Below are 57038 nucleotides of genomic sequence, written 5' to 3'. Positions count from 1 at the left end.
GCCGCTAGTGCTGCGCGGGCATCCGGTTCTTCCGGCGCCGGCGGGGCCGGTGGTGTTGCTGATACTCGACGGGGTGGGCGTCGGCGCGGGGGATGAGTTCGACGCCCTGTCGCTGGCGCGCACGCCGACGCTGGACTCCCTGCGCGGCGACGGCCTCCTGATCACCCTCCGGGCCCACGGCACCGCCGTCGGGCTGCCGTCCGACGCCGACATCGGCAACTCCGAGGTGGGCCACAACATCATGGGCGCGGGGCGGGTCTTCGACCAGGGCGCCAAGTGCGTGGACCGGGCCATCGAGACCGGCGAGTTGTACGACGGCTACTGGAAGACCCTCGTGGAGCGCGTCCGCGCCGGCGGCGGCGCGCTCCACTTCATGGGTCTTCTGTCCGACGGCAACGTGCACTCTCACGAGGCGCACCTGCACGCGCTGATCCGCCGCGCCGACCAGGACGGGCTCGATCGTGTGTACGTGCACGCGCTGCTGGATGGGCGCGACGTCCCGGACCGCACGTCGCTGGTCTACCTGGAACGGCTCGAAGCGGTGCTCGCCGCCATCCGCGACCGGGGCGGGCGCGACTACCGCATCGCCTCCGGCGGCGGCCGCATGGTGGTGACCATGGACCGCTACGAGGCGGACTGGAGCATCGTCGAGCGGGGTTGGCGCGCCCACGTTCTGGGCGCGGCCGAGGGGTTTCCCAGCGCCGCGGCCGCGGTGGAGCACTTCCGCGCCGCCGAGCCCGGCATCAGCGACCAGGTGCTGCCCGAGTTCACCGTGTGCAACGCCGACGGCAGCCCGGTGGCCCCCATCGAGGACGGCGACGGCGTCATCTTCTTCAACTTCCGCGGCGACCGCGCCATGGAGATGTCCCGGGCCTTCAACGAGGGCGCCGGGTTCGACCGCTTCGAGCGCGGGCGGGTGCCGGACGCGGCCTTCGCCGGCATGATGCTCTACGACGGCGACCTGGGCATCCCCGAACACTACCTGGTGTCGCCGCCCCGGATCCGCCACACCCTGGGCGAGTACCTGGCCGCCGCCGGCGTGACCCAGTTCGCCTGCGCCGAGACCCAGAAGTTCGGCCACGTCACCTACTTCTGGAACGGCAACCGCTCCGGGAAGTTCGACGAAGCGTTGGAGGAGTACGTGGAAATCGCCTCCGACCGGGTGCCCTTCGAACAGCGTCCGTGGATGCGTTCGGCCGAGACCGCCGACGCCGTGCGCCGCGCCGTCGGCGACGGTCGCCACCGCTTCATCCGCGCCAACTTCGCGGGCGGCGACATGGTGGGCCACACCGGCGACATCCACGCCACCATCATCGCCCTGGAGGCCATCGACCTCGCAATGGGCCGCATCCTGCCCGCCGTGGCCGCCGCCCGGGGCTGCCTGGTGGTCACCGCCGACCACGGCAACTCCGAGGACATGGTGGAACGCGACAAGACCGGCGCGCCCCTGCGCCAGGACGGCAAGCCCGTCTTCCGCACCGCCCACTCCATCAACCCCGTGCCCTTCCTCATCCGCGACTTCTCGGGCCGCGCCCACAGCCTCGCCCCGCCGCCGGACGCCGGCCTCGCCAACCTCGCCGCCACGCTGCTGGAGCTGCTGGGCTACCAGCCTCCCGAGGAGTTCGCCCCGAGCCTGCTGCGGGTGAAAACCGGCGGATAGGCCCCGGGGAACCCGTCATTACGGCGAAACAGGCTGTGTCAAAACTGATGAGGCAGAGCCTCCTCGATTCGTCATTCCCGCGGAAGCGGGAATCCAGGGGTGGTGGTGGGGCACTACAGCGGCGTTTCCCCGCCTCGCCGCCCCTGGATTCCCGCTTCCGCGGGAATGACGAATCGGGGGGGTTGGCGCCGATTCTTGTCCGGACGACGTTTTGACACAGCCTGGAAAGCGGGAATCCAGGGGCGGGGCGGGGCTGAGTAGGACAGGGTTCGGGCCTACGGGAAGAAGGCCAACTTCACCAGCAAGCCTACGATGGTCGAGCCGAATCCGAACACCGCCAACCGCAGGACCGCGACCTGTTTGTCGAGTCTTGCAAAGTCCTCCTTGGTGACCATGTTGGCCTCGACGCGGTCGAGCCTGGCCTCGAGTTTTGCCAGCTCCTCCTTGGTGACCATGTTGGCCTCGACGCGGTCGAGCCTGGCCTCGAGTTTTGCCAGCTCTTCCTTGGTGGCCATGTTGGCCTCGACCCTGTCGAATCTGGCCTCGATCCTGGCGATGTCTTCCTTGGTGCTCACGTTGTCCGTCGAGGGTACGGCGCCCGCCGCGGCCTTCGCCCTGTCCGGCGAAGCCCCGGCGTCGACCAGCGCATCGTAGAGTTCGGAAACGATCAAGCCCATCATGGCATCTCCGGATGCGCCGCGCGCACGTTTACGGTTCGTTCCAAAACACGGAACCAAGAAACCCGGCCAAAGTCAAGGCTGCCCACAAAAGGAACATCGGCGCCGCGCACGGGTTCTCAAGGGTTTTCGTAAACGTCCTTGACCCTCCTTTACCCCCCGGAGTAGACTTCTTGCATGGCCGCGAAAGGAGATGATTCCAGTCGACCGGGGAGCGCAGCCGAGGCAAGCACGGCCAAGCACCGCGTCCTTCTCCTGGACAGCTATTCGCTCGCCTTCCGCGCCTTCTTCGCGCTGCCGGAGACGTTGGTGACCAGCTCCGGGCAGGTGACCAACGCGGTGTTCGGGTTCACCTCGATGCTCTTCAAGCTGGAGAGCGAGGAGCGGCCGGACGCGGTGATCGCGTGCATGGACAAGGGCGAGCCGCAGTTCCGGCTGGACCAGTATCCGGCGTACAAGGCGGGGCGGAGCGAGACGCCCCAGACCCTGCGCGGGCAGTTCCCGCTCATCCGCGAGGTGCTGGAGGCGCTGTGCCTCCCGGTGGTGGAGCTGGAGGGGTACGAGGCCGACGACCTGCTGGCGACCCTGGCCCGGCGCGGGCGCGAGGCGGGCCACCACGTGATCATCGTGAGCGGCGACCGCGACTGCCTGCAGCTCGTGAACGACGACGTCACCGTGCTGATGACGCGCCGGGGCGTCACCGACATGATCCGCTACGATCCGGCCATGGTGGTGGAGCGCTACGGCGTCGGCCCCGAGCGCTGGACCGACTTCGCCGCCCTCAAGGGCGAGCAGGCCGACAACCTGCCGGGCGTGCCCGGCGTGGGCGACAAGACCGCGGCCCGGCTCCTCGAGAAGTACGGCGACATCGAGGGCATCATCGAGCACGCCGCCGAGCTGACCCCCAAGATCCGCAAGGGCATCGAGGAGTGCGCCGACCAGGTGAAGCTCAACCGCAAGCTCGGGCGGCTCCTGGACGACGTGCCCCTGGAGACCGACGCGAGCGTGTTCGAGCGCCGGCCGTGGGACCCGGAGACGGTGCGCCGGCTGTTCACCTCGCTGGAGTTCCGCACCCTGTACGAGCGCTTCCTGGCGTTGGCGGCCCCCGGCGCCGCGCCGCCCGCGGCGGAGTCGGTGATCCGGCCCGAGTCCATCTCCCAGTGGGCCTCCGGCGCGGACGTGCCCGCGGCCGGGTCGGTGGCGGTGGCGTGGGACGACGGCATGGCGGCGCTGTGCGCCCGGCCGGGCGAGGTGGGGATGCTGCCCTTGGACGGCGCGGCGGGCGCGGCCGCGGTGCTGGCGGACGCCGGCGTGGCCAAGGCGGTGTACGAGGCCAAGCCGCTGTACGGCGCGATGCTGCGCAACGGCGGCCGGCTGCGCGGCGTGCGCTGCGACCTCAAGATCGCCGCCTACCTGCTGGACCCCGGCGCCAGCGGCGGCTACGCGCTCAAGGACATCGTTGCCCGCCATCTCGACGCGGCCCTGGACGAGGAGGCGGAGGACGGCAAGGCTTCCGAAGGCGGCGGGCACGGGGCCCGTGGCGGAAGCGCCGGCGCCGAGGAAGCGCCGGCCGGCGGCGTGCAGGGAGACCTCCTCAACTCCGGCGACGAGGACCGCGAGCAGGCGCAGCGGCGGCGCCGGCTGGCTTCCGAGGCGGCGGCGGTGCAGGCGGCGGCCGCCGTGCTCGAGGCGCGTCTCGAGGAGGCCGGAAGCTGGGAGCTGGCGCAGACCCTGGAGTTCCCGCTGACCGAGGTGCTGGCGCGCATGGAGCACGCCGGCATCCTGGTGGACGACGGTTATCTCGGCGGCCTCAACCGGGACCTCGGCGAACGCATGGACACGCTTCAGGCCAAGGTCCAGGAGCACGCCGGCGAGACCTTCAACGTCAACTCGCACCCGCAGTTGTCGCGCATCCTGTTCGACAAGCTCGGCCTGCCCAAGACCAAGAAGATCAAGACCGGCTACTCCACCGACGCCGCCGAGCTGGGCAAGCTGGCGGGGCGCCACCCCATCATCGACACGCTGCTGGAGTACCGCGAGGTGGCCAAGCTCCGCACCGGCTTCACCGACTCCCTGCTGAGCCTGGTCAACCAGGAGACCGGGCGCATCCACACCACCTACGAGCAGGCCGCGGCCGCCACCGGGCGGCTGTCGTCGTCGGCGCCGAACCTGCAGAACATTCCCATCCGGGCGGACCTGGGGCGGCAGATCCGGCGCGCCTTCGTGGCCCCGCCGGACAACGTGCTGCTGTCCGCGGACTACTCGCAGATCGAGCTGCGGGTGCTGGCGCACCTGTCCGAGGACCCGAGCTTCCTGGACGCCTTCGCCCACGGCCACGACTTCCACGCGGCCACCGCGGCCAAGGTGTTCGGCGTGCCGGTGGACGGGGTCACCACCGAGATGCGCGGGCGCGTGAAGCAGTTCTCCTACGGCATCGCCTACGGCATGTCCGCCTTCGGCGTGTCCCAGCGGCTGGGCATCGAGGTGGGCGAGGCGCGCGAGTTCATCGATGCCTACTACGCCCAGTTCCCGGGCGTGAAGGCGTTCCTGGACGCGCAGGTGGAACGCGCTAGGGTGGACGGCTTCACCACGACCATGTTCGGGCGCCGGCGCTATCTGCCGGAGCTCCAGTCGTCCAACTTCCGCATGCGCGCGGTGGGCGAGCGCATGGCGCTCAACGCGCCCATCCAGGGCACCGCCGCCGATATCATGAAGCGCGCCATGATCGCGGTGGACGAGGCGCTGCTGGAGCAGCCGGTGGCGCGCATGCTGCTCACGGTGCACGACGAGCTGGTGTTCGAGGTGCCGCGCACCTCGCTGGAGGAGGCCACCGGGCTCGTGAAGGAGTGCATGGAGGGGGCGGCGGAGTTGCGCTGCGGCCTGGTGGTGGACGTCCACACGGGCGAGAACTGGGCGGAGGCGCACGCGTAGGAAAGACGGCGTCCCGAGCGTAGCGGCGCGCCAGCGGCGCGCAGTCGAAGGGCGCAAACCCGGAAGGTGCCATGACTGGCTGGCTGCAAGAATTTCCCACCCTAGACGCGGCGTCGCTGCGCGAGCTCAAGAGGGTGTTCGACACCGGGTACCGGTCGTTTTCCCGGACCTACGGCGACAGCATCGAGAGCTTCTTCGATCCCCTGCTCTACTTCCTCATCTGGTTCGAGCGGCTGCTGCTGGCCGCCCCCTGGTGGCTGGTGATCCTGGCGGTGGCCGCGCTGTGCTACGTGGCCGGGCGCAGCAAGCGGCTGGCCGTCGGTGTGGCCGTGGCGCTCTTCCTCATCGGCTACCTGGGCATGTGGGAAGACACCATGCGCACCCTGGCGATCATCTTCGTCGCCACGCTGATCGCCATCTCCATCGGCATTCCGGTGGGCATCTGGATGTCGCGCTCAGACCGGGTGCAGGCGTTGATCACGCCGATCCTGGACATCATGCAGACCATGCCCATCTTCGTCTACCTGATCCCGGTGGTGATGCTCTTCGGCCTCGGCAAGATCCCCGGCCTCATCGCCGTGGTGATCTACGCGGTGGCGCCCGTGATCCGGCTCACCAACCTCGGCATCCGGCTGGTGGACAAGGAGGTGCTGGAAGCCGCCGACGCCTTCGGCACGGACACCTGGCGGCGGCTGTTCGACATCCAGATACCGCTGGCGCTGCCCAACATCATGGCGGGGGTCAACCAGACCATCATGATGGCCCTGTCCATGGTGGTGATCGCGTCCATGATCGGCGTGAGAGGGCTGGGCCAGCCGGTTCTCCAGGCCGTGACCAACCAGTATTTCGCGCTGGGCCTGTTCAACGGCGCGGCGGTGGTGGCGCTCGCCATCGTCTTCGACCGCATCACCCAGAGCTACGGACGGCGCATCCAGAGCGGCAGGAAAAGCTGATGACGACCGATTCCTCGCATATCCAGATCCGCTCGCTGTACAAGGTGTTCGGCGCCGACCCCGGGTCGGTGATGCCCTACGTGCGCGAGGGCATGGACAAGCAGGAGCTGCTGGAAACCCACGGGCACGTGCTGGCGCTGCGCGACATCGACCTGACCGTGGAGACGGGCAGCATCCAGGTGGTCATGGGGCTCAGCGGCTGCGGCAAGTCCACCCTGGTGCGTCACGTCAACCGCCTCATCGAGCCCACCGAGGGCACCGTCGAGGTGGACGGCCAGGACGTGTGCACCCTCGACCGCGCCGCGCTGCAGGGCCTGCGCCGCCACAGGGTGAGCATGGTGTTCCAGCACTTCGCCCTGTTCCCGCACCGCACGGTGCTGGAGAACGTGCGCTACGGCGTGCAGATGCAGGGCGTGGCGCGCCCGGAATGCGACGAGCGCGCCCAGCGCTGGATCGACCGGGTGGCGCTCACCGGGTACGAGGCCTCGTATCCGCATGAGCTGTCCGGCGGCATGCAGCAGCGCGTGGGGCTGGCCCGGGCGCTGGCCACCGAGGCCGAGATCCTGCTCATGGACGAGGCTTTCAGCGCCCTGGACCCGCTCATTCGCGCGGACATGCAGACGCTGCTGCTGGAGCTGCAGCGCGAGCTGCACCGCACCATCCTGTTCGTCACCCACGACCTCGACGAGGCCATCACCATCGGCGACCGCATCGCCATCCTGCGCGACGGCGTGGTGGTGCAGAACGGCGACTCCCAGGAGATCGTGCTCCAGCCCAGCGACGACTACATCTCCAACTTCACACGCAACATCAACCGCGGGCGCGTGATCCAGGTGGGCTCCATCATGGAACCGGCCGAGGAAGGCGCGCCGTCCGCCGAACCGGACGCGGACGAGGGGATTCCTTCCGACATGGTGCTGGAGGAGGCCCTGTCGCGGGTGGTGGATGCTTCCGGCGAGGAAGCGCCGGTGGTGGACGTGGAGGGCCGCACCGTGGGCGCCATCTCGGTGGAGCGCATGGTGCACGCGCTCGCCGGAGATACGGCGAACGGGGAGGAGGAGCGCGGCGAAGCGGAAGCGGAGGACGCGGAAGGCGCGGGCACCGGTTCTGGTGCGGCCGCGGCAGCCGGGGACGAGGCGGAGGCCGCGCAAGAGAAACCGGCCAAGGGAGAACCGTCGAAAGACTAGGGAAGGATGCGCTGAAGGCGCTGAGTTTGGAGCGGGCGACCGGGATCGAACCGGCGACGTCCAGCTTGGGAAGCTGGCATTCTACCGCTGAATTACGCCCGCTCTAGGCTAACCCCATATGGGATCGCGGACGCGATGTCAATGTTCTGACCGACCCGCGTTCTGAATCCCGCCGGCCGGGAACAGGTAGATGGTCTCCCCCTCGCGCGCCAGCCCGAACTCCTCTCGCGCGAGCTTCTCCAGGTAGCGGTCGTCCTTTTGGATAAGGTAGATCTTCTCGCGCAGCATCTCGTTCTCACGTTGCAGCGCCTGGGACCGTTCTTCCAGCAGCCGGCGTTCCTCCACCAAGCGCCGGTAGTGCACGAGCCCCCACTCGCCGAACACCAAGAAGAACAGCGTCAGCGACAACACGGCCCCAAGGCCGTAGTTGACGACGCGCCGCGACCATTTTTGCGCCGGGACCATAGGACGATTCTATCATGGTTTATCGGCGTCCGGAGTGCAACTGGCCCCTGATTCGTCATTCCCGCGGAAGCGGGAATCCAGGCGGTCATGTCCACGCCGTGCCTGATCTGTTACGAATAGGTGGAAACCGGCTACGGATCGGAGGGAACCGATGAAGATCAAGGGCGTTGCGGCGTGGGAAGTGCTGGACTCGCGGGGGAATCCCACCGTCGAGGTGGAGGTGGTGCTGACCAACGGATCCAGCGGACGGGCCACCGTGCCCTCCGGGGCTTCCACCGGCGAGCACGAGGCGGTGGAGCTGCGCGACGGCGGCGAGCGTTTTCTGGGCAAGGGCGTGCAGCGGGCCGTGGGCCACGTGCGGCGCAACCTGGCGCGGCGGGTGGCGGGCATGGACGCCCGCGCCCAGCGCAAGCTCGACCAGTGCATGATCGACCTCGACCGCACCCCGGACAAGGGACGCCTGGGCGCCAACGCCATCCTCGGCGTGTCCCTGGCCGCCGCCCACGCCCAGGCCGTCGCCGACAAGGTGCCGCTGTACCGCTACCTCGGCGGCGAGGAGGCGCGCACCCTGCCCGTGCCCATGCTCAACGTGGTCAACGGCGGCGCCCACGCCGACAACAACGTCGACGTGCAGGAGTTCATGCTGATCCCCTGGGGCCTGCGCTCCTTCGCCGAGGCCCTGCGCGCGGGCGCCGAGATCTACGCTACCTTGAAGAGCGTGCTGTCGAAGAAGGGCTATGGCACCAGCGTGGGCGACGAGGGCGGGTTCGCGCCGCGGCTCAAGAGCAACGAGGAGGCCATCGAGCTGCTGCTGGAGGCCGTGACCAAGGCGGGCTACCAGGTAGGCGGCCAAGTGGTGCTTGGGCTCGACGTGGCCGCCAGCGAGTTCCACGAGAAAGGGGGCTACGTCTTCAGGAAGTCGGGCGGCGCCAGGCTGCGCAGCGACGACATGGTGGAACTCTATGCCAAGTGGGTGGGCGACTACCCCATCGTCTCCATCGAGGACGCGCTGGACGAGAACGACTGGGAGGGCTGGGAGGCGCTCACCGCCGCCCTCGGCGGCAAGGTCCAGCTCGTGGGCGACGACCTGTTCGTCACCAACCCCGCGCGTCTGGCCGAGGGCATCCGCCGCGGCGTGGCCAATTCCATCCTGGTGAAGCTCAACCAGATCGGCACCCTGAGCGAGACCCTGGAAACCATCGCCCTGGCGCGCGGCTCCGGCTACACCACCGTCATCTCGCACCGCTCCGGCGAGACCGAAGACACCACCATCGCCGACCTCGCCGTCGCCACCGGCGCCGGCCAAATCAAGACCGGCGCCCCCTGCCGCGGCGAGCGCACCGCCAAGTACAACCAGCTCCTGCGCATCGAACAAGACCTCGGCCGCCGCGCCCGCTACGCCGGAAGGAAAGCCTTCGCCGCGGCGGGGTGAGCCGGAGGACGACGAGGGAGGGGCGTCGCGCCGCCGCCGTGCGTCGTAAGGGGCGGCCCAAAATTGGCTCGGCTGCGCCTCGCAACGGTTGCTCCTGCGTCCGGACAAGAATTGGCACCAACCCACCGAGTCGTCATTCCCGCGGAAGCGGCTGTGTCAAACTCCACCCAAACCGGCGATGGCACCGCCACCCCGAACCGTCATTCCCGCGGAAGCGGGAATCCAGGGGTGGTGGTGGGGCACTGCAGCGGCGTTTCACCGCCTCCCCGCCCCTGGATTCCCGCTTGCGCGGGAATGACGGTTCGGACGTGGCGGTCGTCCTCCCATCCAAGCGGAGTTTTGACACAGCCGCCTTCGCGGGACTGACGGCAGGGGTGCACCGTTGCGAGGCGCAGCCGAGCCAATTTTGGCAGGGGTGGCGCGGCGGGGAATACGCCCGTTGCGGCCCCTCCCCACCCCTGGATTCCCGCTTGCGCGGGAATGACGGTTTGTGACGTGGCTGGCGTTTTCCTATCCAAGCAGAGTTTTGACACAGCCGCTTTCGCGGGACTGACGGCAGGGGTGCGCGGGGCCTGCCCGCCTCGACCCCCTCCCCACCGCCCCTAGATTCCCGCTTGCGCGGGAATGACGACGCGGGGGGGTAGTGGCGAAGTCAGACCTTGGCGATGTCGTCGTAGAGGTCGGCCCATGTGGGGTTGGTCTTCTCGATCAAATCGATCTTCCAGGCGCGGGTCCACTTCTTGAGGGCCTTTTCTCTGGTGATGGCGCTTTCCATGGAGCTGTGGACCTCGTACCAGACCAGGTGGTGTACTTGGTAGCGCTTGGTGAAACCGGCGACGACGTTGTTCTTGTGTTGCCAGACGCGTTGAACGAGCTTGGACGTAACGCCGGTATACAGTGTCCCGCGGGGTTTGTTGGCGAGGATGTAGACGCAGGGAGTCTTCATCTTCACTCACGTTGGAAGCGATGGATGCCCTACAGCCGCGTCACCAGCCAGGCGGGGGTGAGGCGGAGGGCGTAGGCGTTGACGGCGGTCATGTTGTCGGTGACCAGGAGAAGGCCGACGGCGACGAGGAGGAGGCCGGCGGCGACGTGGATGGCGGTGAGCCAGGAGCCGAGGGCGCGGGAGATGCGGAAGAACTGGTTCATGGCCAGGGCGCTGAGGAGCAGCGGCAGGCCCAGGCCGGCGGCGTAGGCGGAGAGCAGCAGCGCGCCCCGGTACACTTCGCCGGTGGTGCCGGCCAGGGTAAGGATGGCGCCCAGGATCGGCCCCACGCAGGGGATCCACGCCACCGCGAAGGTGAGGCCCACGAGCACCGAGCCGAGATACCCGGCGGGCTTGCTGCGCAGGTTGACCTGGGCGTAGCGCTCCAGGGTGGCGACCCGGAAGATCCCCGTCAGGTAGACCCCCACCACTATAATGAGCACGCCGCCGACCACGCGCACCACGTCCTGGTATCCGAGAAGCAACCGCCCCAGCAGGCTGGCCGACGCCCCCAGCGCCACGAAGGCGATGGAGAAGCCCAGGACGAACGCCAGCGCGTTTCCCATCACCCGGCCGCCGGGCGCGCCGCCCTCGCTCATCTCGCGCGGCGAGATGCCGGAGACGAACGACAGGTACGACGGGATCAGCGGCAGCACGCAGGGGCTCAGAAACGAGAGTGCGCCGGCGGCGAAGGCCACGATGAGGTTGACGTCGTTCATGGGACGACGAGGGGCGCGGGGCGCTTAACGGAAGCCATGATTAAATGATATGGCACAGGGGGACTGGGCACAAGATTCCATCATGTTTGAATTCCTTGCCAAGGGCGGCTTTTTCATGGCGCCGATCCTGCTGTGCTCCGTCGCGGCGCTGGCGATCTTCATGGAACGGCTGTGGAGCCTGTGGCGGCGGCGGGTGGTGCCGGCGGACCTGGTGCGGCGCGCCGAGGCGCTGGTGGTGGACCGGGACCTGGCCGGGGCCGCGGAGCTGCTGGGCCGGAGCCCTGCGGCGGTGGCGCGGGTGCTGGCGGTGGGGGTGCGCGTCGCCGGGCAGCGGCGTGACGTCATGAAGGAGCACCTGGAGGAGGCGGGGCGACAGGAAGCCGCCGGGCTGGAGCGTTTCGTGGACACCCTCGGCACCATCGCCGGGGTCAGCACCCTGCTGGGGCTCATGGGCACCATCTCGGGCATGATCGAGATCTTCTCGGTCATCTCGACCCAGAGCGTGGTGGACCCGGCCACCCTGGCCGGGGGCATCTCCGAGGCCCTCGTCACCACCCTCGCGGGCCTGAGCGTGGCCATCCCCACCGTGGTCATGCACCGCTACCTGCTCAACAAGGCCAACGCCCTCACCCTGGAGATGGAGCGCCTGTGCACCCGCTTCATGGACCTGCTGAGCGAGGGGGCGGGCGACCGGGGCGGCCGGCCGGCATGAACTTCCGCACCCACAGGAGAGCCGCCGGCGGCTTCATCGACATGACCCCGGTCGTGGACACCATCTTCAACCTGCTGATCTTCTTTGCCCTGTCCATGAACTTCCTGACCAACCCGGGCATCACCGTGGACCTGCCCGACGCCGCGGCCCCGGAGGTGGCGCGCCAGGACCGCGACATCACCATCGCCATCACGCCGGAGGGCGCCATCCGCCTCGACGGCGCGCCGGTGACGCTGGAGGCGCTGGGCGCACGCCTGCGCGCCACGGCCGCCGAACGGCGCGACGCCCAGGTGTTGATCCGCGCCGACCGGCGCGTGGCCCACGGCTTGGTGGTGACGGTGATGGACGCCGCCCGCGCCGCCGGGGTGACCCGGCTCGCGATCATGACGCGGCGGGAGAGGGCGCGGGAGTAGGCAAACGGCAACCTATGGGAAGAAGGTCAGCTTGACCATGAAGGCCAGGATCGCTGAACCAAAGCTGAACACCGCGAAATTGAGTACGGCGAGTTGCTTTTCGATCTTGGCGAATCTCTCGTTGGTGGTCTCTTTGGTCGCCATTGCGCTTTCGATTTTGGCGAACCTCTCGTTGGAGTTGCTCTCGAGCCTGGCGAGGTCCTCCTTGGTCGCCATGTTCCTCTCGAGTCTGGCTATGTCTTCTTTGGTCGCCATGTTGTCGGCTGGCGGTACGGCGCCGGCGGCTGCTTTGGCGCTTTCCGGACATGCTCCGGCTTCGATCAGTGCGTCATAGAGTTCGGAAACGATCAGGCCCATGCTGGCATCCCCCGGTGCGCTGCTCGCGCGTACGGGACGTTCCAGAATACGAGACCAAGAAACGGCGGCAAAGTCAAGAACGGTCTCGTAAGGAACTGTCGGCGCTCAGGATGGTCAACTTAAACGAAAAGTCGCCCCGCTCCGCCTGGATTCCCGCTTCCCAGGCTGTGTCGAAACTGATGAGGCAGGGCCTCTTCAATTCGTCATTCCCGCGGAAGCGGCTGTGTCAAAACGTCACCAGGACAAGAATTGGCGCCAACCACCCCGATTCGTCATTCCCGCGAAAGCGGGAATCCAGGGGTGGCGAGGCGGGGAAACGCCGCCGTAGTGCCCCACCACCACCCCTGGATTCCCGCTTTCGCGGGAATGACGAATCGGGGGGCGGGCGGCAAACCTTGTGCGGACGGTGTTTGGCCGCAGCCTGTTTCGCGGGAATGACGAATCGGTTCGAGAGGGCGCGGAACAGACGCTCAGTGACGCGTGGGCCTATACCGGCATGACGCCGTGCTTCTTGGCGGGTCTCGTTTCCTTCTTGCGGCGCAGCAGCGCCAGGGAGCGGATTAGGCGGGCGCGGGTTTCGGCGGGCTGGATGGCAGCTTGGGAGAACTGCTTGGAGAGGGCCTCGAAGGGGCCGTTGAAGCGCTCGTTGAACTCGGCCATCTTCTCTGCGCGGGTGCGCTCGGGGTCGTCGGAGGCAGCGATCTCGCGCCGGTAGAGCACGTTCACGGCGCCGCCGCCGCCCATCACCGCCAGCTCCACGCCGGGCCACAGCCAGAGTTGGTCGGCACCCATCTCACGCGTGCACATGGCCTGCTTGGCGCCGCCGTAGCCCTTGCGCAGCACGATGGTGATCTTGGGCACGGTGGCCTCGGCGTAGGCGTAGAGCATCTTGGCGCCGTGGCGGATGATGCCCATCTCCTCCTGCTGCCGCCCCGGAAAGAACCCGGGCACGTCCATCAGCGTGACGATGGGGATGTTGAATGCGTCGCAGAAGCGGATGAAGCGCGCCGCCTTGTCGGACGCGTCCACGTCCAGGCTGCCGGCCAGGAACATGGGCTGGTTGGCCACGAACCCCACCGGGTGGCCGTCGAGGCGCCCGAAGCCGATCACCAGGTTGCGCGCGAACCGGCGCTTGAGCTCCAGGAACTCGCCGCCGTCCACCGCCGCGCGGATGACCTTGACGATGTCGTAGGGCTTGCGCTTGTCGTCGGGGACCAACTCCTCGATGCCGTCGAGCCGCCGCTCGGGGTCGTCGTCGCTCTCCTTGCGCGGCGGCGCCTCGTTGCAGTTGGCCGGCAGGAACCCCAGCAGCTTGCGGATCTCCGCCAGGCAGGCCTCGTCGTCGGCGCTCACCATGTCCGCTACCCCGGACACCTCCGAGTGGATGCGCACCCCGCCCAACTCCTCCATGGTCACCTCTTCCCCCAGCACCTCCTTGATCACCGGCGGCCCGGTGATGAACATCTGGCTGGTGCCGCGCACCATGAGGATGAAGTCCGTGAGCGCGGGCGAGTACGAGGCCACGCCGATGCACGGCCCCATGACCGCCGAGATCTGCGGCACGGCGCCCGACGCGATGCTGTTCTCGAAGAAGATCTGCCCGATGGCCGCGGTGACGGTGAGCCCCTCCTGGATGCGCGCCCCCACCGAGTCGTAGAGCCCGATGCACGGCATCCCCAGGGAGCGGGCCGTGCGGATGCCGTTGGCGATCTTCTCGGCGTGGGCGCTGCCCACCGCCCCGGCCAGCACCGTGCGGTCCTGGGCGAACAGGTACACCGGCCGCCCGTCGACGCGCGCGAAGCCGCACACCACCCCGTCGGTGGGCCGGCGCCGCTCCGCCATGCCGAAATCCGTACTCTGGGTCTCGGCCAGCATGAACTCTTCCGTGAAGCTGCCCGGGTCCACGAGCCGCTCGATGCGCTCCCGGGCCGTGAGCTTGCCCTCGCCGTGCTGCTTGTCGATGGCGCGCGCGTCGCCCGCGACGACGCCGGCTTCGAGGTCGGCGAGACGTTGTTCGGGGGCCGGAACTCCCCGCGCGGTGCCGTTGGGGTCAGGTGCTTTGCGTTCTTCGGCCACGAAGGTCGGGTTTCCAGGCGCCGGAGCAGGTACGGAAGCGCAAGGCGCCGATGCAGACGAACTACGGAAAGAAAGCGAGCTTCAACAGAGTGCCTAGAGCGCCCATAATGACCGCTCCACCGCTGAACACCGCGAACTTGAGGACGGCAATGTCCTTCCCGATCCTTACCAAGTCCTGCTTGGTAGCCATACTGGCGTCAATCCGTGCGATGTCCGCGCGAATCCCTGTCAGGTCATCTTGCGTCGCCATGCTGGCGCGAATCTCCGCGATGTCCGCGCGAATCCCTGCCAAGTCGTCTTGCGTCGCCATGCTGACGCGAATCCCCGCGATGTCCGCGTGAATCCCCGCGATGTCGTCTCTTGTCCCCACGTTCTCGGCCAAGGGCACGGCGGCGGCCGCGGCTGTTGCCTTCTCCGGGGAAGTCCCGGCTTCGATCAGCGCATCGTAGACTTCGGAAACGATCAAACCCATGAGGCCATCCCCTGATGCGCCGGGCGCGCGAATGCGGGCCGTTCCAGAACACGACACCAGGAAACGGCGGTAAAGTCAAGAATCGGTGCCTATGGAATGGATCGCCCTCTCATGCCGATTCTTAAGCCCGCATTCGCGAGGTTGTCAGATGATCCCCATCCCGCGCAGCACCGACAGCATGATGGCGGCGGCGATGACCGAGCCGATCTGACCGCCGGCGTTGGCGCTCATGGCGTGCATCAGCAGGTGGTTCTTCCTGTTGTAGCGCTGGCCCTCGTTCTGCACCACGCGTGCGGCCATGGGGAAGGCGGAGATGCCGGCGGCGCCGATGAGGGGATTGATCTTGCCGCGGGTGAGCAGGCACATGCCCTTGCCGAACAGCACTCCCATGACGGTGTCGAGTCCGATGGCCACCAAGCCCAAGCCGAGCACCATCAGGGTCTCCACCCGCAGGAACCGCTCCGCCGCCATGGTGCCGCCGATGGACAGCCCCAGCAGCAGTGTCACGATATTGGCGATCTCGTTTTCCGAGGCCAGCTTGAGCCGTTCCACCACGCCGCACTCGCGCAGCAGGTTGCCGAGCATCAGCATGCCGATGAGCGGCGTCCCCAGGGGCGCGATGATGGACGCCACCACCGTCACCACGATGGGGAACAGAATCCGCGTGGTCTTGGACACGGGCGCCTGCTGCACCATGCTCATGACCACCTGCTTCTCCCGCGCCGTGGTCAGCAACCGCATGATGGGCGGCTGGATCAGCGGCACCAGCGACATATAAGAGTATGCCGCCACCGACACCGCCCCCAGCAGGTGCGGCGCGAAGCGTGAACTGACGTAAATGGCGGTGGGCCCGTCGCAGGCGCCGATGACGGCGATGGCCACGGCGTCGAGCTTGTCGAACCCGATCCCCAGGGCCAACAGCAGTGTCAAAAAAATGCCGAACTGTCCGGCCGCCCCCAGCATGATGATCTTGGGGTTGGAGAACAGCGGCCCGAAGTCGGTCATGGCGCCGATGCCGATGAAGATCAGCACCGGGAAGATTTCCGTGCGGATGCCGAAGTCGTAGAAGAACCGGAGCGTGCCCCCCTCGGCCATCAGGTCCGCCTGGGGGATGTTCACCAGGATGGCGCCGAAGCCGATGGGCACCAGCAGCAGCGGCTCGAACCCCTTGCCGATCCCCAGGTAGAGCAGCACGCCCGCGATGGCCATCATGACCACCTGGCCGCCCCCCAAGTTCGTTATGCCGTCAAGCAGCCCCAGGATGCCCGAAAAAATCGCAGATTCCATATCTTGTTGTGAAGGGTGAAGCCCGCTATTCCAGTCCCGGTCCCCCGATTCTAGTCATTCCCGCGAAAGCGGGAATCCAGGAGAGGCGGGGCGGGGCCCCTCCGCCACCCATGGATTCCCGCTTTCGCGGGAATGACTAAGTAGAGGGGCGGGAATGACGAGTCGGCGGGCTGGCCGTCATGCAGGAAATATCTTCCTAATGAGCAGAATCAGCAGACTCAGCAGCCACAGCACCACCAGCGTGCCGACGCTGCCCACCAGCGCAACCGTGAGGCCAAATTCCCAGGTGCCCATGTCAAACCTGCCGGACCGAAGCCGTGCGCCACCGCGCGGCTAGTCGATCTCGGCGAGCTCCTCTCCCGCCTCCACCGACTGCCCCACCTCGACCTTGACGTCCTTGACCGTTCCGCCGGCCGGCGCCACCACGGGAATCTCCATCTTCATGGCCTCCATGACGATGACCACGTCGTCCTCTTCAACGGCCTGGCCGGGATTCGCCTCGATCCTCAATATCTTTCCAACCATGGGGGCTGTGACGGTGGTTGCCAATGGATGTTCTCCTTGCGCTGTGGGTTCGGCGGGAAACACCCGCTGCCGGACCGTTCCGGTTCGTCCCTTTATCGGGGTTTTGCCGGGACAAGTCAAACCGGAGACACCCGCTACAAAAACAGCCAAAAGGCCGGCGTTTCTTGCTTGCTTTCCCCATGGGCCTGTGTTAGCCGAGAGCAGTTGGACCGAGGGAGGCTGGCACGCGAATCGACGGTATTCGACCGGCGGGACTTGGGAAGTCGCGTCGCGGGTTTTGTGCGGTGACGGGCATTTTCTCCCTTGCATTCCCCACGGACTTGTGTTATCCACGTGGCATTGCCCTAAAACGGTAAACTTGGGGCGGCTTAAACGGTAAGCTTGGGCTCTTCAAACGGTAAGGAGGAACAGGGAATGTTGAATCGTAAAATTGTGATGGCCTTGGCGGCTGCCATGGTTTTGGCAGGGCTGTATGGCTGTTCGTCTAATTCCGGGATAAAGAACGACCGGGACGAGGCCATAGAAGCAAGGAACGCCGCGCTGGCGGCTCAAGCTCAGGCGGAGATGGAGCGGGACGCTGCCAACACTGCCCGGGCTGCCGCGGAAGCCGCCCAGATGGCGGCGGAGACACAGCGGGACGCTGCCAACACTGCCCAGATGATGGCGGAGGCGGCGCAGGCCACCGCGGAAGCCGCCCAGATGGCGGCGGAGGCGGCGCAGGCCACCGCGGAAGCCGCCCAGATGGCGGCGGAGGAGGCGGAGACCGCCGCGAAAGCCGCCCAAGGTTTGGCTGAAGGGGAGCGGGATGCTGCCAACACGGCAAGGGATATGGCGGTAGCGGCTGCGGCAGCCGCGGAAGCCGCCAAGATGGTGGCGGAGACGGAGCGGGATGCTGCCAACACGGCAAGGGATACGGCGGTAGCGGAGGCGACAGCCGCGGAAACGCGTGCGATGATGGCGGAGGCGGAGCGTGACCAGGCCATTGCGGACAAGGAAGCGGCGGAAGCTGCTTTGGCCCTCGCGTTGGCTACTATGCAATCCAACGCCACCTATACTGCCTATACCGTCGCCAAGGCGGCATTCGACACCCTCTTGATCGCATACGGTACGCAGGACACGGACGTGGACGACGCTGAGGAATTGGTCTCCAAGGCCAACGAGGCGATGACGGCGGCCAATGCGGCCGCGGCCGCGGCCGCGAATGGGACCGCTGTTGAGATGGCGCGGGCGCAGGTAGCGGTAACCGCCGCCCAAACAGCAGTCGCCGCCGCCAACTACGAGCTGATGCAAGCCAACACGGCCAAGGAGGCCATGCCCTACGCGATGCGCCTGGGCGGCGACGACGGTGAGTCTATGGCACCGGGTTATGCGTCGGCGAAGCACGACGGAACCAATGTTAAGGTCACGGCGACGAGAGACGACAACGCGACCCCCACCGAGGCCACAACGGACGACACCACCATCGGGAAGGATGTGACCGCCACCAGCGTCGGCAACGGATGGTTTAAAGCCGATATCGTGAAGGCAGACGACAGCAACCAGACCGCGACGGTCTATACGAACATCCAGGACACGATGGAGAAGTTCACCGACGTCCACACAGCCGCGGACTCTGCCGCCATTTCTACCGTGACCAACGGCGTGCTGACCCTCGTGACGACCGCAGAACAGCTCCCGCTGTTCAGGATGCTTGCGGCTTCACCGTCATTCCCTGATATGGCGGCCCAGACCACCACTTACATCGCGGATGACGCAGTTAATCCTCGTGCGTTTGCGGGCATGTGGGACGGCGTACCGGGCGACTTCACCTGCACCGGCGACACGTGCTCTATTGCAGTTGTTGCAGGGACAGATGGCGCGGATCCAACGATCAGTGCGATAGAGGGAGAGTGGACCTTCACCCCCGACTTCCTCGGGCCCGATAACGTGTCCGACCCCGCCGATAACGAGACGGCGGCGGCTACCAGGACAGACGACCTTGCCGTGCCCAACGTGAGGGTGGCTGACGAAGACTATCTGCGGTTTGGATGGTGGACGACGGTGAACAAGGACACCGGCGCCGTGAGCTTCCGCACCTTTTATGGCGGCGAGGAAGAGTACAACAACAGCGGGTTGAGCGGCTTGGAAGGCTCCGCGACGTACAAAGGTCCGGCAGCCGGCAGGTACGCGAAGAAGACTTACAACGCGAACGCGACCCTTGACTCTCTTGAGCATGGCGAGTTCACGGCGAGCGCCACCTTGACGGCGCGCTTCGGCGGCGGTGATATCGCCGCCAACAGGGCACAGCAGATAGACGGAACGATCGACGGATTCCAGGACGAGGATGGAAATGACATGGCAGGGTTCAGTCTCACGCTCGGGGCCATCGGGATCCAGAATTTGTCCAACATGGATATGTTCACCGGTGACGGACAGACCGACGTAAACCGCGACGGCGGGATGGGCGGTTCGGTGGGCGGCTCTCCGGTGACGACAGGAGACTGGGAGGGTCAGTTCTTCGGTAATCCGGCGGCCGGCGCTGCCGCGCAGGACATGCACCCCGGCTCGGTGGCCGGTAGGTTTGATGCCCATTCTTCCCACGGGCACGTTAGAGGTGCGTTCGGGGCGACTCTCGACAAGCGTGATAAGTAGACAAAAGGCCCTGGCACTCGCCAGCCGCGCGGGCGCGGAGGCCGATGGTAAGGCTCTGAACTCGCAGGTTTAACCACGAAAAAGAGGGTGACGCGATTCGCGCCACCCTCTTTTTTTGCCAATAATTCAAAGGTGAACGATGACCCTGAGATCCGTGTGCGGTGCATTGGTGGCGATCGCTGTATTCATGGTTGCCGTGCCTGAGGGCGGGACCGCCCAGGCGCCGGCTCCTTCGGTCGCGGAAGACGTTGCGGAGGTGCGCACGCTACTCAAGAGCGGGCAGTTTCAAGCGGCGCTGGATGTCCTTCGTCCGCTGTCGCGGGCCAATCCGGGGCGCATGGATCTGCTGTTTCTCATCGGCATGGCGGCGGGCGCGGAATCGCAGCGCCCGGGCATCGCCGAAAAGGCCCGAAATGCGTTGCTCGACGAGGCCATCGTTTCTTTCCGTACCATGCTCATCAACCGTCCGGGTTTGGTCCGCGCGCGGCTGGAGCTGGCGCGGGCGTTTTTTCTCAAGGGCGAGGATGGCCTGGCCCGGCAGCATTTCGAGCGAGTTCTAGCCGGCAACCCGCCGCCACCGGTGGTAGCCAACGTGGGCCGCTTCCTTGCCCAGATCCGGCGCCGCCGGGGCTGGAACCTGCACATGGGCTTTGCGGTGGCGCCCGACACCAATATCGGGGGCACATCCAACGAGAGAGTCATCTACATCTTCGGACTGCCGTTCCGCCGTGATGCCGAGTCGCTGACCACTTCGGGGGTCGGGCTTTCGATCTGGGGCGGCGGCGAGTACCAACATCGGTTGGCGAACCGGCTTGGGCTCCGCCTGGGCGTGGACGGTTCGCGCCGGGAATACTCGGGCGGGAAATTCGACCAGATGCTCGTGTCGTGGCATGCCGGACCGCGCGTCCTGGCCACGGAGAGGACGGAGTTCAGCGTGCTCGGCAATTGGCGTCATCGGTGGAGCGCCAACGAGCCCGACTACTTCGACTTGGGCGCGAGACTCACCGTGAAGCACCGGTTCACCCGCCGGCTTACGCTCAACGGCAGGTCGTCGTGGCACGACCGGCGGTACCGCACGCGCAAAACGCTGGACGGTCCGGTCCGGAACTTCTCGCTCAACGCGGGATGGGTGGTCACCCCTACGGTGCGATTCGATGCCACCGGCGGATACGGGCGCGACCGGCCGCTGAACCCCAAGTTCCGTAACCGGAGCACCTGGCTCCAGGCCGGGGTGTCGGTAGCCCTCCCTTGGGGTTTTACGGTGGGCGCGGGCGGCGGCCATCGGTGGACGGACTACGAAGGCGATTGGTCTCCCAATACGCCTGACGGCGTGCCCCGGGAAGACAAGACGTACAACGTGCGCGCCTCGGTTCTCAATCGTGCTCTCACTCTCTTCGGCTTCAGCCCCGAGGTGTCGGTAGTACACGAAGGCCGCACCACCAACGCCCAACTCTACGACTACAAGAAAACCGGCGGCGAGTTGCGTGTGGTGAGACAGTTTTAGCCGGCCTCGTGCCTCCGCCCCTGACTTCCGGCTGCCGCAATGATGTTTCCATGGACCTTGACTGGATCCGCTGGCTGCTGGACAGCTACGCCTTGTGGCTGAGGCGGGAGCTCATCGACCGTAGCGGCGACATCCAGGCCCAGAGCGACCGGCTCTTCTCCGCGCCCTTCGTGGTGGTGTCCCACCTCGACTCCGACGATCCCATCCTCAACTACGGCAACCGCCGGGCCCTGGATCTATGGGAGATGACCTGGGCTCAGCTCACGGCGACCCCCTCGCGGCTTACCGCCGAGCCGGTGAACCGGGAGGAGCGGGCGCGAATGCTGGGGCGGGTGACCACCCACGGCTTCGTCGACGATTACCGCGGGGTGCGCATCTCGCGGACGGGCCGGCGTTTCCTGGTGGAGCAGGCCACCGTATGGAATGTCCTGGACGAGGGTGGCGCCAGACGGGGCCAGGCCGCGGCTTTCTCGCGGTGGACGGCCCTGGGAGCAGGTATCGGCGAAGAGCCGTGACCGCTCGCACGGCGAGCTTCGCCTGGGCGCGGTTTACAGCCACCGGCCCGGCCACCGCGGGGACGCCGGCCCGGAGTGGACCTTCCTCGGCGGCTGGCGCCGGGCGTTCTGACGAAAACCCACCCGTGTCCGTTTTACACGACGGGAAAACTGGACTTTTAAAACGGCTCGGGTTAGCAACTACCGCATGGCACGAGTCGCGGCATTCACCCTCCCCATCGCCCTGTTCCTGTTGTTCGTCCTCGCCGGCTGCGGCGTCATCGGCGACAATCCCCGTCTGGCTCCGGAGGAATGCCTCCCCGTCCACGACGGCTGCGTCCAGCCGGAGGAATTCCAGGAGGCCGCGGCAGCGGCGGCCGAGGAGTCCCGCGAGCATCCGGGCTATGAGAACCAGTGGGGGCTCGGCTACATCAAGGCGGACGCGGCCTACGGCAACCTGAACGTTGTCGAGGGTCCCGACGCCGAACCCGGCGCCGGGGTGACGATCGGGTTCCTGAACACCGGCATCGACCTCGACCACCCGGCGTTCTCCGGAAACAAAGCCGTCACGGAAACATTCCTGGACGACGCGGCGGACGAGACCGGCGAGGAGGCCTTTTCGTTAGGTACGGCGGTGGCGAGCATCGCCGCGGGCAGCCGCCTCGTTGAAGGAGACCCCTACCAGGGGATCTCCAGCCACGGCGTTGGCTGGGGCGCCGACATCGCCATGTTCGCCGTCCCCACTTCCACGGTCAGCGGCCCCTACGAGCCCAGATCGCTCGAGCGTCTGGCGTCGGCGGACCCGAGGCATGCTGCCCAGTACGAGGAGGCGCTGTCCTGGCGGGACGGCGACCGCAGGGTGGACATCCTGGACCTGAGCCTGGTCATGTCGGGTGTGATTGAAGGTTACACCGAACAGGATCTCCGGGACAACTACGGCCGCACCATCGCCGCCCTGGCGCAGGCGGACTCCGAGGAGAAGGCCATCCTCGTATGGTCGGCGGGCAGCAGCCATGGACGTGAGTGCGCTCCGTCGGTGACGGACAACTGCCGGTACGGTTTCCTGAACGCGGTTTCGCCCAATGTGTTGGGCGGGCTCGCCGCGCTCATCGAGGAGTTGCGAGGCCATTCCGTCGCCGTGGTGGGAGTGAACCAGGCCGACGGAGGGTTGGCACGGTTTTCGAATCGTTGCGGCATTGCCGCCGACTATTGCATCGCGGCGCCGGCGATGAGCATGCGGTTCGCCTATTTCGGACCCTCTCGGGGACAGGCCGTTCGGGCCTACACGGTCAGTTCGGGGAACGGATTTGCCACGGCCATGGTATCCGGCGGGTTGGCCGTGATGAAGCAGGTCTTTCGTGGCCAGTTGTCCAACACGGACCTGGTGACCCGGCTGCTGGAGACCGCCGACGACAGCGGCATCTACGCGGACCGTGCGTTCTACGGGCGGGGCTTGATGGACCTGGGTGCCGCGACCTCGCCGGTGGGCGTGCTGGAAGTGCCGGTGGAACCGAGCGTCGGAGCGAACGGCTTCCGGCTCTCTTCGACGTCCATCAGCCCGGGAACGGCCCTCGGGGATGGTCTGCAGCGGTCTCTCGCGTCGCGGGAAGTGATGGCGGTGGATCGCATGGGAGCGCCGTTCTGGTACCGCCTGGGAGACTTCACCGATGCCGGGGGCGGGCCGTCGGTAACGGCACGGCTGCGGGGCTTCCTGGTGCCCGACCCGGCGTGGGCGAGCCGCACGGGCAACGTTGCGGCGTCAAGGGGAGAGGCCGGCACGGTGGAGCCTCTCCACACGGCGCGGGAAGGAGCCGGCCCGGCGGGGGACACGGCGCCGATCACTCTGTACGCCGCTCGCCTGCGGCCGTCGTCCGAGGTCCGGGGCAGCCACATGTCGCTGGCCGAGGGTGCGGTGCAAGCCACCCTGGCGGCGCGGAGCGGTGTGTCCGCGGCGGCGTTCACCACCAAGGGGCAACCGGGGCAGCGGCCCACGGTGGGAGCGGCGCTGAGCTGGCGGCGGGCAGGGTCGCCGCTGGGGCTGCGGGCGGGCTGGATCGGTGAGCCCAAGACGCTCCTGGGGAGCGTGGGCGAAGGCGCTTTCGGCGGCTTGCGGGCGGACACTTCTTTCCTGGGCGTGGACGCGCACACGGACTTGGGCGGGTGGCGGCTCGGCGCCAGCGCGGAGCTTGGGATCGTGGTGCCGGACGTGGGCGGAGGATGGGTGGACCGGGTGTCGTCGCTGGCCACCAGCGCGTTCGCGCTGCACGCCGGCCGGGCGCTGGCGGGGGCCGGGGCGGTGCGTTTTTCGGTGTCGCAGCCGCTGCGCGTGGAGCGTGGGCGAGCGTCCTTGACGGTGCCGGTGAGCCGGACGACGGCGGGGGCGGTGTCGTATGAGCCGCTGTCGGCGGGCCTTTCGCCCAGCGGCCGGCAGATGGACTTCTCCGGCGAATGGCGCCGGCCGCTGGCGAACGGGGAGCTTCGCCTGGGTGGGGTGTACAGCCACCGTCCGGGCCACCGCAAGGACGCCAGGCCCGAGCTGACCTTCCTCGGCGGCTGGCGCTGGGCATTCTGAACCAGGGGATCATGCTTACACACAACTCGCTCACAGGTTTCACCATGTCACGTCATCCCGCGATTCAGGCTGTGTCAAGACTCATGAAGCAAGGACCCTACGGAACGTCATTCCCGCGAAAGCGGGAATCCAGGGGTGGTGGGGGTGGGGCACTGCAGGGGCGTTTCCCCGCCTCGCCACCCCTGGATTCCCGCCTTCGCGGGAATGACTCTTCGGGGGATCGTTGCCTCGGGAGTTTTGTCACAGCCTGGAAAGTCTTACTGCTCGTCCTTCTTCTGCCGGTTGCTCTCGCCGGCTGCGGCGTGGTCGGCAGTCCCGCGCTACCGTCGGAGCCGTGCGTCGCCGTCCACGACGGCGACTGCGTCGAGTTGGAGCAATTCAACGAGGCCGCGGAAGCTGCCGCCGAGGAGTCCCGGGAGCACACGGGGTTTTGGAACCAGTGGGGACTGACCCACATCAACGCGGACGAGGCCTACGGCAACCTGAGCGTGCTGATGGGGCCGGACGTCGAGCCCGGCGCCGGGGTGACCATTGGCGTCCTGGACACGGGCATCGACCTGGAGCACCCGTCGATCGCGGGCAACGACAACAGGAAGGTCACCGAGGAATTCACGCCCGGCGCGATCGACGAGACCCTGTCCGAGGCCGGCCTCCTGTCTCACGGCACGGCGGTGGCGAGCGTGGCGGCGGGGGCACGGACCGATTCGGAAATCGGTCACCACGGCGTGGCCTGGGGCGCTGACCTTGCCGTGTTCGCCCTCACCCTGGGGTCGGGCGACGGCGTTTACAGGCCGGTGCCGGTGGAGGCTCTGCCCACCGTGGACGCCGAGGACGCCGCGCTGTACGGGCAGGTGTTCTCGTGGCGGGACGGCGACCGGAAGGTGGACATCCTGAACCTGAGCTTCGGCTACCAGGGTCTGATCGACGGCTACACCGAGGAGGATCTGCGCGACAACTATGCGACGACCCTCGCCGCCCTGGCGCAGGCGGATTCCGAGGAAAAGGTCATCCTCGTGTGGGCGGCGGGAAACTCGCACGGAGACGCGTGCGATTCCGCGACGGTGGAGTTCTGCCCGCGCGACGCGCTCAACGCGGTTTCCGTCGACATCAATCCGGGCATTCCGGCGCGCATCGAAGAGTTGCAGGGCCATTCCGTCGCGGTGGTGGCGTTGAGTCCCAACGACGGGCGGATCGCGTCCTTCTCCAATCGCTGCGGTATCGCCGCGGACTTCTGCATCGCCGCTCCTGGCGAGGCAATCCGTAGCGCCTATTTCGGCAACATAAGTCCCCGTTTCTCAAGCCGGGACTACGCGAATCTCCGAGGGACATCCTTCGCCGCCCCCATGGTGTCGGGCGGGCTCGCCATCATGAAGCAGCTCTTCCGGGACCAGTTGTCGAACACGGACCTGGTGGCCCGGCTGTTCGATACCGCCGACCGGAGCGGGTTCTACGCCGACCCGGCCATCTACGGCCGAGGTTCGATGGACCTGGGCGCGGCGACCTCGCCGGTGGGCGTCCTGGAGGTGCCGGTGGGGACGAGCGTGGGCGCCAACGGCTTCCGGCTCCTGTCCACGTCCATCAGCCCGGGGACGGCCTTCGGCGACGGTCTGCGCCGGTCGCTGGGGTCACGGGAGGTGATGGCGGTGGACCGACTGGGAGCGCCATTCTGGTACCGGCTGGGGGACTTCACCGGAACCGCCGGCGGGCCGTCGGTGGCGGCGCGGCTGCGGAGTTTCCTGGCGGAGGACCCGTCGCGGGTGGGCGGAGAGAGCGTCACCACGCAGGTGCGTGGGCGCACGGACAGGGGCGCGGGCGAGGAGTCCGCGGGTGTGTCGGCGTACGCGGAAGCGGATGAGTCCGTTCACGGGGGCGCGCAAGCCGGCCCGGGCGGAGAGATGGCGGCCTTGAGTGTCCACGCCACGCGCCTGGAGGCGTCGTCGGATGTCCTGGGGAGCCACATGTCGCTGGCCGAGGGGGCGGTGCAGGCCACCCTGGCGGCGCGGGGAGGCGTGTCGGCGGCCGCGTTCACCACCAAGGGGCTGCCGGGGCAGCGGCCCACGTTGGGAGCGGCACTGAGCTGGCGGCGCGTGGGGTCGCCGTGGGGCGTGCGTGCGGGGTGGATCGGCGAGCCCAAGACGCTTCTGGGGAGCGTGGGCGAAGGCGGCTTCGGCGGCCTCGCGGCGGACACGTCCTTCCTGGGAGTGGACGCGCGCACGGACCTGGGCGGATGGCGCATCGGCGCCAACGCGGAGGTGGGGATCGTCGTGCCGGATGCGCGCGGGGGCTTCGTGGACGGGGTGTCGTCGCTGGCCACCAGCGCGTTCGCCCTGCACGCGAGCCGGGCGTTGGCGGGAGCCGGCGCGGTGCGCTTCTCCGTGTCGCAACCGCTGCGCGTGGAGCGCGGCCGGGCATCGATGACCGTGCCCGTGAGCCGCACCAAGGCGGGAGCGGTGTCGTACGACGCACTGTCGGCCGGCCTGGCGCCCAGCGGGCGGCAGATGGACTTCTCCGGCGAGTGGCTCCGGCCGCTGCCCAAGGGCGAGCTTCGCCTGGGTGCGGTGTACAGCCACCGCCCGGGCCACCGCAGGGGCGCCGACCCCGAGGTCACATTCCTCGGCGGCTGGCGCTGGGTGTTCTGAGCCACTGACAACGGGTCGCTCCGCGGAGGGCGGCGCCCGTCCTGCTTACTTGGCCACGCCCACCTGGACGATGCGGCGCTTGTCCACGCCCGCCACACCCACGAACTTGAACACCTTCTTGTCCAGCTCACGCGGCTGGAACCCCTGAACCACCACGCTCTTGCTGCCGTCCAGCAGCGCCGCGAAAGGCGCCGCCTGGCTCTTGCCCGCCGGATCCGTCGGGAACTTGAACGCCGTGCCCGGAATGTTGGTGAACTCGATGGCGCCGGTCTCGTCGCTGATCCAGAACTCCGCGATGGCCGACCCGGCCGCCACCTCGGCCAGCGCCGCGTTGATCTCGTCCGCGCTCATCTTCGCCTTGACCGCGGCCGCGACGAAATGAGCCGCCAGCATGGCCTGCGCCACCATGTGCTTCGACACCGCGTCGTCCGCCGCCCGCGCCGGCTGCGCCGTCAGCACGCCGCCGCCCAACACCGTACACAATCCGAGCACCATCACCGCCTTGAAAATTGCCTTCATGGTTTATTCCTTTCTTCCTCTTACGTCATTCCCGTGTCAAAAACACCTTACGTAACCACGTCACAGAACGTCATTCCCGCGAAAGCGGTTGTGTCAAAACTCGTGAGGCACGCACATAACGGAACGTCATTCCCGCAGAAGCGGCTGTGTCAAAACTCGTGAGGCACGCACATAACGGAACGTCATTCCCGCGGAAGCGGCTGTGTCAAAACTCGTGAGGCACGCACATAACGGAACGTCATTCCCGCGGAAGCGGCTGTGTCAAAACTCGTGAGGCACGCCCACAACGGAACGTCATTCCCGCGGAAGCGGCTGTGTCAAAACTCGTGAGGCACGCACATAACGGAACGTCATTCCCGCGGAAAGCGGCTGTGTCAAAACTCGTGAGGCACGCACATAACGGAACGTCATTCCCGCGGAAGCGGGAATCCAGGGGTGGCGCGGCGGAGAAACGCCCCTGTAGTGCCCCTCCACCGCCCCTGGATTCCCGCTTCCGCGGGAATGACGACTCGAGGGGGCTGGCAAGCGGGAATCCAGGCGGCACCCTACGCACCCTCGTCCCACGGATCATAGCTGCCGAAGTTCCACAGGTTTCCCTCCGGGTCGCGGCATGAGTAGAGCCGGCCGCCGTAGTCCTGATCCTCCGGAGCCATGACGATCTCGGCGCCCGCGGCCACCGCCCTGGAGTGGTGCGCGTCCACGTCCGAGACGATGACGTAGTTGCTCTGGGACACCGGCGCGCCGGTGTCCTCCAGGGGCTGCTGCAGTCGGCCGAATTCGTCATCCCGCGCCGACCCCAGCATGAACATGCCGTTGCCGAACACGAGCTGCGCGTGGAGGATAACCCCGCCCTCGCCCGGCACCACCAATTGTCGCTCGAAGCCGAACGCCTCACACAGCCAGTCGATGGCCGCCGACGCGTCCCGGTACCGGATGGCCGGAATCAGCGTCGCCCGGGTGTCTTTCGCAAGGCTGGACATGCGTCAGTGCTCCTGTCGGGTTGATTGCCCCTAGTGTGGTGTCCGGTTAATTCGCATAACAATCCGCGGGTCTTTTTCGCCCTCGGCTGCGTTGCGTCACCCCGGGCCTTGACCCGGGGTCTTCCTCGCGTGGTGCCCGCCACTGCTCGTCATCGCGCCTTGCCGACGACAAAATATCCTCCGCATATTGTTATGCTAATTAACCGGACACCACAATAGTCTTCCATATCGTGTGCAACGCGCCAAGCCATCCGCTCGCTGTCGCGTGGCTAAAGAAAGGTGTTGACCGGCCGATCCATTATTCATAGGATACAAGGAGGTAATGCGGGCCATGGAGAAACTGAAGGAATACGCTGGCGTGATCATCGCCGTCATGACCGTGGCAGCGTCGTTGTCGGGACTGCTCTTGTGGACCATCCAGATCCAGATTGTCCCGGAGATCCGGCGCTTGGACGAGCGCATCGAACTCGTGCACGCAGACGTGACGGGCGGCCTCGATCGGATGGATGGCCGGTTCGACCGGATGGATGGCCGGTTCGACCGGATGGACAACCGCCTCGAGCGGATGGACGACCGGATCAATGCCCGGTTCGACCGGCTGGAGGGTCGGTTCAACGCCCGGTTCGAGCAGATAGACGCTCGGTTCGACCGGCTGGAGGGCCGGTTCAGCGCCCGGTTGACCCGAGTCGAGGGGGACATCAAGACCATCCTGTTGCGCCTTCCGGCGCCTGAAGAGCCGGCGGCGGCGCAATCGCCTACCTCAACAGCGCGTTGACGCCCGTTAGCACCAGGATCGCACCCGTGGCGAAGAGCGCCACGAAGGCGAGGTTGGGGCCCAGGATCACGCGCTCCGGGGGGACCCGGAACATGGTGGAAGCGGTGGCCACCAGGATGGCCGAGAGCCCCACCATGGAGGCGCAGGACCAGCTCACCAGGGCGCTCTCCATGAGCACCACGTCCGCCACCTGCAAGGGCAGGTTCGACAACACGGTCAACAGGAACGTGAGCGACACGATCTGGTGCACCCCCACCAGGGAACTCACGGTCCCCCCGCCGATGACCAGGGCGATGACGGCCATGGCGGGGAGGTCGAGGGCGCCCATCCACTCCATGATGCCGGTCTGTGCGAACACATGCCGCACCACGCCGCCAAGGGCCAGCGACAGGGTGAGGATGGTCACCTCGTTGCCGATGTCGGCTGAACCGCGGTAGGTGAGCGCCAGGGTCCGTCCCAGCGCGCGGCGTCCCTTGGGCAAGAGGGTCAGGAGGCACAGCGCCGGCACGCCCGCGATCAACGCTTCCAGCGTGGACAGCACCGTGGCGCCGGAGAGCAGCGCCACCACCACGACGCAGAGCGCCACCGGCGGGACGATGGGCTGGAGGCTCCGGAGCGCGCGCCACAGGAGCCCGAGGCCCCGCTCCCGCGAGAACAGGAGGTGGGAGCCGGTCAGCGCCAGCGCCGCCATGGACAGCCCCAGCGTCATGATCTGCCACAGCGGCACCCCCGGCACGTACTGCGACGACAGCGCCATGGCGATCCAGAACGGGGACCACAGACCCGCCAAGCTGCCGCCGCGGTGGCACGCGCGCATGGCCGCCAGGTGTTCCGCCTCGACCTTGCTCTCGCCCACGATGGGCGCGGTGATGGCGAACGCACCCGGTCCCAGCACCGACGCCAGCACGTGGCTACCCACCAGGAAGCCCCCCAGGCGCTGGTCCGGCTTGAGACGTTCGAACAGCTCGCGCGCGTTGACGATCTGCTGGAGCTGGTCCGCGGTGACGCGCAAGAGCACGATGGTGCCGAAGAAGGCCGTGAACAGCGGTGTCGTCCGGAGCCCCGCCAGCGCCGCCGAAAGCCCGCCGTAGGCCAGGACGAGCACCGCGGCCAGGACGGTGAGGGCGCCGCACAGGATCACCGTCGCGCGCCGCAGCCGCACGCTGACGCGCAACAGGAACAGCGCCGCGACCACCGCCCCCACGCCCTCCAGCCACGGCCCCGCCCACGCCAGCCGCCCGAACTGGACCACCCACAGCACCAGCACCAAGGACTCGGGCCGGAAGATTTGGATCAGCACGGACATGGCAACCAAGTGGTCATGGGAAAGTGATCATCGGCAACGGGTGATCATTGCAAGGTGTCATCGGCAACCGGGCGGTCATTGCAAGGAGGTCATCAGCAACCGGGTGGTCATTGCAAGGAGGTCATCGGTATCGACGTGGTCACGGCAATGTGTGATGGCATCGAGGCGTGGCGTTAGGGGACGCGACACCCATGAGCGAGTCTGGTACGAATAGTGGCATGAACGGAGTCTAGGCCAAAACGACGGCGCTCACCGGCATTCCCGAGGGACTGTGCCAAGACCCATGAGACAAGGATCTTCGAATCGTCATTCCCGCGGAACAGGCTGTGTCAAGAACTGATGAGGCAAACCAGGTAACAGAACGTCATGCCCCCGAAGCAGGCTGTGTCAAACGTCGCCCGGACAAGAATGGGCGCCCACCCCCCGAATCGTCATTCCCGCGAAAGCGGGAATCCAGGGGTGGAGAGGCGGGGAAACGCCGCTGTAGTGCCCCACCACCGCCCCTGGATTCCCGCTTCCGCGGGAATGACGGTAAGAGGCGTCAGCGCCATTATGCATCCAAGCGGGGTTTTGACACAGCCTGTTTCGCGGGAATGACGTATTCGGGGGTGTGGTTGCCTTTCGTGTACCAGTGAGGTCTTGATAAGAGCCGCTTCCGCGGAAACGACCGCATTCGAAGCGTGGGAAGGGAGCAGCGCATGGCTCAAACTTACGTCGGGGCGCCGATACGGCGCGGTGAGGATGTCCGGTTCCTGACCGGCAGGGCCACGTTCATCGACGACGTGAAGCTACCCGGCATGCTGTACGCGGCCGTGCTGCGGAGCCCGCACGCGCACGCGCGCATCAAGTCGGTGGACGTGTCGGAGGCGCTGAAGCTCCCGGGGGTGGCCGCCGTGCTCACGTTCGCGGACCTGCCCACCGGCGTGAAGCCGGTGCCGCTGCGCATGTACGCGCTGGAGGGGCTGGACCGCTTCCTCCAGTATCCGCTGGCGCGGGACAAGGTCGCCTACGTGGGCGAGCCGGTGGCACTGGTGGCGGCGGTGGACCGTTACGTGGCCGAGGACGGCGCGGACTTGATCGACGTGGAGTACGAGCCGCTCCCGGCGGTGCCCGACGTGGAGGCGGCGCTACGCGGCGACGTCATCATCCACGAGGAGCAGGGCACCAACGTGGCCGGCGGCTACGACATCAAGCTCGGCGACGTGGACGCTGCCTTCCGCGACGCCGAGTACACCCGCAAGGAAATGCTGCGGGTGCACCGCCACACCGGCAATCCCATGGAGACCCGCGGCCTGCTGGCGTCCCACGACGCCGGCCGGAACGAGCTGACCGTGTGGGGCATGACCAAGGTGGCGCACTTCAACCGCGCGGTGCTGTCGTCCCTGCTGGAGATGCCCGAGCACCGCATCCACTTCATCGAGCCCGACGTGGGCGGCGGCTTCGGCATCCGGGGCGAGTTCTATCCCGAGGACTACCTGGTCCCCTACGCCGCCATGAAGCTCGGGCGGCCGGTGAAGTGGATCGAGGACCGGCGCGAGCACCTCATGGCCGCCAACCACTCGCGCGCGGTGCAATGCGAGCTGGAGATCGCCGCGCGCCGGGACGGTACATTCTTGGCCATGCGCGCGCGCATCCGCGGCGACATGGGCGCGCACATCCGCACCCACGGCGGCCTGGTGCCCGCGTCCACCGCCGCGGTGCTGCCCGGACCGTACCGCTTCCCCGCCTACCAGGCCCACGTCGAGTGCGTCATGACCAACAAGATGGGCGTGGGCACCTACCGCGCCCCCGGCCGCTTCGAGTCGTGTTATTTCCGGGAGCGCATGCTCGACATGGTCGCCGCCGACCTGGGCATGGACCCCATCGACCTGCGCCGCAAGAACCTCATCCAGCCCGAGGAACTGCCCTACGAACTCGGACCCACGCGCCCCGGCATCACCTCCACCGTGTTCGACAGCGGCGACTACCCGCGGGCGCTGGCCACCGCCCTGGAGCGGTTTGGCTACGATGCGCTGAAGCCCCTCCAGGGGCAGAAACGGGACGGACGCTACCACGGCATCGGCATCGGCTGGTTCGTCAAGAACACCGGCCTCGGACCGTCCGAGGGCGCCCGCGTCGCCGTCACCGGCCCCGAGAGCGTCGCCGTCTACCTGGGCATCGCCACCCTGGGCCAGGGCCACGAGACCGTCATGGCGCAGATCTGCGCCGACGCCCTGGGCGTGCCCATGGAGTGGATCACCGTGTTCCATGGCCACACCGACCTCATGCCCTGGGGCGGCGGCACCTACTCCAGCCGCGGCACCGTCATGGCCGGCAACGCCGTGCACCTGACGGGCGAAGCGCTCAGGAAACGGTTGCTGGAAGTGGCCGCGAGGCGGCTGGAGACCGACCCCGCGGGGCTGGAGTTTCGTTCCGGCAAGGTCTATGCCGCCGGCACGGAGCGGCCCGCGGCGGGCGGCCCCGGTCGTTCCGGCGACAGCGGCGGTCGAGAGGCGGACGCCGGGGCGGAGCGGCCCGTAGCGGGCAGCCCCGGTCATTCCGGCGAAGAGCCTGCCCGGTACGAGGCACCGCGCGGAAATCCGGGGGGCGATGTCGCTGATGCCGGCCGCGCGCTGCTGAACCTGGGCGACCTGCTGGAAATGACCAAGCCCGGCAAGCTCTCCGGCGGCGACACCCCAGGCCTCGAGGCCACCGAGTACTTCCACACCGACCGCCTCACCTACACCTACGGCGGCCACCTGGTGCACGTCGCCGTCGACCCCGAGACGGGAATGGTGGAGATCCTGCGGTATTTGGTGCTCGAAGACGTCGGCCGCGCCGTCAACCCCCTGCTCGTGCACGGCCAGGCCCTCGGCGCCGCCGCCCAGGGCATCGGCGGCACCCTGCTGGAGGAACTCGCCTACAACGAGGACGGCCAGTTGCTCACCACCACCCTGCTCGACTACCCGCTCCCGTCCAGCATGGAGATTCCCCCGGTGGAAAGCATCATTACCGAGTACTCCCCCTCGCCCCTCAACCCCCTCGGCGTCAAGGGCGCCGGCGAAGGCGGCATCGTCGCCTGCGGCGCCGCCCTCGCCAACGCCGTCTCCCACGCCCTGTCGTCCCTGGGCATCCAGATCAAGGACCTGCCGCTCACGCCCGACCGCATCAGGGCGCTGGTGCGGGAGGCGGAGGGGCACGGCTGAACCGTCGGCTCCGCCTCCGAATAGTTCGGGGTACCCTTGGCCCAGTTCGGGCAAGTACCCGAGCAAGGTTGCCGCGGTGAGCTCTCCCACGCCCTTCACGCTCTGATACAGGGCTACCCGTTCACTCAACCCCGGGTGACGCCGCCACAGCGCCTGCCACCAACTCCCGCTTGCCTACATCTATCCCTGCAAATACCTTCATGACCGCCTCCTCTTCTGCTAGGATGACGCTGTCCTCCACACTTGCTTATGCGGGGCTCTGACCCCCGGTATCTGTTCGGAGCGACAACTGGCATGCGGGGTGTCCTACTCCCGCCCGGTGCAGATCCCCCTAGAGGGCTCTCACCCTATGACGTGCGACGCGCCCCGCATGCCTACCCCTCAAATTGGCCGATCTGAGAGGTTCTCTCAACATACAAATGACGCACCGGGGGGTTGGCGGCAATTCCTGCCCGGCGGTACGTCGCCGACGGTCCAATTCCTGCCCGGCGGCACGTCGCCGACGGACCAATTCTTGCCCGGCGGCACGTCGCCGACGGACCGTTTGATGGCGGTGGCTGTCTACAGTAGAAAAACCCTGCCGGCGGCGTGACGCCGCACGGCCGGAGGCAGCTCATGTCGGACATGTCGGAGCCGCGCACGGCGTTGCGCGAAGCGGTGGCGCGGTACATGCCGCTCAAGACCGCGGCGGACTTCTGCGATGACAACGCGCGCCGCGTCGGCTCCAGGGAGGCGCTGGTGGACACGCGCCGGCGCCTCACCTGGGGCCAGGTGGCGGAGCTTTCCGACGCCTTGGCGCTGGCGCTCCTGGACCTCGGCCTGGAGCGGGACGGCCGCGTTCTCATCCAGATGCCCAACTCCGCGGAGCTCTTCCTTGCCCGCCTTGCGTGCGAGAAGGCGGGCCTCCGGCTCGTGACCGTGGCGCCGAGCCTGCGGCGCGCGGAGATGGAAGCCATCGTGGGCTTCACCCGTCCCGAGGTTGCCATTATCCCGGCCACCTACCGGGGTTTCAGCCACGCCGGACTCATCGAGCAGGTGCGCGGGCCGGAGCTGCGCCACGTGCTGGCGGCGTGGGACGAGGTGCCCGACGGATGTCTTGCGCTGGAAGCGGTTCTGTCCCAACCGGTGACGGACGAGGGGCGGCGGCGCCTCGCCGCCACGCGTTACGGGGTCGAGGACGTGTGCCAGCTTGCCACCACGAGCGGCTCTACCGGCACCCCCAAGTGCGCGGCGGTACCCCTGTACACGCGCCTGCTCACCGCCTGGCTCCATCTCCGGCGGTTTCGGGTTGGCGCGGGCGACACCCTGTGCGCGGTGACCGCGATCATCTCGGGGGTGGCGGACGGGTTGGTGTACAACGGTGTATGCGAAGCCGGGGCGCGGGTCGTGCTGCTGGACCATTTCGACCCGGCCGCCACCTGCGGGACGGTGGCGCGGGAGCGGGTGAACGTCCTGCCCATGGTTCCCACGATGATCTCCCGGCTGCTGTCCCTGCCGGATCTGGACGGCCACGACTTCACCTCCCTGCGCATCATCGTCAGCCACGGCTCTCCGTTGCCCCACGAACTCGGGCACGCCGCCGAGGCACGGCTGGGCTGCCGTATCATGCAGGGCTACGGCAGCGTGGACTGCGGCGGCCTGTGCGCCACCTCGTGGGACGATCCTCCCGACGTGCGCATCGGTTCCGTGGGCCGCCCCCTCGAAGGCAACGAGATGCGCATCACGGACGCGGACGGCCACGAGGTGCCGAGAGGCGAGACCGGACGCCTGTGGGTCCGGGGACTGCCCTCGGATGCGCGTTTTCTCGACAACCCCGACCTCAACGCACGCCGGCGCCCCGACGGCTTCCTGGACCTGGAGGAATGGGGGCGCATGGACGACGCCGGCAACATCTACCTCATGGGCCGTGACCAGGACCTCATCATCCGCGGGGGACAGAACATCTTTCCGGCCGACATCGAGAACCTGCTGGCTCGTCACCCCAAGGTGCGCGAGGCCGCGGTGGTGGGCTACGACGACCCGGAGATGGGAGAGCGCATCGCCGCGTGCGTCATTACGGACGGCGGCGCCTCATTGACCCTGGAAGAGGTGACGGAGTTCCTTCGGGACGAGGGGCTGGCCCCCTTCAAGCGCCCGGACCGGCTGGAGCTGATGGACGCTTTCCCCAAGGTCGCGTCAGGCGACAAGGTGGACAAGCGGGCGCTGAGGGAACGGGTGGGAATCCCTGGATTCCCGCTTCCGCGGAAATGACGATTCGGGGCTGGGCCGGGGGGCTACCCGTTCACCACGACGCGGATGGCCCCGTAGGCGCAGTCCCACTGGCACACGAAGCAGCCCTGGCAGTCCCCGGGGTAGGCCGGGAAGGCCTTTTCCCGTGGGTCGAGGCGCAGGACGTCGGTGGGGCATGTGTCGACGCACACGCCGCAGCCGGTGCACGCCTGGTCGTTCACGTCAACGCGCGGCATGGGGCGTCTCCTGGTAGCGGAAAACGAGGTGGAGGTGCTGCGTCGGCCGCACCGGATGCGGGTCGTGCCAGGACTCGGGCAAAGGCTCGTCCCAGAGCCTGAGGGCGCCGTCCTCCTGCTTGACCACCACCATCTTCACCCAGTTCACGTTGTCGATGACCGGGTAGTCCTCGCGGATGAAGGCCACGCGGCTCTCGGTGCGGTAGCGATAGGCGCGCAGGGTCGCCTCCAACACTTGCATATACTGGGTGAGACCCCACACCTTGGCCAGCTCGTGGGGGTTTCCCGCCATGAGCCGGGGCACCTCGTGTTCCCGGATGTCGCGGAGCTCGTCCAGGGCCGCGTCGAGGCGGTCGGCGTGGAGCACGAGCCCGACCTTCTCCATCAGCAGCTCGCCGAGCCGGCGGTGCACCGGCTCGAACGCGACGCCGTCCGAGCGCTGGAGCGGCTCGAGGAGCCGCGCCGTCACCCGTTCCACCTGCTCCGCCGGCGGACGCGGCGGTTCCACCGACCCCACGGCCGCGCCGACGGCCCGTCCGGTCCAGTCGCCGGTGACGGAGCAGAAGGGCAGGTTGCCGCCCGGGAGATAGGTCATGTCCGTACAGGTGCCGGCGGCGTAGAGCCCCGGCACGGTGGTCTCGCCTCGCTCGGTGACTCGCGCGCCGGCGCCGAAGATGCCGCTCGTTCCGGCCACCTGGAAGGTGTAAGGCACCGGCGTCTCGGTGAGGTCGCCGACCATGGCCTCTTGGTTGTTCACCACGATGGGGATCACCCGCCGGATGAGCTGCATCCGCTCCGGCGGCACCTCCCGCAGGTCCATGGAGGGCACCCGGCCCAACTCCTTCTGGTGGGCGATGGCGAAATACAAAAGCGCCCGTTGGGTCATCTCCATCCGCTTGGGGTCGTAGTCCTCGAGGAAGCGGCGGCCGTCCTGGTCCACCCACTTGGCCCCCGACGGCATCAGCGACTCCAGGCCGGGTGCGGACAGCGCGTTGTCGGGGTTCAGGTTGATGCCGCCGAGTTCCAGCCGCGACAGCTCCGCGCCGGCGCGCATCATCATGGCGATGCCGTCGCCGGAGAGGTCGATGGGCATGTAGCCCAGCGTGCTTCCGGGCCAGGGGTACGGGAACTTGTAGGGTCCGGTGCACACGACCGTGGCCTTGGCCGCGATCTCGTGGATCTCGCCGGTGCGGGTGTGGAAGCCGGCCGCACCGACCACGCGTCCCGCGGTGGGCAACCGGCCGTCCGAGGTCAACAGCTCGGTAAGGGCTACCCGGTTGAGGACCTCGACGCCGCTGCCGACGACGCCGGAACGCACCGCCATCATCATCTGCGGGCCGCCTTCGGCCATCCACACGCCGTTGGCGAAGGAGCGCCCCGGCGCGCCCATGCGGACGATCTTGCGGCCCTCCTTGACCCAGTTCACGCCCCAGCGGTCCATGAGCAGCACGTGCTCGTGCATGACCGGGAGCGACCGCGACACCAGGGGCTGGTTCACCAGCGGACCGCCGAAGGCGCGCATCCACGTCTCCTTGTCGTCGCCCGGCATGTAAGCGGGGTAGACTCCGGAAGCCAACGCGCTGCAGCCGCTGCGCCCGAAGTAGGAACGGTCCACCAGCAGCACCCGCGCCCCCGCCTCCCGCGCGCGGTAGGCCGCGAAGGCCCCGGCGATGCCGCCGCCGATCACGAGCACGTCCGTTTCCAGCCGAACAGCCATCGGGCGATATTAGACAGCGGGGGGTGATTGTTCAAGCCGCTTCGGTACGACGCACCGTGCGGCCCCCCGGTCGCGTCTCGAAGGGGCCGGGACCAGTTGCTGTTTCCGGTCAAAGCACTTACCTTGAACCGCGGCGGCCAGGATCAGACAGGCGCTTCGGCGGCTGAGAAAGAACAATGAGAGGTGTTCATGAGTACGACTCTGGGAAGCGGTGACTTTCGCTACGAGGCGCAGGATGGCTGGGCGCAACTGCCCGACGGCATGACCTTCAAGGAGGTGGCGGCGGTGGGCGTGGATACCCACGACAACGTCTACTGCTTCACCCGGGGCGAGCACCCGATGATCGTCTTCGACAAGGACGGAGGCTTTCTGCGCACCTGGGGCGAGGGGGTGTTCGCCCGCGCCCACGGCGTCACCATGGGTCAGGACGGCGACACGATCTTCTGTACCGATGACGGCGACCACACGGTGCGCAAGTGCACGCTGGACGGCAAGGTGCTGATGACCCTCGGGATTCCGGGCAAGGCGGCGGAGTTCCAGAAGGGGGATCCCTTCAACCGCTGCACCCACGTGGCGTTCTCGCCGGGCGGCGACATCTACGTCTCGGACGGCTACGGCAACTCGCGGGTACACAAGTATTCGCCGGACGGGAAGCTGCTGTTCTCCTGGGGCGAGCCCGGAACGGATCCGGGCGAGTTCAACCTCGTGCACAACATCTGCGCCGACGCCGACGGCTGGGTCTACGTGGCCGACCGGGAGAACCATCGCATCCAGGTGTTCGACGGCAACGGCCGTTTCGAAGCCCAGTGGTGCGACAACCTGCACCGCCCGTGCGCGCTCTACATGGAGAACCTCGGGAACGGCGCCAAGCCCATTTGCTACATCGGCGAGCTGGGGCCGGGCACGTCGCAGAACGGCGCCTATCCCAACATCGGCCACCGCATCGTCATCCGCGACGGCGACGGCGTCGAGTTGGGGCGCTTCGGCGATCCCGTGATGGGCGAGGGGCCGGGGCAGTTCATCGCGCCCCACGGCCTTTGCCTGGATTCGAACCGCAACCTCTACGTGGCGGAGGTCTCCTGGACCATCATGGGCCGGCGTATCGAGCCGCCGCGCGAGATGCGCAGCCTGCAGAAGCTGGTGAAGCTGGACTGACCGTCCACGTCCGCTACCCGGCGGCCGCCGCGGCTTCCTCCGGTTCCTCGTCCTCGTGTGCCACCGAGGGCAGGAGCCAGGGGATGGCCAACCCCACCAACAGCGCGCCGACGCCGCCGATGAGGTACGGCGCGTTGGCATCGACGTTGTCGAGGATCCAGCCGGCCGCGGTGTTGGAGGCGATGCCGCCGATACCGAGCCCGACCATGGCCACGAGGCCTTGGGCGGTGGACCGCAGCCGTCCGGGGGCCACCCGGTCCACGTACAGCGGCGCGCCCATCATCAACCCCGTCACCATCACGCCGTGCAGCATCTGCACCGGATAAATCCAGTAGGGGTTGGCGGTGAGGCCGCAAACCGTCCAGCGGACGCCGCCGGCCAGCACTCCCGCGGCCAGCAGCCCCCGTGCGCCGATGCGTTTGAGGCCCATGCCGGTGCACAGGATCAGGGGGATCTCGACGACGAGCATGAGGATCCACATGGTCTGAACCGTCTCCAGGGTGCCGCCCTGGGCGCGGACGTAGACCGGCAGGAGTCCCATGGGGCCGGTGACGAAGAGGTAGGCGCCGAAGGTGAAGAAGAGCAGGCGGCGCATGGGACCGCTGCGGAGGAGCGTCCGCCACTCGCCCCGTCCGGCCCTGAGCGACACGAGCCCCCCCTTTGGGAGGGCGAGGGCGAGGGCCGAGGCCAGCAGCACGATGACGGCGGTGCCCAGGAACATGGCTCCCAGGCCCGGTTCCGAGGGGCCGCCCGGCACCGGGCCGAGCCCGCGCCATTGCTGTACGCGGTCCAGCGCCAACGGGAAGATCAGCACCGAGGCCAGGAACCCCACGGTGCCCCAGGCACGGGCGAAGCCGTAGGCGTGGGGTCCGGAGCGGCGGAACGCCGCCAGCGCCACGGAAACCGAAAGGGGAATGACCGGGGTGGAGAAGAAGGCGAGGAAGATGGCGGCCAGGAGAATGAAGGCGAACCCCTGGGCCAGCCCCAGCAGCACGAAACCCGCGGCGGCCACCATGGACAGGAAGGCGACGATGCGGCTCCGGGCGCCGGTGCGGTCGGCGACCTGGCCCCAGAACGGCTGCGCGACGATGCCCACCAGCGGCATGACCGAGAGCACCATGCCGAGCTGGATGCCGGTGAGGCCGGCGTTCTCCTTTAGGTAGAGGCTGTAGTAGGGGAAGAAGACGCCAAGTGCCCCGAAGAAGGTGAACCAGAAAACGGAAATGGAAATGCCGTGGCGCCCGAAGTTCATGGAGGTTCAAGTCTAGCGGTTCACGGGGCTGTTTGTGAGCGCCCGCCGGACCGGGGGACACGTGGAATGCAACTCGCGGGCTTTTCCTGTAAATTGTGACCGGATTTCGGACGTAAACAGGAGGTTTCGAATGGCGCGACTCAAGCACATAGCGATCAGGACCGGGGACGTGGCGAAGACCGCGGCCTTCTACAAGGAAGCGTTCGATCTCGAGGAGGTAGGGAAGGGGTTGAACGGCGTCTACCTGTCCGACGGCCACATCAACATGGCGATCCTGAAGCTCAAGACACCCACGTCCCCGGCGGGCGTGGACCATTTCGGCTTCCAGGTGGACAACCTGGAGGAGTCGGTGGGGCGGGTCGCCAAGCTGGGCGGCGAACAGCTCACGGACATGACGCGAATCAATCCCACCGATCCGTCCCGTCCCCAGTCCTACTTCGAGGTCAAGGTCACCGGACCGGAGGAGCAGGAGATCGACGTGTCGGACACGGGCTGGGTCGGCGCGCCCCGTGACAAGTAGCAAGACCGGGCGGCATTCGGTGGACGAGGACAAGCGACAGAACACGGGCGAACTGTTCGAGGATCTCGTCGGCGTGATGGCGCGTTTGCGCGGCGAGGGCGGTTGCCCGTGGGACCGGGAACAGACCCACGCGTCGCTCAAGCGCTACGCCGTGGAGGAGACCTACGAGCTGCTCGAAGCCATCGACCAGGACGACGCTTCGGCCATCCGCGACGAGCTGGGGGACGTGCTGCTGCAAGTGTTGTTCCACGCCCAGTTGGCGCGCGAGGACGGGCGCTTCGCCATCGAGGCAGTGATGACCGGCCTGCGCGACAAGCTCGTGCGGCGGCATCCCCACGTCTTCGGCGACGAGCGCGCCACGGATGCCGGAGCGGTGTTGCGGAACTGGGAGAAGATCAAGGCGCGGGAGAAACCGTCTGGCGGGGCGCAAGGCCACTCCATCTTCACCTCGGTGCCCCGGGCCATGCCGGCCCTGGCGCGCGCCCAGCGCATCGGCGACAAGGCCGCCGGCGTCGGCTTCGACTGGCCCGACGTGGGACCCGTGTGGGGCAAGGTGGAGGAAGAGCTGGAAGAGTTGAAGGAAGCGGCCGGGAGCGGGAAGCCGGAGCGCGTGGAGGCGGAGTTGGGAGACCTGCTCTTCGCCGTGGTCAACCTGGGCCGCTTTCTCAAGGTACAGGCGGAAGAGGCCCTGGAGGGCACTCTCCAGCGCTTCCACAAGCGCTTCGCCTATATCGAGGGCGAGCTGGCGGAACGGGGCAAGACGGTGGAGCAGGCGTCCTTCGAAGAGATGGATGCGCTGTGGGATGAGGCCAAGGCGGTTGCGGAAGCCGGGAAGAAGGGTACGTAGGGTTCCCCCGCCTACAGGTGATCCCGGGCTACGGCCCACACGAGAAAGGCGCCCGCCGCGATCAACAGGATTCCGGAGAGGACGTGCACGTAGGGCTCCAGCCGAGGGGGCAGGTAGCGCCTCCCGCGGCTGACCAGGTACACGACCAGGAAGTTCATGGTACCCGCCCCGAGCCAAAAGCCCACGGGAAACGACAGCGCCCCCTGGATGCCTTGGCTTGCGAAGCCCGCGCGCACGAAGCCGAAACCCACCGTCCCCCAGAAGATGTAGGCATAGGGGTTCATGAGTTGTGTGAGCACGCTCTTGAGAAACGGGGAAAGCTGCCGCGAGCCGCGCGGGCGGTCGGCGGCCTCGGGCGCCGACCCTGCCCGGAAGGACTGGATCCCCAGCCAGAGGAGAAACGCGCCGCCGGCAACGCCCATGGCCACGGCGCCGGCCCCCGACGGGATGGCGGAATGGAGCGCCATCACCAGCGGCAGCATGACGCAGGCGTCCACGCACATGGGCGCCAGGGCCGTCTGGACACCCGGCCACGCGCCTCGGCGGAGCGTCTCGGTGGTGATGAGCGCCAGGATGGGGCCCGGCATGGAGGCGACGGAGAACCCCATGGCATACGCGAACAGGAGGCCCATGGCGGGGAGCCTAGCAACGCGGCCGCTCTAACGAAAACGGACAGGAAGAGGGAGGATCACGGATGAGCCACAAGAATATCGTGCATGTTTCCGATGTCGCCGAGGAGGCGCTGCCGTCCCCTGAAGGCACTTCGTTCGGCGGTACACGGCAGCGCGTGGGTTTGGCCGCGGGGGCGCAGAAACTCGGTTATGGGCTCTTCACCGTTCCGCCGGGCAAGGCGGCGTTCCCGCTCCACGTGCACACCCTCAACGAGGAGTTGATCTACATTCTCGAAGGTGAGGGGAGCCTGCGGTTCGGGGACGAGACCGTGGCGGTGCGCGCCGGCACGGTCGTCGCCTGCCCGGGCGGCGTGGACATGAGCCATCAGCTCGTGAATACGTCGGAGGGGGACCTGCGCTACCTGTGCGTGAGCACCATGCAGTATCCCGACATCGTCCACTATCCCGACTCCGGCAAGGTCGGGGTGTACGCCGGACCGGGCGCGTCGGACCAGAAGCCGTTCCGCGGTATTTACAAGAAGGGCACCGAGGTTCCGTACTTCCAGGACGAGACCGGACCCGGGGCGAAGGGCGGGTCGTGAACGCATTCCGCCTGGCGTTCCTGGACGCCGCCACCTTCGGCGTGGTCACCCTGACGCGGTTCGAGGAGGCCGCGGACTGTGTCGCGCACGAGTTGACGGAAGGGGAGGAGTTGCCCGAGCGTCTGGCGGACCGGCAGTGCGCGGTCATCAACAAGTTCGTGCTCGACCGGGCACGGCTGGAACACCCCTCGGCCGCACAGCTCGAGCTCATCGCCGTGGGCGCCACCGGCACCGACAACGTCGACATCGCGTGCGCGCGGGAGCGGGGTATCGCGGTATGCAACGTACCGGGCTACGCCACCACCGCGGTGGCCCAGTACACCCTGGCGCTGATCCTGGAGTTGGCCACCCAGGCCGCGCGTTACGCTCAGGGGACGCGCATGGGCGACTGGCAGGAGAGCACCATCTTCACGCGCCACGACTACCCGAGCTTCGAACTTCAGGGGCGGGTGCTGGGCATCGTCGGCTACGGCAACATCGGCCGCAAGGTCGCGGAGATGGCGCGGGTCTTCGGACTCGAGGTGATCGTGGCCGGCCGCGTGGGCGAGGAAGGCCGGCAGCCGGACAGGCTGCCCCTGGAGGAAGTGCTGCGACAGGCTGATTTCGTAAGCCTGCACTGCCCGCTCACGCCCGTGACCCAGGGGTTCATCAACCCACACAGCCTGTCGTTGATGAAGCCCACCGCCTATCTGGTCAATACCGCCCGCGGCGGCCTGGTGGACGAGGCGGCCCTGATCGAGGCGCTGGAACAGGGCACGATCGCGGGCGCGGCCTTGGACGTGATCTCGCAGGAACCGCCCGACGAGGGCCACCCGATGATGGAGGCGGCGGCGCGGCTGGACAACCTCCTGATCACTCCTCATTGCGCCTGGGCGGCCCGGGAGACGCGCCAGCGGCTCATGGACGAGGTGTTCGAAAACATCGACGCCTTCCGGCGCGGCGAGCGGCGCAACCGAGTGGACTGACCGAACTCTTTGATGAGTACGCCGCCTTGAATCAGGCGGCGAGAAAGGGGCGGCGTCAGGTTTGGGCGCCCCTGATCTCCCCCCGCAGTTCGGCAAACTCCCGTGCCAGGTCGTGCAGTTCCTTTTGCAGACCGTCGATCCTCAGGTCCAGCCGGTCGATTCGTCCGTCAAGCCGTGCGGCGACCCGCCAGATGAACAGACCAAGGGCGATTCCGACGCCGATAATCGTGAAGATTTCACCGCTCATATGGGACCTCTGTTGTCATGACCCTTGACGGTCGGTTCGTCCGTTCCGTCCCTCTGTCCGTATATGATCGGTACTCCTGTGGGGTTCTTTAGGCCGTTTCAGCCAAAACTTGTCTGACCGTTACTCTACGGCTCCGTGAGCGTCACGTCAACGCGAACTTCACAGGGTCGCGTGTGTCAGGTCGTGTCATGCACGTGCTACCGGGTGGCGATGAGGGTTACGCCGCCCAGCATGGACAGCGCGCCGAGGACGATGGGTACGGTGACCCTCTCGAGGTCCTTCAGGAAGATCAGGCTGAGGATGAGCGAGAAAAGCGGGGTGGTGTTGAGCAGCGGGATCATGACCGACACGTCGCCCAGGCTCAGTGAGGTGAAGACCAGGAGTTGCGAGATGGCCGATATGAAGGCCGTGGGTCCGAAGTAAGGCAGGCTCTGCCGGCTCGGTATGACCACGGAGAACTGCCGCTTGAGCCCGAGGTAGACCACGAAGATCGCGAGCGAGGTCCCGGTGGTCACCGCGCCGGCCACGAACGGGTTGGGCAGGATGAGCAGGCCGGCCTTGCGGAAGTTCTGGGAGACCCCCGCCAGGAATGCCGCCAGCAGGGGATACACCGCGTCCAGCAGCCGCCAGTCGGAACTGGCGCCCTCCTTCCGATAGAGCACCAGCCATCCGCCGGCGACGATGAAAAGCGCCCCCAGGTAGACGGGGACCACCGGGCGTTCGTGCAGGAAGACCACCGCGATGGCCACGGAGAAGAGCGGCCCGACGCCGCGCAGCGGCATGGCTCGGGCGACGCCCAGGCGGTCGATGCCGATGTAGAGGAAGATGCGCGCCAGCAGAGGCTGGAGCGTGCCGCTGGCCATGAAGTAGAAGGCCGCCGGGGAGCGGACGATGGAGAGGGGGAAGTTGATCGCCACGTAGGACCACATCAGGACGGTGGTCACGACGTAGCTGAGGAAGGCCGCGCTGAGAACGCTCGACGTGCGCGCGCCCTTGCGCACCATGATGGAGTCCACGGCCCAGCCCATGGCAGAGATGAACGGAACGATTTCAGGGCGCATGAAGTTTCCCGTCTAGCCGATACCCGCGGCATAGGCAAACCTGCCGTCGTCAGCGAACCTCCCGTCACCCTGGGCTTGACCCGGGGTCCACGATTCCCGTAAGTATCGTATCCCGTCATGAAGCCACCTCCGTTTCGTTACCATACCCCCCGGTCGCTGTCCGAAGCGCTCGACCTCCTGCGAGAATCGTCGGGCGACGCGCGGGTGCTGGCCGGCGGTCAGAGCCTCGTGCCGTTGCTCAACCTGCGGCTGGCCTATCCCGAGGTCTTGGTGGATCTCAATCAGGTGGAGGGTCTGTCCTATATCCGCGACGACGGCGCGCGGCTGTGCATCGGCGCCATGACTCGCCAGCGCGAGGCGGAGTTCTCGACGGTGCTGGCGGAGCGTTGCCCGCTTCTCGTGGAGGCGCTGACGCAGGTGGGGCATCCCGCCATCCGCAACCGCGGCACCGTCGGCGGCAGCCTGGCGCACGCGGATCCGGTGGCGGAGTTGCCGTGTGTGATGACGGCGCTGGACGCGGAGTTGGTGGCGGCGGGGCCGGCGGGCGAGCGGGTGATGGCCGCGAGCGAGTTTTTCCTGGGTCCCTACGAGACCGCGCTGGCGCCGGGCGAGATATTGGTGGAGGCGCGGATTCCGTTGACGCCGGCGCCCCGACCGGCGAGCTTCGTGGAGTTCAGCCGCCGCCACGGCGATTTCGCGTTGGCCGAGGCCGCGGTCGTGCTGGAGGGGAACGGAACGTGCACCGGCGCGCGCGTGGTGGCGGCCGGACCGGCGTGGACACCGTCACGGCTGGACGCGGTCGAACGGCTGGTGGGCGGAGCGGGAGTGGCTCGTACGGACGGTGCCGCCCAACACGATCTCGTGGAAGAAGCGGGCAGGACGGCCGAGACCGAGGTGGCGGCGCTCGTCACCCATGCGGACGCCACGCCCTACCAGCGGCGACTGGCCGCGGTGCTGGTCAAGCGCTCCGTCGCGCAAGCGCTGGAGCGATGGAGCGGGAGTTGACGGACGAACGAACGGACAGGCGCACCGTCTCCGTGACGGTCAACGGGCGGCGTTGCGCGGCCGAGGTGGACGTGCGCAAGACACTGGCCGACTTCCTGCGCGAGGACGCGGGCTTCACCGGCGTTCACGTGGGCTGCGAGCACGGCGTGTGCGGCGCGTGCTCGGTGCTGATGGACGGGCAGGTGGTGCGTTCGTGCATCCTCTTCGCCGTGCAGGCCCACGGCCACGAGATCGTGACCGTGGAGGGGCTGGGCGACGAGGAGGCGTTGGACCCGTTGCAGCAGGCGTTCGTGGAGCACCATGCGCTCCAGTGCGGCTTCTGCACGCCGGGCATGCTGCTGGCGGCCGTGGATCTGTTGAAGCACTGTCCCGATCCCACGGAGACCCAGGTGCGCGAGGCGCTCTCCGGCAACCTGTGCATGTGCACCGGATACGCCAACATCGTCCGCGCGGTACGCGCCGCCGCGCCAAGCGTCAGATCCGGTTGAACCCATGCAACCTTCATCCACCCAATGGAAGGGCCGCCCGGTCCGGCTGAGAGAGGACCTGCGGTTCTCCACCGGCCGGGGCACCTACATCGACGACATGAAGTTCCCGGACACGCTGCACGTCGCGTTGCTGCGGAGCGTGCACGCGCACGCGCGCATCGTGAACGTGGACCTGAGCGAGGCGTTGGCCATGCCCGGGGTGGTGTGCGGCCTCACCGGCGAGGACGTGGGGCGCATGACCAAGCCGCTGCGCTCCCTCATCCCCATTCCGGTGGCCCTCGACGCCTACTGCCTGGCCTTCGGCAAGGTCACCCACGTGGGCGAGCCGGTGGCCGCCATCCTGGCTACCAGCCGCTACCTGGCCGAGGACGCGCTGGAGAAGATCCGGGTGGAGTACGAGCCCCTGCCCGCGGCGGTGGACCCCGAGGCGGCCATGGAGCCGGACGCGCCGCTGCTTTTCGAGTCCATGGGCACCAACGTCATGTGGCAAGACCGCTTCGACTACGGCGACACGGATGCGGCCTTCGCGCGCGCGGCCCACGTCTTCAAGAAGCGCTTCTACATCCAGCGCTACTCGTCCACGGCGCTCGAGACCTTCGGCTGCACCGCGGTCTATGACGACCACCGGGAACAGCTCACCGTCTGGTCCAACGACCAGCGCCCGGGCCAGGCCATGCCCATCGTGGCCCACAGCCTGGGCCTGACCCATGCGCAGATCCGTTTCGTCACGCCGGACGTGGGCGGCGGCTTCGGCAACAAGCGCAAGGCCCACTACCTGATCATCGCGGCGCTTCTGTCCAAGCTGAGCGGGGGCAAGCCGGTGCACTACCTGGAGGACCGGCGCGAGAACCTCATGGCGCTGATCCACGCGTGCAACGGCGTCATGGACCTGGAAACGGCGCTGGACGAGGAAGGCCGCATCCTCGGCATGAGGGTGCGCGACATCGCGGACGAGGGCGCCAACGTCCTCAATCCCACGGTGCATTCGATCCTCAAGCTCGGCAACCTGACCAACTGCTACCGCATCCCGGTGGTGCGCTACGAGGTCAACTCGGTGATGACCAACAAGTGCCCGTCGGGCGCCAACCGGGGCATCGGCAAGCCGTTCATGTGCCTGGCCATGGAACGGATGATGGACTACCTGGCGCGGCAGCTCGGCATGGACCCCATCGAGCTGCGGCGCAGGAACCTGGTGCCGCCCGACGCCATGCCCTACACCGGCCCCAGCGGCGCGCTCATCGACAGCGGCGACTTCGGCGGCACCCTCGACAAGCTGCTGCCGCTCATCGACTACCAGGACTTTCTCCAGGAACAGCGTGAGGCCCGCGCCCGGGGACGCTACCTCGGCATCGGCATCGCCATCGGGCTGGAGCCGAGCACCTCCAACCAGTCGGCCTACATGCTCTCGTCCGGCCGGCGCAGCGCCTCGGGCTCGGCCGAGGCGGCCATGGTGCGGGTGGAGCACGACGGCAGCATCCTGGTGCTCCTGGGGGACGTGGGCAGCGGCCAGGGGCACGAGACCGCCGCGGCGCAGATCGTCGCCGACGAGCTGGGGGTCGCCATGGACGGCGTGCGCGTGTCGCCGTTCTTCGACTCCGCGGTGACGCCCTGGCTCTACGCCACCGGCAACTACTCCAACAAGTTCGCCGGCACCGACGTGGGCGCCATCCTCGGGGCCGCGCACAAGGTCCGCGACAAGCTTCTGGAGTTGGCGGCGTACCTGCTGCAGGAGCCGGTGGAGAACCTGGAGCTGGCCGAGGGGGGCGTGCGCGCCCGCGACCGCCACGAGCATCGCAAGACTCTGGCGGAGCTGGCCTTCGTGGCCTACCGCGACCTGCTGTCGCTGCCGCGCGGGATGGAGCCGGGCCTGGAGGGTCGATTCTACTACAGCTCCGACCTCGCCAACGTCCCCGACGAGAACCGCCGCGTGCGCAACCAGCTCTTCGCCAGCAACGCCGCCCACGGGGTCATCGTCGAAGTGGACCCGGACACCGGCGGGGTCGCGATCCTCAAGTACGGCGTGGTGCACGACTGCGGCATTGTGCTGAACCCGGCCATCGTGGAAGGGCTGGTGCAGGGCGCCACCGCCCACGGCATCGGCGCGGCGCTGTTCGAGGAGTTCGACTACGACGAGCAGGGGAACCTGAAAGCGACGACCTTCGTGGACTACCTGAAGCCCACCGCGGTGGAGATCCCCGACGTGCGCATGGACCACCTGGTGACGCCGTCGCCGTATACGCCTCTGGGAATGAAGGGAGTGGGGGAGGGCGGCGCCATTCCCGCGCCCGCGGCCATCTGCAATGCGGTGGAGAACGCGCTGGCGCCGCTGGGCTGCACCTTCGACCATCTCCCGCTCACGCCCGAACGGGTGTGGACCGAAATAGAAAAGGCCCGCGCCGAACCATCGTAGGGGCGACCCGCGGTCGCCCTGACTGCACCGTGAGGTGGCACGCCAAGGGCGACCGGCCGGTCGCCCCTACAAGATGACGTTGTATGCCGGGGCGACCCGCGGTCGCCCCTACGGGTTCAGACGGTCACATTGCACACCAGCTCGGTGTAGTCCGCGTCCTCGGGGATCAGGTCCCACGTCAGCATCCACTTGTACTGCCGCTCGAACTCTTCCTCGGTATAGGGCTCCGGGTCCACGTAGCGCAGCCGCGGCAGGTAGAAGTCGTCTTCCGTGAGCTCGTTGGCGTAGTGCTCGGGGATCTCCGCCAGCATGTGCTTGATGTACTTCCTGGGGTTCTTGTTGATGTAGGTGACGGACTTCTTGATGGCCCGCAGCATGCGTTTGAGCAGGTCGGGGTCCATGTCGGCGGGGCCGTTCTCCACCCCCAGGTAGTGGCCCTCGGTAATCATCTTGTAACCGCGCTTCTGGGCCAGCGAGATCCACGGCTCCATGAGCGTGGCCGCGTCCACCTCGCCGTTCTCCAGCGCGATGAACCGTTCGTGCACGGTGCCGGCGTGCACCACGTTCATCTCGTCCCGGGCGACGAAGCCCTCGAGCAGGGACAGGGTGTGGTAGTGCGAGCCCTGGTGGTACTGGACGCCGACGCTCTTGTTGGCGAGCTGCATGGGCGCGTTCACCGGCGAGTCGGGCAGGACGTAGATGCCCTGGCACACCACCGCCGGGCGCTTGGTCCAGATGGGGGCGCCGCGCTCGCTGTCGTAGGCCCGCCGCACCTGTCCCCAGGAACAGGCGCGCATGATGTCCACCTTCTTCTGCTCGTACAGGAACTGGTAGTTGGTGGACTTCACCAGGGTGTGGTCGGTGCGCCGCGGATCGTCGGCCGCGAACTTGGTCTCGCGCACGCCCGGCAGGAGGATCTCCACCTCCATGCCTTCTTCCTCGAACAGTCCTTCTTCCTGCGCCACGAACCAGTGGAGCCCCAGAACCGCTTCCGCGCTCTCCACGTTGATCTTGACCAACTCAGCCATTTTTCGTTCTCCTTTCGAAGCTTCCGCCCAAGGCTTGTCTATTACAACCCGCACGGGAGCCGGTCAAGATCGTGTCCGGCGCCGCGCGTGCGCACCGCGTATGCGGGGCACCGCCTATCTGGTACGTATGGGCTGACGCCATGGAGTTCGACGCGGCACTGCTGTTCGCTCTGGGCACGGCCCTCGCCTACGCCGTCGCCGACGTGACCGCGCGTTTCGGGCTGGAGCGGGCCAACGCCGTGGTGGGGGCCATGATGGCCCTCGCATCCTCGGTGATGATGTTCACCCTCGTGATCGCGGCCCTCGACGTGCGCTTCCCGGCGTGGGGCGTCCACTACCTGTGGATGATGCTGGGCGGGGCGCTCAACCCAGGCGTGTTCTTCGTGACCTTCTTCATCGGGATCTCGAAGATCGGTGTGTCGCGCGCCGCGCCCATCAAGGGCAGTTCGGCCATCTTCGCCGCCTTCATGGCCATGGCCTTCCTCGGTGAGGATCCGGCTTGGTACAACCTGACCGGTATCCTGCTGGTAGTGGCGGGGATCGCGGTGATCTCGTCCGGGGCTGTCACCGGGCATTGGCGCAGGGTGGACATGCTTTGGCCACTGGGTGCCGCGGTGGCCGGCGCGGGCGCGGCTCTTTGCTGGCGTATCGGCGTGCAGGCCTTTCCCGACACGGTGGCCGCCGCCGCCGTGGCCATCCTGGCGGCCTTGGTGGTGGTAACCGGTTACACTCTGGCGACGCGCCGGGGCGAGATCCGCGAGAACGTGCGTGTTGGCTGGAAATACTTCATCGTCGCCGGAGCCATCGAAGGCCTCGGCAAGTTCCTGTATGCCAGCGCACTGCAACTCGGCGAGATCTACCGCATGCTGCCGCTGATCCAGACCTCGCCGTTGTTCGTGGTGTTGATTTCCCTGGTGGTGCTGCGGCGGGCGGAGCGCATCACCTGGCGGGTGCCGGCGGGGGCGGTGCTGACCGTGGGCGGCGCGATCCTGGTGAACGTGCGCCTGGGGTGACGCGGTGTCCGGGTTCGGGCCGGCGTGTCCATTCAGAACGTCCGTGCCATCCAGCGCACCTCGCCGACGACCTTCGCGTCATCAGGCCAGGCCACGGTCGCCCACGCCGGATGATCGCATTCAAGCAGCCAGGCGCCGGAGGCATCCCTGCCCGCGCGCCGGATCAACAGCCTGTCCTCGGTGCGCAGCGCAAAGATGCGTCCCGCGTGCCTCTGCCGCTGTCGCCGGTTCACCAGCACGGAACATCCGTCCGGGAGGGTCTCCGCCATGGAATCGTCTTGTATCCTGACGATGAGGCACTGGGTGGAATCCAGTCTCTGCCGGCGCAGCCAGTCACGTCCGAACCACACGGACTCGGGGGTTTGCGCTGCCCCGGACGCGTCGTAAGCCGCGTCGAGCTCCCGCATCTCCACGGGGAGAGCTTCGTCAAGGTCGACGCCCTCCGTCCAGTAGTCAGCCGGGACGTCGTCCGTCGCGTATCCGCCGGGCAAGGACTGGCGGTCGCCGGAGATCCGCTCGCGCAGAAGAAGATCCAGATCCCGCCGCAACGCGGCGCGCAGCCCGCGAGCCTCGGCTCTCAAGGTCCGCCGTACGCTGTCCTCCAGTTCCACCTCGCGATTCCGTCGCGCGGGACGCTCCGGGCTCTCCTTGCCGCGCTCGGCGAACAGCCGGGTAAGCGGCACTCCCAGAAATTCGGCCAGCTTCTCCAGTTGGTTCAGTTTCCACTCGTTGCGTCCGTTCAAGAGGTTGGAGAAGTGGCTCGGTCGAATGCCGATGGCGGCCGCTATCTGCCCCTTCGTGGCTCGTCCCAGGGATTTCTCGTCGTCAATGAAATCCCGGATCTTGTTCTTGGAGGGACTTGAGAGTGGGGGAGTCTTCCGTCGGGGCATCGCAGGTTTCCAGAAGGAAAGCACACTTGCCAACGGAATAAGTCAAAACGAGGGCAAGTGTGCTTTCCTTCTGCCATGCGGCAAAATTGCTTTCATTCTCCTTCTGATTGTGAATTCCAGGTCACGAGACCCATTGGCGCGCAAAGGTGCCGCGATAGGCGTCCGCAAACCGGTCCCTTGATCGGAACCCGCAGCGCGGGCGGCGCGGCAAATGTGCTTTGACGTGGTGCAGGACATCCGTGTCCTGCACCGGAGAGAACGCTAGAAGGGGATGTCGTCGTCGATGGGCGGGGACTGGAAGGAGGACGAAGGTTCGCCGAACCCCTGGTCCTGGGACTCCTGCGAAGCGCGCGCGCCGCCTCCGCCGCCGAGGAACTGCACCCGCTGGGCGACGATCTCGGTGGTGTAGCGGTCCTGGCCGTTCTGGTCGGTCCACTTGCGGGTCTGGATACGGCCCTGGACGAAGACCTGCCGTCCCTTGGACAGGTACTGGCCGCAGGCTTCCGCTTGCTTGCCCCACACGACGATGTTGTGCCACTCCGTGCGTTCCTGGGAGTTGCCGTCCTGACCGGTCCAGGACTCGGATGTGGCGATGGAAAAATTGGCGACCGCGCGGCCGCTCTGGGTGAAGCGGACCTCCGGGTCCTTGCCAAGGTTTCCTACGACGATAGCGATGTTCACGGACATGTGCGCACCTCACGAGCTAGTTTTGTGCGACGGAAGCGTGGACCTTATCGGTTACGCTCGGCCGAGTCAACACGAATCAAAATCTCCTTCATGACCCTTGACAATGCCGGGGGACCCCCATAAAAGGTCATGCTTATTGCCTTCTTCCCAAATCATCGGCAGCCAGTGACACAACTTTAGCCCATCGCGGTACAGCAAGGCCGCACAAGACGCTTTCCAGCGTAATGACGGAGGAATGATATGCGAAATCTGACGACTCGAATCCTGTTGGGGGCCCTCGCGCTCGGTCTGGCCGTGAGCCTGCCGCTCTCGCAGGCGGGTGCCGAGTTCCCCGACCGCAACATCAACATCGTCGTGCCGTTCTCGCCCGGCGGCGGCTACGACTCCATCGCCCGCGCCACGGCCCGGAGCATGAAGAAGTTCGTTCCCAAGGGCGTGAACATCATCGTCAAGAACGTCACCGGCGCCGCCGGCCGCCGCGCCTCGGTATTCATGTACCGCGCCAAGCCCGACGGCTACACCATCGCCCACTTCCAAGCCTCCGGGATGCTCGGCGACCAGATGCTGTCGGAAAAGCCCGTCGGCTTCGAAACCAGCAAGTACACGTGGCTCGCCCGGGTGGGGGCGGACCCCTTCGGCCTTCACGTATCGGCCAAGGGCCCCCACAAGTCCATCGCGGACCTGCAGAAGGCAAAACGTGTCACCTGGGGGGTCGAGGGTATCGGCGTGGGACGGTGGTTGGGCTCGTTCCTGGCCGCCAAGACCTTCGGCATCGACTTTAACGTGGTGGCCGGCTACCGTGGCACGGGCGAGTCGCTGCCGGCGCTCCTGCGCGGCGACTTCGACGTCTGGGCCCAGCCCATCGACCACCCGTCGGTGACCTCCTATCTCGGCACGGACCTGCGCCCGGTGGTTCAACTGGACAGGAAGCGCGCCGTCAACGCCCCGGACGTGAAGACTTCTTACGAGATGGGCTTTGACCTCTACTTCAGCGACCTGCGCGCCTTCGGCGGCCCTCCGGGAATCCCCGCGGACCGGGCGAAGATCCTCGAGGAACTCCTGCTCAAGTCCATGCGGGACGAGGACTACATCGCCTGGAAGAAATCGTCGTCCATCCAGTTGGTCGAGGGGCCGGGTTCCTCCGTGACCGAAGACCTGAAATACTACGAGAACCTTTTCCAGGCCAACCTCAAGGAGATGCGAGCGGCCGCCAAGGCCAAGTAGGAACGAGCTTCGAAGCCGTCCACGGCCGCGGTTTGAACGCGGCCGTGGACGGTGGGTAGCGGAGCGGTCGGTCGGCGCAACGCAGGGGACGGCAAGGGCCGCGTCCGAGGAACGAATCCATGTGGGAACCATTTCTCCTGGCCATGGGCATGCTCAGCGAGCCCATGAACCTCTTGGTGCTCGCCGTCGGCGCGGTGTCCGGCCTCATCCTGGGGGCGCTCCCGGGGCTGTTCCTGGCGGGCCTGACCATCGGCATGACCTTCACCTTCGGGTGGGACGCGGAGACCGCCATGTTCCTCATGGCGGGGATGATGGGGGCCGCCACCGAAGGGGGTTCGGTTCCCGCCATCCTGCTCAACATCCCCGGAGAAGCGCCCAACGCCGCCACCTGCTTCGACGGGCATCCCATGGCGCGCCGGGGCGAGGCGGGCCGGGCCGTGGGGCTGGCGGCGGCGTCGTCGTTTCTCGGCGCCGTGGTGGGCATGTGCTTCCTGATGATCCTCATCCCATTCGTGAAGATCATCGTGCTGTCCTTCGGCCCGCCAGAGTTCTTCATGCTGGTGGTCTTCGGCCTTCTGACCGTGGCCTACGCCGCCCGCGGCAACATGCTCAAGGGGCTCGTGTCCGCGGGCATCGGCGTGCTCTTGTCGCTCATCGGCTTCAGTCCGGTGCACGGGGTGCTGCGCTTCAACTTCGGCAGCGACAACTACCTGTGGGACGGTATCCCGCTGGTGCCGTTCTTCATCGGGCTCTTCGCCATCGCCGAGCTGGTCAACCACGTGCTGCGCGGCGATACCATCGCCGAGGGCGGCGCGCGCATCAGGGTGGGTCTGTTCGGCGCCTTCAAGGGGTTCTGGGAGGTTTTCCAATACAAGACCACGCTGGTGCGGAGCTCGGCCATCGGTATCTTTGCGGGCATCATTCCGGGCATCGGCGGGGGGTTGGCCAACTTTCTCTCCTACTCCATGGCCGTGCAGTTCTCCAAGAACCCGGAGAAGTTCGGCACCGGCACTCCCGAGGGCATCATCGCCTCCGAGGCCTCCAATGACGCCAAGGACGGCGGCGCCCTGCTGCCCACCATTATCTTCGGCATCCCTGGCAGCGCCGGCATGGCCGTGCTTCTGGGCGCCTTCATCCTCCACGGGCTCCAGCCCGGGTTCTTCTTCATCCGGGAACACATGGACATCGTGTTCGTGCTGATCTTCGGCTTCGTGATCGCCAACTTCCTGGCCAGCCTCATGGCCGCGTTCGGCGCCGATATCCTCGCCCGGGTCACCACGCTGCGCGTGGGCTACGTGGTCCCGGCCGCCTTCCTGCTGTCCGTCGGCGGCGCCTACGCCGCGCGCGAGAACGTCTGGGACATCGGTATCGCCATCGCCGCGGGCATCCTCGGTTTCGCGTTCAACCGGTTCGGTTTCTCGCTGGTGACGCTGGTCATCGGATTCCTGCTCGGGGTGCGCGCGGAACTGTCCTTCGTGCAGTCGCTGCAGATCTCCGCCGGCAGCTACGCCATCTTTTTCACGCGGCCCGTCACCATAGTGCTGATGCTCCTGAGCATCCTCATGCTCTGCCTGCCGTGGCTGTCGAGCCGGAAAGGGAAGGCGTCGTCATGAAAGGGTCCACGCTTCTCGGGGTGATCCTCGTGGCCACCGCGGCGCTGTTCTTCGGGTGGTCGTTCTCCTACGGCGGCATGGCGGGCTTCGTGCCCCTGGTGCTGGCGTTCCCAACCCTGCTGCTGGCGGCCCTGTGTCTCGCCGGTGAACGCTATCCGCGCATCCTGAGCGCTTTCGAAGTGAGCCTGGAGGATGTCCTTTCCTCGGCCGCGGGTGCCGAGGACGTTGTCGAGACCGCGCAGCAGGGCCCCAAGGCCGGCGAGTTGGGCCTCATCGTTCGCATGTTCGTGTGGTTCGCGGCGTTCGGGGTGCTGGTCTTCATCACCGGGTTCTATGTGTCGACCTTCCTGTTCGCGGTGCTCTTCACGCACAAGCAGGGTGGCATCGGCTGGCCGGGAACGGCCTTCATCACCGCACTGGCGCTCGGTTTCTTCTATTTCATCTTCGAACGGACGCTGGCCGTCGACCTCTTTGCCGGCGTGATTTTCGGCGCTTTCATCCCGCCGCTCTGACCATCCCTTTCCATGGCCGCCGGGGGGCGACCGCGGGTCGCCCCTACGATTCATCGCGCCTTGCCGGCAACGAAACATCCTCCGCATATGCGAATTAACCGGACACCACACTAGCGCGCCCCGTTGTTCCCGTAGCCGGTGCTAGCCGGTGAAAGGACCCTCCCTTGGCCGTCTCGCGGCCTGTGCGTCTTGTCCTGGAGAGTAGCTTGAAACCAGGACGCGTTGCCGGGTCTCAACGATGCCTTTTTGTTCTGGAAAAAATAATCGAATACGTGAAATTCTTGGTCGATCGAATGGTTTCTAATTTCACGCATAATCCCCGCTCCGCCGCACCGTTCGTGGTAGGCGTCGACCTGCCGATTCTTCATCCTCATCCATTCCAATAGTCATGTCCCCGATTCCGGGGGAGCTCCCCAAGTCTGTCAAAATACGGGCGTATTTGGCTATCGCCAAGGGCTGGAACGGGGTGTCCATGGATCTCCCCTTGGGCTTCCGGATTCCGAGGCCTGCGCATCGATCGATCGGTTTTCTAGGAAGAATGTCTAGTCTTAATAGTGAAATCTAGTGGTTGCAATGACAAACATCTACCATTACATGTTTATTCTCGAAATTGGTAAATTTTCCAAAAGACCAGATTCGGGTTCCTGAGCCTGAACTTGGCAGACGGGGGAGGAATCAAGAATGTTTACTGACAGTGCTCGTCCGCAGAATGACTCTCGACCGACGGTAGTGGCCGGGCGCCCTGGGAGTCAAGGAGGTCGTGTAGCGGCGTTCAGGTCCATCGCCGCCTTTCGACGACGGACTGGCGTGGAGGTGGTCTTGCCGGCGGCCTTGTTGATGTGGGTACTGGCGCTTCTCGGGGCGGCTGCGCCAGGGTATGGGCAGGACACCACCACGGTGACGATCGCGGCGGGTGCGGCGAGCTACGGGTACGAGATAGATGAGGTGGGATTCACGCTGACGCGGACGGGGTCGACGGCGGCGGCGGCGGCGTTGACGGTGGGTGTGACGGTAACGCAGGAGCAGACGTACTTGGATTCGAGGGCGGTGAATCAGAAGGCGACGTTCGCGGCGTTGTCATCGACGGCGGAGGTGACGATCGCGCGGTTCTGGTTCCAGGGGGGGGCGACGACGACGGGGTCGTTGACGGCGACGGTGGACACGGGGGAGGGGTACAGCGTGGGGACGCCGGGCTCGGCGAGCACGGAGATGGTGGTGTTGGATCCGGCGGTGACGGTTCGGTTGGGGAGCGCGTCGTATACGATGAAGG

General features: G+C 67.1%; 50 protein-coding genes and 1 tRNA gene (1 of these 51 running past the window's edge). 28 read left to right on the top strand and 23 right to left on the bottom strand.

Annotation, left to right across the window (positions count from 1 at the left end):
* On the top strand, positions 1-1660 hold the 3' portion of the coding sequence (gpmI, locus tag OXF11_16470) for a 2,3-bisphosphoglycerate-independent phosphoglycerate mutase (protein ID MCY4488689.1). The gene continues 23 nt to the left of window position 1, outside the view; the window shows 1660 of its 1683 coding nt (coding positions 24-1683); its start codon lies beyond the left edge, outside the window; its stop codon occupies positions 1658-1660.
* 275 nt (positions 1661-1935) lie between these two features.
* On the opposite strand, the gene OXF11_16465 is transcribed toward gpmI, so the two are convergent.
* Positions 1936-2340, bottom strand: a complete 405-nt coding sequence (locus tag OXF11_16465) for a hypothetical protein (GenBank protein MCY4488688.1) — start codon at positions 2338-2340, stop codon at positions 1936-1938.
* 174 nt (positions 2341-2514) lie between these two features.
* On the opposite strand from OXF11_16465, the gene polA reads away from it, so the two are divergent.
* The 3 genes from polA to OXF11_16450 all read left to right on the top strand — a co-directional run bounded on the left by polA (position 2515) and on the right by OXF11_16450 (position 7408).
* Positions 2515-5268, top strand: coding sequence for a DNA polymerase I (polA, locus tag OXF11_16460; GenBank protein ID MCY4488687.1), 2754 nt, complete (start codon positions 2515-2517; stop codon positions 5266-5268).
* A 71-nt stretch (positions 5269-5339) separates the two neighbouring features.
* Positions 5340-6221: a proline/glycine betaine ABC transporter permease gene (locus tag OXF11_16455; GenBank protein MCY4488686.1), complete on the top strand. Its 882-nt coding sequence runs from the start codon at positions 5340-5342 to the stop codon at positions 6219-6221.
* A complete protein-coding gene (locus tag OXF11_16450; protein ID MCY4488685.1) occupies positions 6221-7408 on the top strand; it encodes an ATP-binding cassette domain-containing protein in 1188 nt (395 codons plus the stop codon). The genes OXF11_16455 and OXF11_16450 overlap by 1 nt, the downstream gene beginning before the upstream one ends.
* Positions 7409-7435: 27 nt before the next feature.
* Here OXF11_16450 and OXF11_16445 read toward each other — a convergent pair.
* A tRNA-Gly gene (locus OXF11_16445) sits at positions 7436-7510 on the bottom strand.
* Positions 7511-7546: 36 nt separating this feature from the next.
* Positions 7547-7873: a septum formation initiator family protein gene (locus OXF11_16440; GenBank protein ID MCY4488684.1), complete on the bottom strand. Its 327-nt coding sequence runs from the start codon at positions 7871-7873 to the stop codon at positions 7547-7549.
* 151 nt (positions 7874-8024) lie between these two features.
* Here OXF11_16440 and eno point away from each other — a divergent pair, with 151 nt between their 5' ends.
* Positions 8025-9305, top strand: coding sequence for a phosphopyruvate hydratase (gene eno, locus OXF11_16435; GenBank protein ID MCY4488683.1), 1281 nt, complete (start codon positions 8025-8027; stop codon positions 9303-9305).
* Positions 9306-9957: 652 nt separating this feature from the next.
* Here eno and OXF11_16430 read toward each other — a convergent pair.
* Positions 9958-10251, bottom strand: a complete 294-nt coding sequence (locus OXF11_16430; protein ID MCY4488682.1) for a GIY-YIG nuclease family protein — start codon at positions 10249-10251, stop codon at positions 9958-9960.
* Between the two features lie 29 nt (positions 10252-10280).
* Complete coding sequence (locus OXF11_16425) at positions 10281-11009, bottom strand: cytochrome c biogenesis protein CcdA (GenBank protein ID MCY4488681.1); 729 nt, start codon at positions 11007-11009, stop codon at positions 10281-10283.
* Between the two features lie 82 nt (positions 11010-11091).
* Here OXF11_16425 and OXF11_16420 point away from each other — a divergent pair, with 82 nt between their 5' ends.
* Both OXF11_16420 and OXF11_16415 read left to right on the top strand, forming a co-directional pair.
* On the top strand, positions 11092-11721 hold the full coding sequence (locus tag OXF11_16420; GenBank protein ID MCY4488680.1) for a MotA/TolQ/ExbB proton channel family protein: 630 nt from the start codon (positions 11092-11094) through the stop codon (positions 11719-11721).
* Positions 11718-12134: a biopolymer transporter ExbD gene (locus OXF11_16415; GenBank protein MCY4488679.1), complete on the top strand. Its 417-nt coding sequence runs from the start codon at positions 11718-11720 to the stop codon at positions 12132-12134. The genes OXF11_16420 and OXF11_16415 overlap by 4 nt, the downstream gene beginning before the upstream one ends.
* Before the next feature lie 12 nt (positions 12135-12146).
* On the opposite strand, the gene OXF11_16410 is transcribed toward OXF11_16415, so the two are convergent.
* From OXF11_16410 to OXF11_16385, 6 genes are all read right to left on the bottom strand, one after another.
* A complete protein-coding gene (locus OXF11_16410) occupies positions 12147-12491 on the bottom strand; it encodes a hypothetical protein (GenBank protein ID MCY4488678.1) in 345 nt (114 codons plus the stop codon).
* Between the two features lie 486 nt (positions 12492-12977).
* Positions 12978-14567, bottom strand: a complete 1590-nt coding sequence (locus OXF11_16405) for an acyl-CoA carboxylase subunit beta (protein ID MCY4488677.1) — start codon at positions 14565-14567, stop codon at positions 12978-12980.
* Positions 14568-14628: 61 nt separating this feature from the next.
* Positions 14629-15039, bottom strand: coding sequence for a hypothetical protein (locus tag OXF11_16400; protein MCY4488676.1), 411 nt, complete (start codon positions 15037-15039; stop codon positions 14629-14631).
* Positions 15040-15183: 144 nt separating this feature from the next.
* Entirely contained in the window at positions 15184-16326 is a 1143-nt protein-coding gene (locus tag OXF11_16395) for a sodium ion-translocating decarboxylase subunit beta (protein ID MCY4488675.1), read from the bottom strand.
* Between the two features lie 177 nt (positions 16327-16503).
* Positions 16504-16620 (bottom strand): OadG-related small transporter subunit, encoded by a 117-nt coding sequence (locus tag OXF11_16390; protein ID MCY4488674.1) that lies wholly within the window; start codon positions 16618-16620, stop codon positions 16504-16506.
* 39 nt (positions 16621-16659) lie between these two features.
* Complete coding sequence (locus OXF11_16385; GenBank protein MCY4488673.1) at positions 16660-16875, bottom strand: acetyl-CoA carboxylase biotin carboxyl carrier protein subunit; 216 nt, start codon at positions 16873-16875, stop codon at positions 16660-16662.
* A 390-nt stretch (positions 16876-17265) separates the two neighbouring features.
* Here OXF11_16385 and OXF11_16380 point away from each other — a divergent pair, with 390 nt between their 5' ends.
* From OXF11_16380 to OXF11_16360, 5 genes are all read left to right on the top strand, one after another.
* Entirely contained in the window at positions 17266-19482 is a 2217-nt protein-coding gene (locus tag OXF11_16380) for a hypothetical protein (protein ID MCY4488672.1), read from the top strand.
* A gap of 187 nt (positions 19483-19669) precedes the next feature.
* Positions 19670-20986: a surface lipoprotein assembly modifier gene (locus tag OXF11_16375; GenBank protein MCY4488671.1), complete on the top strand. Its 1317-nt coding sequence runs from the start codon at positions 19670-19672 to the stop codon at positions 20984-20986.
* A gap of 50 nt (positions 20987-21036) precedes the next feature.
* The gene (locus tag OXF11_16370) at positions 21037-21501 is read left to right on the top strand and encodes an MEKHLA domain-containing protein (GenBank protein MCY4488670.1); all 465 of its coding nucleotides are present in this window, start codon (positions 21037-21039) and stop codon (positions 21499-21501) included.
* Positions 21502-21688: 187 nt separating this feature from the next.
* Positions 21689-24052 carry a S8 family serine peptidase gene (locus OXF11_16365; GenBank protein ID MCY4488669.1) on the top strand — a complete coding sequence of 788 codons (2364 nt, stop codon included), beginning with the start codon at positions 21689-21691 and terminating at the stop codon, positions 24050-24052.
* A gap of 302 nt (positions 24053-24354) precedes the next feature.
* On the top strand, positions 24355-26691 hold the full coding sequence (locus tag OXF11_16360; GenBank protein ID MCY4488668.1) for a S8 family serine peptidase: 2337 nt from the start codon (positions 24355-24357) through the stop codon (positions 26689-26691).
* A gap of 45 nt (positions 26692-26736) precedes the next feature.
* Here OXF11_16360 and OXF11_16355 read toward each other — a convergent pair whose 3' ends face one another.
* Both OXF11_16355 and OXF11_16350 read right to left on the bottom strand, forming a co-directional pair.
* Positions 26737-27210: a hypothetical protein gene (locus OXF11_16355; GenBank protein MCY4488667.1), complete on the bottom strand. Its 474-nt coding sequence runs from the start codon at positions 27208-27210 to the stop codon at positions 26737-26739.
* A 545-nt stretch (positions 27211-27755) separates the two neighbouring features.
* Positions 27756-28190 (bottom strand): VOC family protein, encoded by a 435-nt coding sequence (locus tag OXF11_16350; GenBank protein ID MCY4488666.1) that lies wholly within the window; start codon positions 28188-28190, stop codon positions 27756-27758.
* Positions 28191-28521: 331 nt separating this feature from the next.
* On the opposite strand from OXF11_16350, the gene OXF11_16345 reads away from it, so the two are divergent.
* Positions 28522-28965, top strand: coding sequence for a hypothetical protein (locus OXF11_16345; GenBank protein ID MCY4488665.1), 444 nt, complete (start codon positions 28522-28524; stop codon positions 28963-28965).
* On the opposite strand, the gene OXF11_16340 is transcribed toward OXF11_16345, so the two are convergent.
* Positions 28946-30265 (bottom strand): hypothetical protein, encoded by a 1320-nt coding sequence (locus OXF11_16340; GenBank protein MCY4488664.1) that lies wholly within the window; start codon positions 30263-30265, stop codon positions 28946-28948. The two genes, OXF11_16345 and OXF11_16340, sit on opposite strands and share 20 nt — an antisense overlap.
* 704 nt (positions 30266-30969) lie before the next feature.
* Between OXF11_16340 and OXF11_16335 the strand changes: the two genes are divergently transcribed.
* The gene (locus OXF11_16335; GenBank protein MCY4488663.1) at positions 30970-33456 is read left to right on the top strand and encodes a xanthine dehydrogenase family protein molybdopterin-binding subunit; all 2487 of its coding nucleotides are present in this window, start codon (positions 30970-30972) and stop codon (positions 33454-33456) included.
* A gap of 615 nt (positions 33457-34071) precedes the next feature.
* On the top strand, positions 34072-35706 hold the full coding sequence (locus tag OXF11_16330; protein ID MCY4488662.1) for a class I adenylate-forming enzyme family protein: 1635 nt from the start codon (positions 34072-34074) through the stop codon (positions 35704-35706).
* A 23-nt stretch (positions 35707-35729) separates the two neighbouring features.
* On the opposite strand, the gene OXF11_16325 is transcribed toward OXF11_16330, so the two are convergent.
* Both OXF11_16325 and OXF11_16320 read right to left on the bottom strand, forming a co-directional pair.
* Positions 35730-35921 (bottom strand): ferredoxin family protein, encoded by a 192-nt coding sequence (locus OXF11_16325; GenBank protein ID MCY4488661.1) that lies wholly within the window; start codon positions 35919-35921, stop codon positions 35730-35732.
* Positions 35908-37638 (bottom strand): FAD-binding protein, encoded by a 1731-nt coding sequence (locus OXF11_16320; GenBank protein ID MCY4488660.1) that lies wholly within the window; start codon positions 37636-37638, stop codon positions 35908-35910. The genes OXF11_16325 and OXF11_16320 overlap by 14 nt, the downstream gene beginning before the upstream one ends.
* A gap of 189 nt (positions 37639-37827) precedes the next feature.
* Here OXF11_16320 and OXF11_16315 point away from each other — a divergent pair, with 189 nt between their 5' ends.
* The gene (locus tag OXF11_16315; GenBank protein MCY4488659.1) at positions 37828-38793 is read left to right on the top strand and encodes a peptidyl-alpha-hydroxyglycine alpha-amidating lyase family protein; all 966 of its coding nucleotides are present in this window, start codon (positions 37828-37830) and stop codon (positions 38791-38793) included.
* Positions 38794-38806: 13 nt separating this feature from the next.
* Here the strand turns inward: OXF11_16315 and OXF11_16310 are convergent, their stop codons facing one another.
* Entirely contained in the window at positions 38807-40045 is a 1239-nt protein-coding gene (locus tag OXF11_16310; GenBank protein MCY4488658.1) for an MFS transporter, read from the bottom strand.
* A gap of 130 nt (positions 40046-40175) precedes the next feature.
* Between OXF11_16310 and OXF11_16305 the strand changes: the two genes are divergently transcribed.
* Together OXF11_16305 and mazG are read left to right on the top strand one after the other, a co-directional pair.
* The gene (locus OXF11_16305) at positions 40176-40565 is read left to right on the top strand and encodes a VOC family protein (protein MCY4488657.1); all 390 of its coding nucleotides are present in this window, start codon (positions 40176-40178) and stop codon (positions 40563-40565) included.
* Complete coding sequence (gene mazG / locus OXF11_16300) at positions 40555-41412, top strand: nucleoside triphosphate pyrophosphohydrolase (GenBank protein ID MCY4488656.1); 858 nt, start codon at positions 40555-40557, stop codon at positions 41410-41412. The genes OXF11_16305 and mazG overlap by 11 nt, the downstream gene beginning before the upstream one ends.
* Before the next feature lie 11 nt (positions 41413-41423).
* Here the strand turns inward: mazG and OXF11_16295 are convergent, their stop codons facing one another.
* Positions 41424-42044 (bottom strand): LysE family translocator, encoded by a 621-nt coding sequence (locus tag OXF11_16295; GenBank protein MCY4488655.1) that lies wholly within the window; start codon positions 42042-42044, stop codon positions 41424-41426.
* Between the two features lie 62 nt (positions 42045-42106).
* Here OXF11_16295 and OXF11_16290 point away from each other — a divergent pair, with 62 nt between their 5' ends.
* Both OXF11_16290 and OXF11_16285 read left to right on the top strand, forming a co-directional pair.
* Positions 42107-42625, top strand: a complete 519-nt coding sequence (locus OXF11_16290; GenBank protein MCY4488654.1) for a cupin domain-containing protein — start codon at positions 42107-42109, stop codon at positions 42623-42625.
* Positions 42622-43590 carry a D-2-hydroxyacid dehydrogenase gene (locus OXF11_16285; protein MCY4488653.1) on the top strand — a complete coding sequence of 323 codons (969 nt, stop codon included), beginning with the start codon at positions 42622-42624 and terminating at the stop codon, positions 43588-43590. The genes OXF11_16290 and OXF11_16285 overlap by 4 nt, the downstream gene beginning before the upstream one ends.
* A gap of 55 nt (positions 43591-43645) precedes the next feature.
* Here the strand turns inward: OXF11_16285 and OXF11_16280 are convergent, their stop codons facing one another.
* Positions 43646-43837 carry a hypothetical protein gene (locus tag OXF11_16280; protein MCY4488652.1) on the bottom strand — a complete coding sequence of 64 codons (192 nt, stop codon included), beginning with the start codon at positions 43835-43837 and terminating at the stop codon, positions 43646-43648.
* A 197-nt stretch (positions 43838-44034) separates the two neighbouring features.
* Positions 44035-44898, bottom strand: a complete 864-nt coding sequence (locus OXF11_16275) for a DMT family transporter (protein ID MCY4488651.1) — start codon at positions 44896-44898, stop codon at positions 44035-44037.
* Positions 44899-45015: 117 nt separating this feature from the next.
* Here OXF11_16275 and OXF11_16270 point away from each other — a divergent pair, with 117 nt between their 5' ends.
* From OXF11_16270 to OXF11_16260, 3 genes are read left to right on the top strand one after another with little or no spacing between them, the layout of a single operon-like run.
* Complete coding sequence (locus tag OXF11_16270) at positions 45016-45903, top strand: xanthine dehydrogenase family protein subunit M (GenBank protein MCY4488650.1); 888 nt, start codon at positions 45016-45018, stop codon at positions 45901-45903.
* Positions 45888-46391, top strand: a complete 504-nt coding sequence (locus tag OXF11_16265) for a (2Fe-2S)-binding protein (protein MCY4488649.1) — start codon at positions 45888-45890, stop codon at positions 46389-46391. Before OXF11_16270 ends, OXF11_16265 begins: the two co-directional genes overlap by 16 nt.
* A 4-nt stretch (positions 46392-46395) precedes the next feature.
* A complete protein-coding gene (locus tag OXF11_16260; GenBank protein MCY4488648.1) occupies positions 46396-48801 on the top strand; it encodes a xanthine dehydrogenase family protein molybdopterin-binding subunit in 2406 nt (801 codons plus the stop codon).
* Positions 48802-48917: 116 nt separating this feature from the next.
* Here OXF11_16260 and OXF11_16255 read toward each other — a convergent pair whose 3' ends face one another.
* Positions 48918-49829, bottom strand: a complete 912-nt coding sequence (locus OXF11_16255; GenBank protein MCY4488647.1) for an ABC transporter substrate-binding protein — start codon at positions 49827-49829, stop codon at positions 48918-48920.
* 140 nt (positions 49830-49969) lie between these two features.
* Between OXF11_16255 and OXF11_16250 the strand changes: the two genes are divergently transcribed.
* Entirely contained in the window at positions 49970-50842 is an 873-nt protein-coding gene (locus OXF11_16250; GenBank protein MCY4488646.1) for an EamA family transporter, read from the top strand.
* A 32-nt stretch (positions 50843-50874) separates the two neighbouring features.
* Here OXF11_16250 and OXF11_16245 read toward each other — a convergent pair whose 3' ends face one another.
* Positions 50875-51732: a LexA family transcriptional regulator gene (locus OXF11_16245; GenBank protein MCY4488645.1), complete on the bottom strand. Its 858-nt coding sequence runs from the start codon at positions 51730-51732 to the stop codon at positions 50875-50877.
* A 261-nt stretch (positions 51733-51993) separates the two neighbouring features.
* The gene (locus tag OXF11_16240) at positions 51994-52419 is read right to left on the bottom strand and encodes a single-stranded DNA-binding protein (GenBank protein MCY4488644.1); all 426 of its coding nucleotides are present in this window, start codon (positions 52417-52419) and stop codon (positions 51994-51996) included.
* 240 nt (positions 52420-52659) lie between these two features.
* Here OXF11_16240 and OXF11_16235 point away from each other — a divergent pair, with 240 nt between their 5' ends.
* From OXF11_16235 to OXF11_16220, 4 genes are all read left to right on the top strand, one after another.
* Entirely contained in the window at positions 52660-53643 is a 984-nt protein-coding gene (locus tag OXF11_16235) for a tripartite tricarboxylate transporter substrate-binding protein (GenBank protein ID MCY4488643.1), read from the top strand.
* Between the two features lie 119 nt (positions 53644-53762).
* Positions 53763-55256, top strand: a complete 1494-nt coding sequence (locus tag OXF11_16230) for a tripartite tricarboxylate transporter permease (protein MCY4488642.1) — start codon at positions 53763-53765, stop codon at positions 55254-55256.
* The gene (locus tag OXF11_16225; protein ID MCY4488641.1) at positions 55253-55768 is read left to right on the top strand and encodes a tripartite tricarboxylate transporter TctB family protein; all 516 of its coding nucleotides are present in this window, start codon (positions 55253-55255) and stop codon (positions 55766-55768) included. The genes OXF11_16230 and OXF11_16225 overlap by 4 nt, the downstream gene beginning before the upstream one ends.
* Before the next feature lie 807 nt (positions 55769-56575).
* On the top strand, positions 56576-57038 hold a 463-nt coding region (locus OXF11_16220; GenBank protein MCY4488640.1), incomplete at its 3' end, for a hypothetical protein.

This window comes from Deltaproteobacteria bacterium (genome assembly GCA_026712905.1).
Classification (GTDB): Bacteria; Desulfobacterota; Binatia; order UBA9968; family JAJDTQ01; genus JAJDTQ01.
The sequence above is the reverse complement of the archived record's forward strand: the minus strand, read 5'-3'. Positions and strand labels throughout refer to the sequence as shown.

Coding starts and splice junctions, on each gene's coding strand:
- OXF11_16275 (MCY4488651.1), bottom strand. CDS start 44,898: ATGCGCCCTGAAATCGTTCCGTTCATCTCTGCCATGGGCTGGGCCGTG.
- OXF11_16310 (MCY4488658.1), bottom strand. CDS start 40,045: ATGAACTTCGGGCGCCACGGCATTTCCATTTCCGTTTTCTGGTTCACC.
- OXF11_16270 (MCY4488650.1), top strand. CDS start 45,016: ATGAAGCCACCTCCGTTTCGTTACCATACCCCCCGGTCGCTGTCCGAA.
- OXF11_16230 (MCY4488642.1), top strand. CDS start 53,763: ATGTGGGAACCATTTCTCCTGGCCATGGGCATGCTCAGCGAGCCCATG.
- OXF11_16225 (MCY4488641.1), top strand. CDS start 55,253: ATGAAAGGGTCCACGCTTCTCGGGGTGATCCTCGTGGCCACCGCGGCG.
- OXF11_16320 (MCY4488660.1), bottom strand. CDS start 37,638: ATGGCTGTTCGGCTGGAAACGGACGTGCTCGTGATCGGCGGCGGCATC.
- OXF11_16250 (MCY4488646.1), top strand. CDS start 49,970: ATGGAGTTCGACGCGGCACTGCTGTTCGCTCTGGGCACGGCCCTCGCC.
- OXF11_16390 (MCY4488674.1), bottom strand. CDS start 16,620: ATGGGCACCTGGGAATTTGGCCTCACGGTTGCGCTGGTGGGCAGCGTC.
- OXF11_16395 (MCY4488675.1), bottom strand. CDS start 16,326: ATGGAATCTGCGATTTTTTCGGGCATCCTGGGGCTGCTTGACGGCATA.
- OXF11_16410 (MCY4488678.1), bottom strand. CDS start 12,491: ATGGGCCTGATCGTTTCCGAACTCTATGACGCACTGATCGAAGCCGGA.
- eno (MCY4488683.1), top strand. CDS start 8,025: ATGAAGATCAAGGGCGTTGCGGCGTGGGAAGTGCTGGACTCGCGGGGG.
- OXF11_16295 (MCY4488655.1), bottom strand. CDS start 42,044: ATGGGCCTCCTGTTCGCGTATGCCATGGGGTTCTCCGTCGCCTCCATG.
- OXF11_16450 (MCY4488685.1), top strand. CDS start 6,221: ATGACGACCGATTCCTCGCATATCCAGATCCGCTCGCTGTACAAGGTG.
- OXF11_16365 (MCY4488669.1), top strand. CDS start 21,689: ATGGCACGAGTCGCGGCATTCACCCTCCCCATCGCCCTGTTCCTGTTG.
- OXF11_16455 (MCY4488686.1), top strand. CDS start 5,340: ATGACTGGCTGGCTGCAAGAATTTCCCACCCTAGACGCGGCGTCGCTG.
- OXF11_16370 (MCY4488670.1), top strand. CDS start 21,037: ATGGACCTTGACTGGATCCGCTGGCTGCTGGACAGCTACGCCTTGTGG.
- OXF11_16280 (MCY4488652.1), bottom strand. CDS start 43,837: ATGAGCGGTGAAATCTTCACGATTATCGGCGTCGGAATCGCCCTTGGT.
- OXF11_16355 (MCY4488667.1), bottom strand. CDS start 27,210: ATGAAGGCAATTTTCAAGGCGGTGATGGTGCTCGGATTGTGTACGGTG.
- OXF11_16420 (MCY4488680.1), top strand. CDS start 11,092: ATGTTTGAATTCCTTGCCAAGGGCGGCTTTTTCATGGCGCCGATCCTG.
- OXF11_16325 (MCY4488661.1), bottom strand. CDS start 35,921: ATGCCGCGCGTTGACGTGAACGACCAGGCGTGCACCGGCTGCGGCGTG.
- OXF11_16400 (MCY4488676.1), bottom strand. CDS start 15,039: ATGGGTTTGATCGTTTCCGAAGTCTACGATGCGCTGATCGAAGCCGGG.
- OXF11_16335 (MCY4488663.1), top strand. CDS start 30,970: ATGGCTCAAACTTACGTCGGGGCGCCGATACGGCGCGGTGAGGATGTC.
- OXF11_16235 (MCY4488643.1), top strand. CDS start 52,660: ATGCGAAATCTGACGACTCGAATCCTGTTGGGGGCCCTCGCGCTCGGT.
- OXF11_16305 (MCY4488657.1), top strand. CDS start 40,176: ATGGCGCGACTCAAGCACATAGCGATCAGGACCGGGGACGTGGCGAAG.
- OXF11_16375 (MCY4488671.1), top strand. CDS start 19,670: ATGGTTGCCGTGCCTGAGGGCGGGACCGCCCAGGCGCCGGCTCCTTCG.
- OXF11_16415 (MCY4488679.1), top strand. CDS start 11,718: ATGAACTTCCGCACCCACAGGAGAGCCGCCGGCGGCTTCATCGACATG.
- OXF11_16260 (MCY4488648.1), top strand. CDS start 46,396: ATGCAACCTTCATCCACCCAATGGAAGGGCCGCCCGGTCCGGCTGAGA.
- OXF11_16350 (MCY4488666.1), bottom strand. CDS start 28,190: ATGTCCAGCCTTGCGAAAGACACCCGGGCGACGCTGATTCCGGCCATC.
- OXF11_16255 (MCY4488647.1), bottom strand. CDS start 49,829: ATGGCTGAGTTGGTCAAGATCAACGTGGAGAGCGCGGAAGCGGTTCTG.
- OXF11_16330 (MCY4488662.1), top strand. CDS start 34,072: ATGTCGGACATGTCGGAGCCGCGCACGGCGTTGCGCGAAGCGGTGGCG.
- polA (MCY4488687.1), top strand. CDS start 2,515: ATGGCCGCGAAAGGAGATGATTCCAGTCGACCGGGGAGCGCAGCCGAG.
- OXF11_16240 (MCY4488644.1), bottom strand. CDS start 52,419: ATGTCCGTGAACATCGCTATCGTCGTAGGAAACCTTGGCAAGGACCCG.
- OXF11_16425 (MCY4488681.1), bottom strand. CDS start 11,009: ATGAACGACGTCAACCTCATCGTGGCCTTCGCCGCCGGCGCACTCTCG.
- OXF11_16430 (MCY4488682.1), bottom strand. CDS start 10,251: ATGAAGACTCCCTGCGTCTACATCCTCGCCAACAAACCCCGCGGGACA.
- OXF11_16440 (MCY4488684.1), bottom strand. CDS start 7,873: ATGGTCCCGGCGCAAAAATGGTCGCGGCGCGTCGTCAACTACGGCCTT.
- OXF11_16245 (MCY4488645.1), bottom strand. CDS start 51,732: ATGCCCCGACGGAAGACTCCCCCACTCTCAAGTCCCTCCAAGAACAAG.
- OXF11_16290 (MCY4488654.1), top strand. CDS start 42,107: ATGAGCCACAAGAATATCGTGCATGTTTCCGATGTCGCCGAGGAGGCG.
- OXF11_16380 (MCY4488672.1), top strand. CDS start 17,266: ATGTTGAATCGTAAAATTGTGATGGCCTTGGCGGCTGCCATGGTTTTG.
- OXF11_16315 (MCY4488659.1), top strand. CDS start 37,828: ATGAGTACGACTCTGGGAAGCGGTGACTTTCGCTACGAGGCGCAGGAT.
- OXF11_16465 (MCY4488688.1), bottom strand. CDS start 2,340: ATGATGGGCTTGATCGTTTCCGAACTCTACGATGCGCTGGTCGACGCC.
- OXF11_16265 (MCY4488649.1), top strand. CDS start 45,888: ATGGAGCGGGAGTTGACGGACGAACGAACGGACAGGCGCACCGTCTCC.
- OXF11_16345 (MCY4488665.1), top strand. CDS start 28,522: ATGGAGAAACTGAAGGAATACGCTGGCGTGATCATCGCCGTCATGACC.